37 protein-coding genes (2 of these 37 cut by a window edge) are annotated in these 57671 nt (G+C 69.5%); 17 read left to right on the forward strand and 20 right to left on the reverse strand.

The window, feature by feature from the left end:
* From AB0F61_RS19320 to AB0F61_RS19380, 13 genes are all read right to left on the reverse strand, one after another.
* Nucleotides 1–1244 carry the 5' end (the start) of a DUF262 domain-containing protein gene (locus AB0F61_RS19320; RefSeq protein ID WP_357811414.1) on the reverse strand. It extends 1300 nt beyond the left edge of the window, so 1244 of the gene's 2544 nt are visible here — the first part of the coding sequence; the start codon lies at nucleotides 1242–1244; the stop codon falls past the left edge of the window.
* Nucleotides 1245–1336: 92 nt separating this feature from the next.
* A complete protein-coding gene (locus AB0F61_RS19325; protein ID WP_357811417.1) occupies nucleotides 1337–5062 on the reverse strand; it encodes an AAA family ATPase in 3726 nt (1241 codons plus the stop codon).
* A gap of 86 nt (nucleotides 5063–5148) precedes the next feature.
* Nucleotides 5149–6735 carry a serine/threonine-protein kinase gene (locus AB0F61_RS19330; protein ID WP_357811549.1) on the reverse strand — a complete coding sequence of 529 codons (1587 nt, stop codon included), beginning with the start codon at nucleotides 6733–6735 and terminating at the stop codon, nucleotides 5149–5151.
* A gap of 48 nt (nucleotides 6736–6783) precedes the next feature.
* Nucleotides 6784–8751 (reverse strand): N-6 DNA methylase, encoded by a 1968-nt coding sequence (locus AB0F61_RS19335; protein ID WP_357811420.1) that lies wholly within the window; start codon nucleotides 8749–8751, stop codon nucleotides 6784–6786.
* Nucleotides 8752–8753: 2 nt separating this feature from the next.
* A complete protein-coding gene (drmC, locus tag AB0F61_RS19340) occupies nucleotides 8754–9536 on the reverse strand; it encodes a DISARM system phospholipase D-like protein DrmC (RefSeq protein WP_357811423.1) in 783 nt (260 codons plus the stop codon).
* The gene (locus tag AB0F61_RS19345) at nucleotides 9533–11428 is read right to left on the reverse strand and encodes a DUF1998 domain-containing protein (protein ID WP_357811426.1); all 1896 of its coding nucleotides are present in this window, start codon (nucleotides 11426–11428) and stop codon (nucleotides 9533–9535) included. The genes drmC and AB0F61_RS19345 overlap by 4 nt, the downstream gene beginning before the upstream one ends.
* Nucleotides 11428–15213, reverse strand: coding sequence for a DISARM system helicase DrmA (gene drmA, locus AB0F61_RS19350; RefSeq protein ID WP_357811429.1), 3786 nt, complete (start codon nucleotides 15211–15213; stop codon nucleotides 11428–11430). The genes AB0F61_RS19345 and drmA overlap by 1 nt, the downstream gene beginning before the upstream one ends.
* 50 nt (nucleotides 15214–15263) lie before the next feature.
* Nucleotides 15264–15899 (reverse strand): hypothetical protein, encoded by a 636-nt coding sequence (locus AB0F61_RS19355; protein ID WP_357811432.1) that lies wholly within the window; start codon nucleotides 15897–15899, stop codon nucleotides 15264–15266.
* 44 nt (nucleotides 15900–15943) lie between these two features.
* Nucleotides 15944–17161, reverse strand: a complete 1218-nt coding sequence (locus tag AB0F61_RS19360) for an AAA family ATPase (protein ID WP_357811435.1) — start codon at nucleotides 17159–17161, stop codon at nucleotides 15944–15946.
* Entirely contained in the window at nucleotides 17161–21162 is a 4002-nt protein-coding gene (locus AB0F61_RS19365; RefSeq protein ID WP_357811438.1) for a DNA methyltransferase, read from the reverse strand. The genes AB0F61_RS19360 and AB0F61_RS19365 overlap by 1 nt, the downstream gene beginning before the upstream one ends.
* Complete coding sequence (drmD, locus tag AB0F61_RS19370) at nucleotides 21159–24284, reverse strand: DISARM system SNF2-like helicase DrmD (RefSeq protein ID WP_357811441.1); 3126 nt, start codon at nucleotides 24282–24284, stop codon at nucleotides 21159–21161. The genes AB0F61_RS19365 and drmD overlap by 4 nt, the downstream gene beginning before the upstream one ends.
* Before the next feature lie 203 nt (nucleotides 24285–24487).
* Complete coding sequence (locus tag AB0F61_RS19375; protein WP_357811445.1) at nucleotides 24488–25351, reverse strand: hypothetical protein; 864 nt, start codon at nucleotides 25349–25351, stop codon at nucleotides 24488–24490.
* Nucleotides 25348–27270, reverse strand: a complete 1923-nt coding sequence (locus tag AB0F61_RS19380) for an N-6 DNA methylase (RefSeq protein WP_357811448.1) — start codon at nucleotides 27268–27270, stop codon at nucleotides 25348–25350. Before AB0F61_RS19380 ends, AB0F61_RS19375 begins: the two co-directional genes overlap by 4 nt.
* A gap of 102 nt (nucleotides 27271–27372) precedes the next feature.
* Between AB0F61_RS19380 and AB0F61_RS19385 the strand changes: the two genes are divergently transcribed.
* The 5 genes from AB0F61_RS19385 (at nucleotide 27373) to AB0F61_RS19405 (ending at nucleotide 32456) form a co-directional block, all read left to right on the forward strand.
* Entirely contained in the window at nucleotides 27373–27939 is a 567-nt protein-coding gene (locus AB0F61_RS19385) for a DUF4352 domain-containing protein (RefSeq protein WP_357811451.1), read from the forward strand.
* Between the two features lie 82 nt (nucleotides 27940–28021).
* Nucleotides 28022–28519 carry a hypothetical protein gene (locus AB0F61_RS19390; protein ID WP_357811454.1) on the forward strand — a complete coding sequence of 166 codons (498 nt, stop codon included), beginning with the start codon at nucleotides 28022–28024 and terminating at the stop codon, nucleotides 28517–28519.
* A 71-nt stretch (nucleotides 28520–28590) separates the two neighbouring features.
* Nucleotides 28591–29493, forward strand: coding sequence for a hypothetical protein (locus AB0F61_RS19395; RefSeq protein ID WP_357811457.1), 903 nt, complete (start codon nucleotides 28591–28593; stop codon nucleotides 29491–29493).
* A gap of 81 nt (nucleotides 29494–29574) precedes the next feature.
* A complete protein-coding gene (locus AB0F61_RS19400; protein WP_357811460.1) occupies nucleotides 29575–32025 on the forward strand; it encodes an AAA family ATPase in 2451 nt (816 codons plus the stop codon).
* The gene (locus tag AB0F61_RS19405; protein ID WP_357811463.1) at nucleotides 32022–32456 is read left to right on the forward strand and encodes a hypothetical protein; all 435 of its coding nucleotides are present in this window, start codon (nucleotides 32022–32024) and stop codon (nucleotides 32454–32456) included. The genes AB0F61_RS19400 and AB0F61_RS19405 overlap by 4 nt, the downstream gene beginning before the upstream one ends.
* Here the strand turns inward: AB0F61_RS19405 and AB0F61_RS19410 are convergent.
* From AB0F61_RS19410 to AB0F61_RS19420, 3 genes are read right to left on the reverse strand one after another with little or no spacing between them, the layout of a single operon-like run.
* A complete protein-coding gene (locus AB0F61_RS19410) occupies nucleotides 32437–36393 on the reverse strand; it encodes a CHAT domain-containing protein (RefSeq protein ID WP_357811466.1) in 3957 nt (1318 codons plus the stop codon). The genes AB0F61_RS19405 and AB0F61_RS19410 overlap by 20 nt on opposite strands.
* Entirely contained in the window at nucleotides 36390–38351 is a 1962-nt protein-coding gene (locus AB0F61_RS19415) for a caspase family protein (protein ID WP_357811469.1), read from the reverse strand. Before AB0F61_RS19415 ends, AB0F61_RS19410 begins: the two co-directional genes overlap by 4 nt.
* On the reverse strand, nucleotides 38348–39664 hold the full coding sequence (locus tag AB0F61_RS19420; protein WP_357811472.1) for a hypothetical protein: 1317 nt from the start codon (nucleotides 39662–39664) through the stop codon (nucleotides 38348–38350). The genes AB0F61_RS19415 and AB0F61_RS19420 overlap by 4 nt, the downstream gene beginning before the upstream one ends.
* Before the next feature lie 470 nt (nucleotides 39665–40134).
* Between AB0F61_RS19420 and AB0F61_RS19425 the strand changes: the two genes are divergently transcribed.
* The 6 genes from AB0F61_RS19425 (at nucleotide 40135) to AB0F61_RS19450 (ending at nucleotide 47117) form a co-directional block, all read left to right on the forward strand.
* Entirely contained in the window at nucleotides 40135–40902 is a 768-nt protein-coding gene (locus AB0F61_RS19425) for a Crp/Fnr family transcriptional regulator (RefSeq protein WP_357811475.1), read from the forward strand.
* 284 nt (nucleotides 40903–41186) lie between these two features.
* Nucleotides 41187–42956, forward strand: a complete 1770-nt coding sequence (locus tag AB0F61_RS19430; protein ID WP_357811478.1) for a hypothetical protein — start codon at nucleotides 41187–41189, stop codon at nucleotides 42954–42956.
* Nucleotides 42957–43302: 346 nt separating this feature from the next.
* Nucleotides 43303–43728 carry a hypothetical protein gene (locus tag AB0F61_RS19435; protein WP_357811481.1) on the forward strand — a complete coding sequence of 142 codons (426 nt, stop codon included), beginning with the start codon at nucleotides 43303–43305 and terminating at the stop codon, nucleotides 43726–43728.
* Nucleotide 43729: 1 nt separating this feature from the next.
* On the forward strand, nucleotides 43730–45295 hold the full coding sequence (locus AB0F61_RS19440) for an AAA family ATPase (protein ID WP_357811484.1): 1566 nt from the start codon (nucleotides 43730–43732) through the stop codon (nucleotides 45293–45295).
* Between the two features lie 343 nt (nucleotides 45296–45638).
* Nucleotides 45639–46238: a hypothetical protein gene (locus AB0F61_RS19445; RefSeq protein ID WP_357811487.1), complete on the forward strand. Its 600-nt coding sequence runs from the start codon at nucleotides 45639–45641 to the stop codon at nucleotides 46236–46238.
* Between the two features lie 42 nt (nucleotides 46239–46280).
* The gene (locus AB0F61_RS19450; RefSeq protein ID WP_357811490.1) at nucleotides 46281–47117 is read left to right on the forward strand and encodes an aldo/keto reductase; all 837 of its coding nucleotides are present in this window, start codon (nucleotides 46281–46283) and stop codon (nucleotides 47115–47117) included.
* A gap of 165 nt (nucleotides 47118–47282) precedes the next feature.
* Here AB0F61_RS19450 and AB0F61_RS19455 read toward each other — a convergent pair whose 3' ends face one another.
* The gene (locus AB0F61_RS19455; RefSeq protein WP_357811493.1) at nucleotides 47283–49352 is read right to left on the reverse strand and encodes a phosphocholine-specific phospholipase C; all 2070 of its coding nucleotides are present in this window, start codon (nucleotides 49350–49352) and stop codon (nucleotides 47283–47285) included.
* Between the two features lie 117 nt (nucleotides 49353–49469).
* Between AB0F61_RS19455 and AB0F61_RS19460 the strand changes: the two genes are divergently transcribed.
* Entirely contained in the window at nucleotides 49470–50513 is a 1044-nt protein-coding gene (locus AB0F61_RS19460) for an SEC-C metal-binding domain-containing protein (protein WP_357811497.1), read from the forward strand.
* Nucleotides 50514–50522: 9 nt separating this feature from the next.
* Here AB0F61_RS19460 and AB0F61_RS19465 read toward each other — a convergent pair whose 3' ends face one another.
* The gene (locus AB0F61_RS19465) at nucleotides 50523–51128 is read right to left on the reverse strand and encodes an ABATE domain-containing protein (RefSeq protein ID WP_357811500.1); all 606 of its coding nucleotides are present in this window, start codon (nucleotides 51126–51128) and stop codon (nucleotides 50523–50525) included.
* A gap of 92 nt (nucleotides 51129–51220) precedes the next feature.
* Here AB0F61_RS19465 and AB0F61_RS19470 point away from each other — a divergent pair, with 92 nt between their 5' ends.
* From AB0F61_RS19470 to AB0F61_RS19490, 5 genes are all read left to right on the forward strand, one after another.
* On the forward strand, nucleotides 51221–51967 hold the full coding sequence (locus AB0F61_RS19470; RefSeq protein WP_357811503.1) for a metallophosphoesterase: 747 nt from the start codon (nucleotides 51221–51223) through the stop codon (nucleotides 51965–51967).
* Nucleotides 51968–51969: 2 nt separating this feature from the next.
* Nucleotides 51970–52599 carry a LysE family translocator gene (locus AB0F61_RS19475; RefSeq protein WP_357811506.1) on the forward strand — a complete coding sequence of 210 codons (630 nt, stop codon included), beginning with the start codon at nucleotides 51970–51972 and terminating at the stop codon, nucleotides 52597–52599.
* Between the two features lie 77 nt (nucleotides 52600–52676).
* Nucleotides 52677–53426: a hypothetical protein gene (locus AB0F61_RS19480; RefSeq protein ID WP_357811509.1), complete on the forward strand. Its 750-nt coding sequence runs from the start codon at nucleotides 52677–52679 to the stop codon at nucleotides 53424–53426.
* A gap of 50 nt (nucleotides 53427–53476) precedes the next feature.
* Nucleotides 53477–54679, forward strand: coding sequence for an SGNH/GDSL hydrolase family protein (locus AB0F61_RS19485; RefSeq protein WP_357811511.1), 1203 nt, complete (start codon nucleotides 53477–53479; stop codon nucleotides 54677–54679).
* A 74-nt stretch (nucleotides 54680–54753) separates the two neighbouring features.
* Nucleotides 54754–55257, forward strand: coding sequence for a DUF2231 domain-containing protein (locus AB0F61_RS19490; RefSeq protein ID WP_357811514.1), 504 nt, complete (start codon nucleotides 54754–54756; stop codon nucleotides 55255–55257).
* Nucleotides 55258–55278: 21 nt separating this feature from the next.
* Here the strand turns inward: AB0F61_RS19490 and AB0F61_RS19495 are convergent, their stop codons facing one another.
* Together AB0F61_RS19495 and AB0F61_RS19500 are read right to left on the reverse strand one after the other, a co-directional pair.
* Nucleotides 55279–55935 carry a DUF998 domain-containing protein gene (locus AB0F61_RS19495; RefSeq protein ID WP_357811517.1) on the reverse strand — a complete coding sequence of 219 codons (657 nt, stop codon included), beginning with the start codon at nucleotides 55933–55935 and terminating at the stop codon, nucleotides 55279–55281.
* 140 nt (nucleotides 55936–56075) lie between these two features.
* Nucleotides 56076–57671 carry the 3' portion of a S8 family peptidase gene (locus AB0F61_RS19500; protein ID WP_357811520.1) on the reverse strand. Its footprint extends 1758 nt past the window's final position, so 1596 of the gene's 3354 nt are visible here — the last part of the coding sequence; its start codon lies beyond the right edge, outside the window; it ends in the stop codon at nucleotides 56076–56078.

The following is a 57671-nucleotide window of genomic DNA, read 5'->3' on the forward strand; positions in this document are numbered from 1 at the left end:
GTGGCGTAGTACTTGCGACCGACCGAGAGGTAGGAGTGCACAGCCTGATCCACCGGCAGGTCCCGGTCCATCTCTGTGACGACGGACAGCAGGATCCGGTTGATGTTCGCGGTGGCTCGACCGATCACCAGGCGACGAACGAAGAAGCTTTCTATGTACAGCATTGCCGACGCGACCTCGGCGGACGTCGCAGTGCCGTTCTCGCGGCGGTCCAGCAGGTGCAGCAGCAGCGGGTAAACCGTGGTCGTACCCCAGGCACTTAGCCGCTCCAGCCGCCGCTGTACGTCTGGGTCCTGCTCCTCGCCGGGATGGAGGATCACCCGGAGCAGGGCACCAAGGCGGCTGAACCGCTGCACCTGCGCCTCAATCTCCTCTTCGGAACGCAGTTGCTCAAGCCGGGACTGCTGCGCCGCATAGATGTCGGTTTGCTTGATCCGCGGGTCGTGGTGAACCAGATCGAGCCAGAAGAGCAACTCCAGCTCCGCCGACGTCAGTCGACTTTGCAGCGGCAGCCACAGGGCCTGGTAGACCGTTTCGCCCCGGACCGGCAGCCTCATGAACAGATAGTTGCGCAGCAAGTCACCCTGGGTGAGCTTTAGACCGGTGTTGTTCAGCGACTCGAAGATCCGGTAGACGTTGTCCCCCGGCTGCGCGGTGACCGACACCAGCGCCAGGCCCGTGATGACGGCGCTCTCGATGCGCTCGATGTCCAGCGGATCGTCCGGGTCGTCGGCCGCGGCGAGTTGGTTGGCGAAGAACTGATAGGCGACACCCACGGGGTCGACGCCCCCGGCCTCAGGGGAGGATTCCAGACAGGCCACGTAGGCGTCCCGGTCGGCCTGGGTGGGAACTAGCTTCCACCGGCGCTGCCCCTGCTCCCACGGATTCGTCAGGTACTGCTGGTTGAGACGGTCGCGGTGCTTGGGGTCCTCGTGCTGCGCCCGATGATCGCGAATGGCGCAGAGCAGGATGGTCAGGCTGGTCAACCGCTGTTGGCCGTCGACCACCAAAAACTCGGCGAGGCCCGCCGGACCGTTCGCGGGACTGGGCGCGAGCACCAGCGAGCCGATGAAGTGCGTGGCGCCCGGGTTGTCCACCCGGTCCTCGGCTAGCTTGCGCACGTCCTCCCACAGTCGCGCCAACTGCGCCTTTGTCCACGAGTAGGTGCGCTGATACAACGGCACCTGATACTGCTTCGTCCCCTCCAACAACCCTTGAAGCGTGGTTTCCGCTGCCGCGACCATCCTCGACCCCTCTATTTTGGCCGGCACCCGAGCCGGCAAGGAAGCAAATCAACGTCCGAATAAGCAAGCGACGTCAGCCGCAGCCCGCAAACTCAGAGACCGAAGACTTTCTGGGCGAGGTTTCGCCAGGCCGGGAAGTCCACCCCACCCCGATCGTCTGTCACAATCAACATGCCCTGGGCTCCGCCGCCATCCTCCGTCGACAGGATCCCGTTGCGGGCATACCAGTCCTTCTTGAGCGCCCACTTGGCGGCATACCTTGGGTCGGAGAGCATCCCGAGGTGTTCCCAGATGACCTTCTCCCCCAGGTCCGTGTCGATCGTGAAGTCCGGTCGAACAGTCCTGCCATCGGCGCCGATGAAGGGCGTTTCGTAGTCGTAGGACAGGCCGAGCTGGTGCAGCAGGTTCGCGATCAACAACTCGCTCTTGCTGCGGACCAGTTCACCCCGGTCAGTACGGTGCACCAGGCCCCGGTCGACCACGGCATCGCCGACCTGAATGGGTTCCGACGGCACGAACAGGTTCGTCAGACGACCGGCGGTGTCGGAGTAGACGGGGGAGCCGCGCTTGGCGACCTCGTCGAGGTCGGCCTCGTGCAGCAGGATCACCTTGCCCTTCTGCCGGGTCAGGGCGGTGTAGAGCAGTTCCCGACTGAGCCCGCCAGCTTCCGCCGGGAGCACGACAACGGTGATACCGAATTCGCTTCCCTGCGACTTGTGGATGGTGATCGCCCATGCGAGTTCGAGCATCGGCGCGCGGGTATCGTCGGACCAGTCGTAAAAGTCGTACTTGACTCTCTCGCGGCCGCTGAACTCAATCTCGGTCTTGTTCGGCGGCCAGGTGACCCACTTGGAGCGCGTCTGGCCGACCACCACCCCCAGCTCACCGTTGGCGACGAAACGCTCCGCGTCCTTGGGGTAGATCCGGGACGGCTTGAACTGGTGGTTCCGGATGTTGATGACCTTGTCGCCGACGACAATGCGTTCCGGGCCGATCGGCTTGGCGTTCCGCCGCGTCGGCCCGACCGCCTGTTCGAGGGCACCAGTGCCGAACGCGTCCTTCAGCGCACGGTTGATCTCGATCGTGCCCCAACCCCGGCTGCGAACAGGTGACAGGATCTGCCACGCGTCGGCGCGGCCTCCCGCGCCAGCCGGAAAGTAGAGATTTCCCTTGGCGGACACGATGCCGCCGTAGCTGCGGCCGAAAGCTGCGGCAAGATCCTCGTCGGACGCCATCCTCATCTCCTCGACCTCCTCACGCAGGACGGCGAGGAGAGTCGGGAACAGGTCGCCTCGGCCGTACTGGACGGCGCGCAGTGTCGACAACTGCTCGCCCGCTCGCAGCCGCTCCCAGACCAGGTCGGCCGCCGGGGACAGCTCCCCGTCGGCAAACCAACTGGCCAGGACCAGGTCATCGCGTTCCTGTCCGACCTGTCGGCGGGGAATGGTGAGTTCGGCGTAGCCAGGTCCGCATCGTGGCGTGCGGGTAGCGATGTCGTCGGGTGCGAGTCGACGGACGATGTCGACGAAGGGGCGACCGGCGCCGATCGGCGGGAGTTGCCGGGGATCTCCGACCAGCACCAGCCGTTGCACTCCGGTAACCGCGTCGAGCAGTGCCGCCAGCTGCTCCTCGGTGAGCATCGAAGCCTCGTCCACCACCACGGTCCTGTAGTTCTTGGACCGAGTCTGCACGTCACCGGTCACCAGGTACCGCTCGGTCCACGGGTCGTACCGGCTGGTTGAGATCAGGAACTGCGCCAGGGTGACCGCGGGGGCGTCGACCCGCTGCGCCAGCTGCACCCGGGCCTTACCGGTGGAAGCGACCAGGAGTACTCCCCCGGCGGCCACCGACTCCGTGTGCCGCAGCACCTGCAACAGGGTGGTCTTGCCCGTTCCCGCCGAGCCGATGAGGACGCTGATCCGCGACGAGTAGAGCGTATTGAGGGCGGCGACCTTCTCAACCCGGGCACGCTCCTCGGCGTCCAGTTCGTCCTGTGGGAGAGTGTCATCCATAGGGCCCAGCAGCGTGTTGAGACGTGTCGCGAAATCGGGTGCGCCGGCGATGGGAGCCGCCTTGAGACGGCGTTCAGTCTGGTCGCGGATGACGTCCCCGACCCGGGTCAGGTCGGCGAGCTGCAGGGCCGGCGCACCATTTGGCAGGGTCACCCCGGTCAGCGGCGCGTCCTCGGGCAGGCTCTCCGCCGACAGGTGATGGGCGTCGAGGACGTCCGCCGTGACCGGGCACGGCGCACTGAGTATCCGTTCTCGGATCCTGTTGACGACGTCGACCTGAGGCTGGAGCGTGTGCCCGGCCGCCTTGGCCCGTTGCAGCTCGTCCATGATGAAGGCACGGACCCGACGCGCGTCGAGGCCGTCGTCCATCGCACTGGGCTTGGGCAGGGGGAACGCGGAAGCCAGGGCGGCGTCCGGGAAACATCCTCGGTCGATGACAGCGAGAGGCACGCCTTCGGGCTGGTCGCGGTCGGCCTCATACAGCCGGTACGGGTTGGCGATGATGTCGCCGTCGTGGAGCGCGGGGTCGCGTCGCTCGACGACAAAGAACCTCTCGGCCTGATCCTTGGTCAGTGAGAAGCGGCTCAGCAGTTGCAGCAGTTGCCTCCGCTCGGGCCTGAGAGCCTTCCAGGTCGTGCGTAGGGTGGGCGTCAGGTGTGTCTTCGCGGTCAGACCGAGCCGTTCCGGGTCCGCCATCGCCGCCTCAAGGGTCTGCCAGGGATCGGTACCCGACCCGGAAGCCGCGGCGACCATGTGAGCGAAAGTCACGTACTGCGGGACGCCGAGGGCGGCCAGGACGCTCGCTAGGCCTGGACGCGGCCCGCGCAGCTTCCAAAGCCGGTTGAGCTGCTCCTCCAGCCAGTCGAAGCCGAGCAGGCCCGCATCCTCGCCGAGGACCCGTCGGGCGGCGCGTCCCGCCGCCATCAACGCGAGCAGTCCGTCGATGGCAAGGTCGTGACTGACGTGCTCGGTGACATAGGAGAACGCCTCCCAACCGCCCTCCGGAGCGAACGCCAGTGCGTCGCTGATGTCGACGCCCTTCCGGTCGCGGGCCTCAAGTAACGCCTGATAGGGCATGAGGAACCCCCGCTGCTGATCGGGGCGCAGTGAGTGCCCGATGGTGGTCTCCCACATCTGGGCCGGGAAGGGCTCCCCACCGCTGCTGCGGTAGGCCCCGGTCGGCGTGACGGCGGTGACCATGGCGGCACCGACGAGCAATCGACGGGAGTCGTCAGTGAGCGGACTGTGCTTGGCATAGAAGAAGACGATGCTGCGCTCCGTCTGTACCGAGCTGAAGAAGGAGTCCAGGATCGCCCGCTGGTTGTCGCCGTGCATCGTCCATGTGGTGTTTCCCCAGCCGGTGATGGCGTCGACCCGCTCCTCGAGCTCGGGCAGCAGGCCGAGACGGCGTTCCTCGTTCACCGCCTTGGCTCCGTCTCGGGACATCCACCGGAAGGGCACCGCTTGGGCGGAGTACGGCGGCATGGTCTGCGAGGTGGGCTGGAACGTCGCGAAGGCCGGCGACTTCTGCGTGAAGGGGTGCGTGCGCTGGAACGGGATCACCCGGGGCGACATGAAGGTGGCCCGTTCCGCCACGCAGGGCGGAGCGTCGGCCAGCGGCAGGTCGGCGATGTCCCGCCCGGCGTGGCGCTGCTCATGATCGTCACGGCGGTTCTGGCCGATGTTCTTGAGCAGCACGCAGGTGCCGTTGCCGTGCGGATCGGCGCAGACCGTCCCCTTCCAGCCGTTGTCATGCCACGGCACGCGGATGGAGATGTGTTCGATCTGTGCCCCGGTCTCACCCATGACGCTCTCCTCAGTCGACGCCGCTCTCGGCGGCGGTCACGTGATCGGTCCGTGTTGCGGTGCGGTCCGCCAATCGGCGGTGTGGTTCACCGGGATTTGGGCCTGCGCAGTCCGGAGAGCAAGTCGGCAATCTCCAGAGCGCTAGGGTGGGTGGCGCCATGCAGCCGGGTCTGGTCCGCCAAAAGACGGGTCAGGGTCTGTTCGGCGGCGTGCCGCTGGCCGGCACCGAGTTGAAGCAGGCCAATCTGGCGGCGCAGTTCCAGCGTGCGAGGGTCGTCCGAGCCAAACGCCTGGGTCTCGTCCCGCACGAGCGCTTCGAGCTGCCGCAACGCCTCGCTGGTCTCACCGAGGAGCGCGCGGCAGGTGGCGCCCCTCAGCCGACAGTGCAGCGCGAGATCAACCCGTGGACCCTGCTCCCGGGCGACATCCTGGGCGAGATTCTCATACGCCGGGGCAGCCCGCCGGTAGTCGCCTTCTTCGAAGAGCGCGTCGGCGAGTTCTCGACGGGCACCCACCACGTCGTCGTCGGCCTCGCCGAGAGCGTTGATCGCCGGCGCGACCGCGGCGGCGAGGACTTCCGCGGCCTGGCCGTAGCGGGACGACCCGACCAGCCGACTGGCTTCCGCTCGGGCATGCCGCAGATCCGAGCGTCCGATCCCCGACGCCTCGTCTGGCCGCCGCTGGGGCGGTGCCGGCGGCTTGGCCGATTCAGTGGTGGGCGCGGACTGCAGGGTCGGCCCGGGAGCCAGCGGCGCGGAGGCCGAGATGAACACCCGCGCCAGCATTGAGCTGTACATCCGCGTTGGGCTCACCGTCGATACCCCGTCAATGATCCCCGGGATCTGCCCGAGACCGGTGGCGAAGGGAAGCAGACGGTCGAAGACGACCTGGGCGCTCACCGGCCGGTCCTCGGGCTTCTTCTCCAGCAGATGCAGCAGCAGTTCTTCCAGGCCGGCGGGTACGTCGTCCCGCACGCCGCGCACCGGCAGCGGCTTGTGGCTGACCTGCTTGCTCCACACGTCGTAGGAGGTCGACCCGGTGAAGAGCCGCTCGCCGGTGAGCATCTCGTGCAGGGTGCAGCCCAACGCGTAGAGGTCGGTGGCGGGGCCGCTGATGTTCGTCTCGATCTGCTCGGGCGCCATGTAGGCCGGTGTGCCGGGCGGCAGTCCGGTGGCGGTGATCTTCGAGAAGTCCGCGAGGGTGGGCGCTGCTGCAAGTCCAAAGTCGAGCACCTTGACCGCGCCGTCGGGCTGGAGCATGAGGTTGCTCGGCTTGAGGTCACGATGCACGAGCGACGCCTGATGTGCGGCGGCGAGGACCGCACAGACCTGGGCGGCGATCCCGGCCGCCCAGCCGATGGGCAGCGCGCCCTGCTCGGCGACCAGGTCGGCGAGGCTGATCCCCTGGATGCGCTGCATGACCAGGTAGGGGCGACCCTCGTGCGACCCGACGTCGTACACGGCAGGAACACCGGGGTGCTCGAGCCGGGCGGTGATCCGCGACTCGCGGACGAACCGGCGGATGTAGTCCTTGTCCTGCTCACCGTTCGGGAAGCGGATGAACTTCACCGCCACGTGCCGGTCCAGTTTGGTGTCGTGCCCCAGCCACACCTCGCCCATGCCGCCACGGCCGATGGGCAGGTCGTCCAGCTCATACCGGCCGTTGATCAGCATCCCCACCGCGACAGCCCTTCCCGTGCTCGAACCACTGGCATGCGCACGCTAGTCCGCCACCGTCGGGCGCAGTGTCCCGTCGCTGAGACCGACGAACCCTCGCTCGACCAACTCCTCCCCCAGAGCCGTCGCCTCCCGCAACCGCGTCTCGAACGCCATCAACTGGCGGAACGCTGCTCCGATCCGGCGCTGCTCCGACAGGGGCAGCCGGGGCAGGCGGGCCCGGCGGATGTCGAGGCGGCCGGCGAGGGACGAACCGCCGGAGCCCGAGCCATGCCGCGTGGCCCGCAGGAAACCGGCCAGGAAGTACGGATCCAACTGCTCCGTGTCGACCCGGAGCAGGTAGAGCCGCGGGCCGAGCAGTGGGCCGCCTTCGGTGACGACATGGAAAGCGGATGCTTGTGGGGCGAGGGGTGTCACCACGTCGCCCGCCCTGAGGGTGACCGCACCGGGTAGGGGCACGGCTGTCCCGGATGCCGGGCGCCCGAGCCGGACGTCCCGGGCGGTGAGCACCGGCGTGGGTCCGTCCTCGTCCGTACCCATCTTTATCGGAGCCTGCCGGAGGGTGACCGCGCCCGTTCTAAGCAGCTCGCCGACGGTGGTCATCACCGGGACGTCAGGCGACGGATTGTCGGTCAGGTCCGGCAGTGTCGGCACGAGGGCATCGACGGCCTTGCTCAACGCCGTCAGCACAGGTGGAAACGCGGACGGTCGCGTGCCGGCGACAGCGAGGTGCCGTCCCGGAGAGAGGTCGACATCGTCGTCCAACAGATCGATGATCGGCACCGCCCGGCTACCGGCCGGCAGCTCGGACCCGGCGCAGAAAGCAACCCATGCCTCTACGGCATCTGCCGGTTCGGAGCACGCATCGACCATCAGCACCTCGTCGAGACGCGGCGTTCCGTCGGGGCGCTGCATCAGCCACACATCCGGTGCCACCGTCCCGGCCGGTCCGGTGGCCGACAGACAGATAACCGCGCGCAGCGCCCCGGCACGGAGCAGGTTCCCCCGGATGCGTCGGCCCGAACGCCTGCTGGCGGCAGCGCCCGGCATGAGGATCGCGACCCGCCCTCCGGGCTTGACGTGCCGGAGACAGTGCTGCACCCAGGCCAGTTCCGGTTCCCCCCGGGGCGGCAGGCCGTACTCCCAGCGCGCGTCGCCGGCCAGCTCGTCATGCCCCCAGGACCGGTCCGCGAAGGGCGGGTTGCACACCACCGCGTCGAACAGGTCCCCGGCGTACGCATCGGATCGCAGTGAATCTGACACGGCGACTCGGGCATTCCCGGCGTGCAGGAGGAGCCGGGCGGCGGCGATACGGGCTGCCGTCCGGTTAACCTCCTGGCCGCGGAACTCCTGAGCCCGGCTCCCAGCAGCCGCGAGCAGCAGGGTGCCGATCCCGCAGGCCGGGTCGAGAATGGTCTCCGTCTCCGACGCGGCAAGAGCGACCATGAGGAAGGCGAACGCCGCGGGCGTGACAGTGTGGCGGCGGGAGTGCACCTCAAGATAGCGCTGGCAGAGGAAGTCGAAGACGGCCCGGGATCCCTCCTGGTCGGCCGCCTCTGCGGCCAGGCGCACGATGATCGCCGCATCCCGGTCCGGCAGGTCGGTGATGAGGTGCCCGAACTCCGGGACGGCCGTGCGCATGGCCTCGACCAGCCGATCCACCACCACGGCGTCGGGCTGGTCGGCGAGTGCCTTCCAGCCGGCCGGATCCCGCTCGAGGAAGACCAGGAAGCCCCCGAGGTAGCCGATTCGGTCGCCCAGCTCCAGGTCGGCAGCGGAGCCTCGCAGCGACTGCCAGACCCGGTCGACGGGGGTGAGTCGGAACGGCTTGTCATGTGTGCTCAGCCAGGCCTCGACCTCCACTAGCGCGAAGAGAGGGCTCGCGGAGCTGCCGCCGACGGGCTGCGGAAAGTCGGGGAAGCGCCGCCGCCAGTTGCTGACCGCCGCCCGCCCGACGCCCGCCAGGCGCGCGATGTCACCTGTGGCGACGGTAGGGCCGTCCGAACCCGGCATGGTCACCACCCCTGCCCGGACGTCGGGAGCCTGACCAGCACCCCGCGGGCCTGCAGTTCCGCGATGTGCTCGCCCGCCCGTTGGGGTGCCGTGCCGCCGCGCACCAGCAGCCCCGCCTCGATGTTGCGGTTGACCCCGGACTGGGTGAGGTTGGCACTGGACACCAACAGCACCCTGCGGTCGGCAACGGCAATCTTCGCGTGCATCTTGGCGCTGTCCTCGGCCCGGCGCTCAACCGGCCAATGCCACACCTGGACACCGGGCAGGTTCGCAAAGGCGGCGGCTGGTTCCGCACCGTTCAACGCACCCCGTGCGCCAGCCAGCGTCTCGACCACGACGGTCACGGCCACTCCGCGCCCGACCGCCGCCGTCAGCGCGGCCAACAGCGGCGGATAGGGCTTCGCGGAGTACGTCATCAGCAGCAGCTCGGCGTTGGCCTCCGCAACCAGGTCGACCAGCACCTGTGCGGTGGCACGGACCGGCACCGGATGAGTGCTCGGCCCACTCCACACCGACTCGATCCGTACCGCAGCGGACCGCTGCGCGTGCCCGGCGGCCAGCCCGCGCAAGTAGGCGGCCGCCTCCGCGCCCGGCAACCCCGAGGCGCGCTGCGCGGCCAGCACCGCTCCGGCCGCCTCGGCGAAGCCGGGAACCGGGACGGCGTGGCGGACGGACTGCTCCGGCGAGCCGTCGCCGAGGCGGTCAGCAAGCACCCGCAGGTGTCCCGGCCCAAGCCGGTTCACCGCGGCCTCGGCCGCCGCCTCGAACGCCGGACGCCAGCTCATGGCAGCTCGGGAAAGAGCGCCAGCTCCGGCTTGTCGATCGGTACGACGAACCGCCGGTCCAGGAACCGGTTGCCGCGTTCGCAGGTCGTCTCGGAGACGAAGAGGCAGACGTGACACGCGGCGCCGTGCAGGAAGTCCGCCGGGTCCTGCGGCAGCCGTTCGGCGCAAAGTGGGTCCGACGAGCAATGCATGGCGTCGGACAGCGCCCGCCGGGTGAGCCGGACCAGCGAGTCGTGCTCGGCCAGCGACACCAGCCCGCCGAGGGTGCCTTCGGCGTCCGGCACGGCGGTGTAGATGAGGATGCCGGCGCGTTGCGGGTCGGCCTCGGTGCCGGAGTAGATCCGCTCGGAGAGACTCGCCGAGCTGTAACCGCACTCCAGGGCGATAGTGCGGATCAGCAGGTGCGACAGGGTGTGCAGGGCGATGTACCGCTCCCCCGGCCAGAGGTGCATCGGGTCGAACGGTCCGGCGATCCGACCGGAGTAGCGGTTCTTGCGGAACCGGGCGTATGCGTCCCGGTGTTCCTGCATGACCTCGGTGTACTCGATCCGCTGCTCCCACGGGGCGAGCAGGTCCTCGGGCAGGCGCAGGAAGATGCCCTCGCCGCGTACCTCGCTGGCCGGCACCCAGGTCGCCGCTGCCTTGGACAGCGACGCGCGGGTGACGAGGTCGGGGTCTTCCGGGTCGGGCGAGTCGAGTCGGGTGAAGCCGACCAGCGCGCGGACCTCCCGCAGCCGTTCGGCCTGGATCACGTCGGCGTAGACGTTCTTCAGCTCCCCGGGCACACCGTCGGGGTCGCGGCGGAGGGTGAAGTCGTCTGTGGCAGGGGGCAGCTGACCGGCGGAGAAGATCTCCCATTCCGGCGTACGCAGGTCGGGGTAGCCCTTCTCCTCGTCGCCCTTGGCGCCGGTGCGGTGCCGCTCGATCGCCGTCCAGATTTCCTGGTCGCTCCACTTCTCCAGCTCACGGAACGCCGGCACGACCGTCCGCAGGTACGGCAGCATGTCCGCGTTGGGGACGCCCTCCAGGGCGGCCCAGTGCTGTTCCACCTTGGCCTGGAGTTCGCTCGCGCCGGTGCGTGGCACGGCCAGTGCGGAGAGGGTCTGCGCGAACCACTGGTTGGACGCGCCGACAACCAGGAGTTTCAGCTCGGCAGCCCGGCAACCCTTCGGGTCGAAGTCGCCGAGGTGCGGCCGACGGCCACGGCAGCGGGGCAGCTTGTCCGCGCCGCGTGGACCGAGGACCTCCTTCATGTTGCGGCGGGCACCGCAGGGAGCGCACTTGATCTCGACGTTAGCGCCCAGGTTGCCGCCGCGGTCGTCCATCTTCAGCTTGGGATGGCTGGCGTTGGGGCAGGCACCGCCCTGGTGGACGAAGTGGGCGTACGGGAAGTCGTCGAGGTGGCCTTCGGTGCAGGCGAGCACGAATCGGGCGCCCACCGCCATCGGTCTGCGGCCCGACTTCTTGCGGCTGCACACGGTGTGGAAGAAGCGGGCCTCGTGTGGCTTACGCGGCTTGGAGTTTTCGAAGCCGAAGACGTTCGAGTCGATCGGCGCCAGGTCGTCGCAGGCCGTGCAGCGCAGCCATCCAGGAAACGGCGTGATGGGCACTCCGACGCGGCCGGCCGGGCCGGTCGGCTCCCGATCGGTACCGTCCAGCCACGGTGCTGGACGCAGCTCCTTGACCGAGCGCAGTCCCAGTGCCCGCACGGCGGCGAGCAGCCGAGGCTCGACGATCTCCTCCCAGTCGGGGACGACTGAGTAGTTCCAGTCGTCGAGCCCCCGGACCAGAACGGAGAAGTTGGGCAGGTCGACGATCGAGCCGACCCCGGTGGTGAACATCAGGTGGCTGGGGCGGACGGCACCGACCCGCCGGAAGTAGTTGGCGGCCATCAGTTGCCCTTCCCGGTCAGCGTCGATTCGCCGAGCTCATCCCCGTCCGGCAGGTCCTCATCCCGTTTGGCGTCGGTCTGCGGGCCGAAGGACCACTCTGGCGTCCCGTACTGCGGGTTGAAGATCTCCCCGCCGGCGGGCAGCACCAGGTTGATCTCGTTCTCGGTCTCCCGCATGGACATGCCGACCGTCAGGCCGGTCCATCGCCCGCCACCGGCCACGGTCAGCAGGCCATCCAGCTTCTGCTGTTTGAACGTCCCCTCTGAGTAGCCGAGCCGGGACGAGCCGGTCTTCTTCTTGTTCCATGCGTCGCGGAGCGTGTTGAGACGCTCCTGGAGGTAGTCGCGACCGCGCGTACCGCCGATCGCCTCGGCGCGGGCCAGCAGCCGGCCGATCACCCGCTGCACCTCCGGCCCGTCGAGCGGCACGTCGTGGGCGTCGGTGTTGCGGGAGAAGCTGTCCTCGCCGTTGCGCACGGCCGCGACGAGGGTCGCGGTGGTGCCCCGGTCCAGCGCCCGCCGGGTGTACGGGGTGACCGACAGCGCCTCCACCTGACGGTAGAAGGTCGCGTGGTAGTACTCGAAGTCCTCGTAGTGGGCCAGGTCCCGCGGCCTGGTCCAGTTGTAGAGGGTGACCACTAGTCCGGGCCGCTTCGCGTCGCGGCCGACCCGGGAGGATGCCTGGATGTACTCGGCGGTGTTCTTCGGCTGCCCAGTGACGACCATCAGGCCGAAGCGGGACACGTCGACGCCGACCTGGAGCATCGAGGTGGCGAGCACCGCGTCGACCGGCACCCGGTTCTCGTCCTGCCGCCGGTAGAAGCTCTGGGTGACCGGGTGCAGTGACAGCTTCGGGTTCGACGCGGTCTTGGCCTTGAACGCCTCCCGCATGCCCTCCAGCACCGCCCGCCGTCGGGCGGAGGTGTCGAGCTCCGGGTCGAAGCCGTTCTCCAGCCGCTTGAGCACCTCGCTGATGTCGGCGGAGGAGACCCGGGAGGTGAGTTCCTGCACGTTGAGCATCTGCGTGCCGGCGATCCGGTCGGAGAGGCCCTTGCGCCGGCCGTGGCTGCGGACGCGCGTGGTGACCTGGTCGTCGAGGAGGCGGCGCATGCCGGCCAGTTCGCGGGTCGCGCTGAAGTAGCCGACGGTGGTCATGTACGGGTCGGCCGGCTGCCCGTACGTGTCGAAGAGAGTCTGCCCGGCGATGAGCAGGATCTCCGAGACGCGGATCTCCGCCGACTTCATCCGAACGCCGTGCGCGCAGATGCCCAGGTAGCGGCGGCCGGGGTTCTGCACGGTGACCGGCACCTGCCGGCTGAAGAACGTGTCGGTGATGTCGATGACCGGCGGCGGAAAAACGGCGAGCTGTCGGCCGAAGACGCCGAGCACCTGCTCCCGGGCCCGTTTGGTGGTCGCCGTGGACGCCACGATCTTCGGGCCGGCCTCGCGGCCGCCCGGGATCGACCACGTGCAGAGCTGGTCGACGGCCGCCTCGAACAGGCCGACGATGGTGCCGAGCGCACCGGAGATGAGGTGCAACTCGTCCTGGATGATCAGGTCCGGCGGGCGCAGCCGGACGACCGGCTCGCTGGTGACGGCCGGCAGCTTGCCCTTCTTGTTGTGCCGGGCCCCGCAGCCGGTCTTCGCGTCGAGGTCGTCGTGCCGGTAGCCGTGCCGGGGGCAGCGCTCCCGGACCCGGCCGAAGAGCATCCCGGCGAAGCCCCGCCAGGGCAGCTGGGCGAGCTTGTCGACGGTGGCGATGACCAGGCTGGGGGCGTACCGGTAAATCTCCTCGTCGATGGTGAGGATCGGCAGGCCCTCGGTGGAGCGGGTCCGGGAGAACGGGCAGGCATCCGCGCCTTCGGCCTCGGGGCAGAAGACCAGGACCCGCCGCTCATCCTCGCGGACGGTCAGGTCACGCTCGGCGCGCAGCTTCGACCCGCACCACGGGCAGCTCAACGTCTGCAGCACGTTGGTGAACTTGCCGCTGCCAGCCTCGCGCGCCTCCGCGATCTGCTCGGAGGCTTCGGTGAACCAGTTCGGCGAGACCCCGCCACCGACCCACAGCCCGATCCGGAACGGCTCGGCACCCCAGGTGCGCTCCGCCTGTCGACGCAGCACCTCGGCGGCGCAGACCAGGGCAGCGGCGCGCTGGAACTGCTGCGCGGTGAGCAGCCGAAGCGTGTACCGCATCAGCACGGCCACACCGCCCGCTCCGCTGCGGGCGTCCGCGCCAGTGCCGACCACGCCTTGGAGGCGGCGGATCGCGAAGGTGAAGGCGGTCAGCCCGAGGTAGGCCTCCGTCTTGCCACCACCGGTGGGGAAGAAGAGCAGGTCGACGGTCGCGTCCCGATCGGCGGCCCGCTCCGGATGCGCCGGGTCGGTTATCGACGGCAGATTCAGCAGTACGAACGCGAGCTGGAACGGGCGCCAGGAGGCAGCCGCGGCGCCACGCGCGTCGATGGCGGCCCTGGCTGCGGCGTACGGCAGGCCTTGCTCCTCGCGGAGCCGGGCAACCTCACTGTGTCGACGTTGCAGTGCCATCGCCTCGTTGGCGAAACGGAAGGCGGCAATGGCGTCGGCGTGCTTCTCGGTCTCCGGATCGGTGAGCAGCGCGATGCCGGCCCGGATCCGCTCGGCGGCGCGGCGCGCATTGAAGACGGCCGTCACGGCGGCCGGGCGCAGCGGCTCCGGCAGGCCAGGGATCTTGGCCTCCTCGTCGTCCAGCCAGTCCTCGTACCCGTCGGCCAGTGGCGCGAGCCGAGTGCGGAGCCGGTCGATGTCGAGGGTGGCGAGGGCGTCCATGGACAGTTCCACGCCGGCCAGGCCGCTGTCCGCGCCGACCTGGGCGACGGTCGCCGGCACGTTGTGGGTGGGCAGCCAGGTGGTGGCGAGGCGGTGGGCGCACCGCTCGTCCTCACGCACCGACGGGTGGACGGCGACGTTGCGGCCGGAGGCGTAGCGGCGCTGCGACCGGTAGAGGAGTCGCAGGTGCGTCTCCTCCAAGTCGTCACCGACGCCCTGCACCCCGTCCAGCGGGTCGTCGATCGGCAGGAAGACGGCGGCGGCGCCGTCCAGTGCGGTCACCGTGAGGGCGGCCTGGAACAGCCAGGCCGTGTCGCCGTTGCTGGTTGCCTCCTGCTGGGTGTTGATCAGGGCGAGCTGCACAACGCGGCGGCCGTCGCGCGGCCGGACCTCGACGGCCAGGTGCACGCCGGGCTCGTCCTCGTCCGACACCGTCAGCGGCATACGGTAGGACGACTCGCTGTCGAGGCGGACCTCCTTGCGGTACGACACCGGCTCGCGGTACCAGACCCGGCGCTTCTTGCCCTTCTCGTCCTCGGACTCGCGCAGGTCGTAGCGACCCCAGTCGGCGGTCACGGTGAGGACATCGACGTTGCCGGGGACGGCGAACGACAAGCCCATGGACGAGGCCCACATCTTGCCCAGATTCTGCGGGGTGACCACCTCGGGCAGCTCGGCCTCCGCGCCGTCACCCTGGACGGCGGCGTCGACATCCGCCACCTCGGCCGCCTCGCGGCGGTCGGAGCGTGGGCGCTGCTTCGGGCCGAGCATGCCGACGAGGTAACGCTCACGCGGGCCCATCGCGCCGGGGCGGAACTCTTCGCGCTCACCGTCCCACGGGCCGAGCAGGTCCCGCCCGATCAGCTCCTCCAGCTCGTCCCGCACCTGGTAGGAGGTCGCCTCGGGAAACGTCTGCGGCACATCGAGCGGCGGGATCAGCGCCGGTTGGTCGGCGTCATTGTTGCCAGACAAGGAAAGCATCTGCTGCTCGCCTCGCGGGTGTGGAAAGAGACCGCCCTGTGCGTCGACTGTCACTGTGGCCTCCTCTGCTCCCCGATGTGCTGCTGACAACAGGTGTTCGCGTCGATCCGAAAATGCCTCCACGATCGGTTGGTGCCGCGTGGCTGATCAAGGCAGCCGAGCTCGACTGCCTTGGCGAACGCCTCCGGCGCATCGGTCTCCCGATAGCGCCGCGCCGGACCGCTCACTTCCCGCTTCATGATTTCTTTTGGGTCGTTGAGCGTTCCGGTATCTCGATTGCGGTACTGCCTCGGCACTCTCCAAGACGACACCATCTCGGTCAGTGCATCCGGAAACAGGAGCAGCCACGCCTCGATTTCTGCCGTGGACAGCACGTAGTGAGCCGAACCGAACCGCTGTTCAAGGGCCCTCTGAACCCGATCCCGCTTCTCGATGTACTCGTCGCCATCGGAGCCGTCGAGATCCTCATGTACGAAGACGCAGGCGACGTCAGCGTTCTCCCGTGCCGCACGAGCCCGGACCAGCCTCGCGAGCGTGTCGACCCGAGAGTCGAGCATCCCCTTTGCGCTCCGCAGCCGGGCGGGATCTTTAACCTCCACGAGCCGACCTCGCAGGTGCGGACAGAACTCCTCCAGCAGCAGTCGGAGGCATTTCCGGTCATTGCCGTCCTCGCCGACGAGCACCACGACTGGCTTACGTACGGCGTGTATCCGGGTACCGCCGCGGGCCATCACAGATCACCGCCAAGCGCCCCCGAGAACCACAACCTGCCGAGCGGCTCTCCCTCGCTCGCCTCGACGATGCGCTCGATTTCCTCGATCGACGCGGCGGGAATTACTGACGAGCCGTCGTCGTCCCGCTCGCACACGATGAGCTCATGCGGGGCAAGCTGATCGGCCAAAGCGGGGGAATGAGTCGCAACCATCAACTGAGTACGCTCGCTGGCCTCCCGCAACCGCGCCACCAGCAACTCCAGCGCCTGAGGATGAAGGCCATGATCAATTTCCTCAACGCACGTCAACGCTGGCGGGTGCGGGTCGTAGAGCAATGCGAGGAGGCCAAGCAGCCGGATGGTGCCATAGGACGCATCAGCCAACTGCGTTGCCCGCCGCAGCCCACGCTCGCGGAGCATCACAACGACTTCCCGGGCCGCGCCTGAGGGACGATCGAACTCGATGTCGTCCAACTGCGGCAGCACCTCCGCCGCATCGTCGACCAACTGGCGCCAGCTGTCCGCATGCTGTTCAGATAACGTGAAGAGAAACGCCGCCAGGTTGGACGCGTCGTCGCGCAGCGTTTCGGTGTCGCCTCGCGGGAAGCGTGACGGTCGGCGAGCGGAATCAACGTGCACCTCGAACGCACGGAACGAGGAAAGGTTACTCGCTATTGTCGTAACCTCCTCTCCTCCCCAGTTGTGACTGAGCCGCGGCAGCGTCGAAAGGGCACTACTGAACCGGCTGACGCCAATCTTCTGCTCGGTGGGTTCGATTCCTTCTCCATCGGCGGTAGCAACCGTTAGCTCCTCCCCGCTCACCGTGATTTCTTGGCTGCCCCTCTCCGGAAGCCGGTACCGAAATGATTCACGACGATAGAGCTCGTTCGACCGGCGCCAGACCCTCAGGTCATATTCGTCCGGCATATCCGAATTACTGGACGGCGTCCAGGTCGCCGCCAGCTTGATACGCATTGCAGAAGCCGGCTCACCCCCACCGCAGAAGAGCACCTGGTCGAACCCATCTCGCTGCTCCAAGGCCGGCATGAGATCGGTATGTATGGTGTCGGCCAAGAACCTGAAGACGTCCAAGAGGTTTGTCTTGCCGGCACCATTCGGTCCCACCATGACCGCTAAGGGCCCCAACGGCACGGACACCTCTCGTAGGCTCCGGAAGTTCTCTACATCCAGCCGCACGAGCCGATTCTCAATCCCCACCGCTGTTCCCACCCCCATCAGAAGAGACTCGCCTGTTTCGGCCGGGCGACCTTTTTCTCGTGAAGACCGTCGGCGACCTCTTCGGCGTAGCGCTGGTGGTTCAACTCCAGCAGCCGGTCGAGGACCTCGCGCTGAACGGCCGGGCCGACCGTGTAACGGAGGTAGGCGCCCGCCTTGTGGAAGCCGTGGTCGAGGCCCGACGCCGGCAGGTCGTCCCAGGCGTAGGCACGGCAGACTGCCGCGTCGATGTCACGGTGGATGCGCCGCAGCTCCACGATGTCCTGATCCTGATTGGCGGGATCGAAAACCAGGTTGTATGTGGCGGTCAATCCGGCCTGCCGGCTGAGCATCACGTCCCGCCGGTACGTGTCGAGCCGATCCCCCAGCGCCCGCAGTTCGGGCGTCAACTCCGGCAACGCCAATGTTGTAACCACATCAGATGGGGAGTAGCTGATGTCAGCCTTCATCGTGGCGCTGCGGCTGGCAGTCCACCAGTAGTGCGGCGCGCTCGACAGCAGCGCCAGCATCGCCGGGGAATCCGTAGCGAAGACGACGATCTTATGCGAGAAAACCTGTCCGGTCGGCACCAGCACCGGCATGACCGTCTTGCTCACCTGTGCGAGCACGACGACCTGCTCCAACCCCGCAATCGCCCGATGGAGTGCTGGCTGCTTCTCGGCGTATTGCCAGTAGCGGTCAGGAAGGGGCTTTCGGAGGGCGTAGGTGCCGTCCGGCTTGCGTCGCTGTCGTTCGGGGCGGACTTCGCGTTCCACAATCTCGAAGATCTCCCCAAACTGGCGTGCTCGCTCTAGCGGCCAGTCAAAGAAGTTGATAATCCAACGACTCCCCGAACAGTCGGGGCGAGAATTGAGGTCCTTCCCGTTGACGTAGGGGAAGAGGACCTCGCGGTTCCGCTCGTCCCTGTCGATGAGCGCGGCGGCTTCGCCCAGATCCATCGTGAAGCCCAGTCCCAGCACATACGACCCGATGAAGGACATGCCAGCGTTGCTGAGTAACCGATGTGGGTTACCGGTGACCCGCGACTCGGCGTCTAACGATGGCGTGATGCCGGCGACCACCACGCCATCGGCTCGCCGCAAGGCCGATGCGCCCAACGCCGCCCGGCTGGTCCAGACGGCGCAGAATTCCAGCGCCGCCGACCGCGACGGCCAAGGCCGGCTCTTGATTGCTTGGCGGATGGTGGAACCACCCACGACGACCTGATCGAGCCCCACCTCGCGGGTGTCGCCCTGAGCGAGGGTATTGGTGGCGATCAGCCCAGTCTGCCCACCAGAGTTGAGCAGGTCGTGACCTCGGAGCAGGAAATACGCAACCAGGTCGGCATTGCCTTTCACGCCTCGCCCGAGCGTCGCAACGAGATGCTCCCGATAGGCGGAACCCGTGGCGCCGCTGATCTTCTTTCCGCCCAGGAACGGTGGGTTGCCGATGATAGCGTCGAATCCGCCGCCCTCGAAGACCTCCGGGAATTCCAAGGGCCAGTGCAGCGGGTCCCGGTCGAACGCCCCCGCCGGCTGGTCGAGCGCCAACCACGACCGCGCCTGCGCGTCCAGCGTTTCCGGGTCGCCGCCCTGGGCAAGGTGCTGCGCCAGCCTGCCGACCTTTTCGGCGATCATGGCCGAACCCGGACCGCGCTTCACCGAGGCCAACGACGCCCCGGTCACCAGATCGGCGTAGGCGTCGGCCCGCCGCCGCACGGTGCGTACCTCATCCAGGAGCCGCCGCTTCTCCGGCAGCGTCTCCGCCGTGTCCGGGAGCGCGGCGATTCTTCGCCGCAACTCCAGGACCTGGGCCAGATCCCGGTCCAGGCGCAGATCCCGGCCGGCGTCACCGGGCAGCGACGCGGCGTTGCCCAGGCCGAGCAAGGAGTCGCCGGCGACCAAGCGGTCATCCAGGAACGTGAAGGGGCGCTCCGGGTCCATGGAGACCAGCCACAGTGACAGCTTCGCCATCTCCACGGCCATCGGGTTGATATCCACCCCGTACAAACAGTGTTCGATGACTTGCCGCCGTGCCTCGACCACCAGCGGGTCTTCGTCGGCGTTTATCGGCCGGTCGAACCCACGCTGCTGGTAGACGAGCGCTCGCTGGTCACCCTCCCGCGACCACGCTTCGATCAGATGGCCAGCGAGGTAGCGAGCCGCGGCGACAAGGAACGCCGCCGAGCCCATGGCGATGTCTGCGACCTTAAGCGCCAGGATCTGCTTGCTCGACTTGGGCTTCCACTCCGACTTATCGGCTGTCTGCAGCGGCCCCAGCTCGTAGACCAGCGGCTCTAGCGCACCCTCGACCACCTCCTCGGCGAGGAACCGCGGCGTGTAGTGGGTGCCGGTGTTGCGGCGTAGCGCCGACTCGGTGACGAAGAGCGCCCCGGGTAGGATGACCACGGGCAGAGCGCGCAGATCTTCACGGATGATCCCGACGAAGGGCAGCAGCCGCTCGGAGAGCGGGTAGTCGCCGCCGGTAACGGCGAGCAGCTTCTTGCGGGCATCCTCGCGCTCCACCCCGCGGAGCGGCGCCAGCTTCTTACTTAGGGCCGCAGCCGAGCCGACCTTGGAGTCCTTGTACTCAACGGCGAGCGCATCGGCCAGCCCGGGCAGATCGATCATCTGGACGGCCAGAGCCTCTAGGTCGGCGAGCCGGACCTCCTCCTCCAGCCCTTCCTTGCCGATCAGCCCGACGGTTACGTCCTCGGCGCGGAAGCCCTCAAAGGAGAGCAGGCCCTCGTAGACGTACCCGATTTGCTCGACGTCGAGGGCGCGGAAGCTGAGCGTGCGGCGCTCCCGCGATCGACCAGTGCCGATCTCGACGTACTGCACCGCGCGGAGCATGTGCAGCACGGTCCGGTCGTCGATGGTCAGCGGCAGCCACGGCGTAGCTTCCGGGTCGAAGAGCGACCCGTCGTGGCCGTGCATGGTGAGCCTGGGGTGGTCGACGCCGCGGTAGACGGCATTGAACAGGGCGAGCAGCCGGTGCCAGGCGGCGGAGCTGTGCTCCAGGTCCTCCTCGCTGCCTTCGATGACCCGCTGCTCCAGCTCGGCGCAAAGCCGTCCGGCCGAGTACGCCTTTACGTAGAGCTCGTTGTCGGCGGGGAGCAGCTTGCGCTCCTCGGCGAAGAGCAGGAAGACGATCCGCATCATCACCGAGACCGCGCCCCGGTAGACGTCGTGCGCGTCGACGTCCTGGAGGCCACGACCGCCGAGTTCCCGGTCCCGCACATCGGTGCGGCCCATCGCGGCCACCAGCAGTTCGACGGCCTGGCGGACCTGGACGCCGAGCGCCTCGGTGATCTCCTCCTGGCTGCCGAGGCTGGCGCGCAGCAGCGGCACCAGCCGCTCGGCATCCGGGACGCCGAAGAATCGGTGTCGAGACAGCATCGAGACGAACGCGCGGACCACATCGCGTTCGGCCGCCTCGGGCCACGCCACCGCGTCGAAGACCGCTGTTGTGGTGACGCCGCCGCGCGGCGCCCAGACCACCGTCCACCAACGGCCGTCGGTGACCAGACCCAGCTCGATGTTGTGGTGCCGGCACAGGTGGGCGAGCCGGTCGACCGGGGTCGCCGCCCACACGGAATCACGAATCCGGGCGGTCGGCTGGCTGCCGGCCGGGCAGATCATGCCCAGCATTCGTACGCTGTCGGGCTTGATTTCCTCGCCAGGCTCCACGAGTGCGAGCGACGGGCGCAGCTCGGTGTCGTGCTCGGCGACGGTGTGCGCGAGCGTGTCGAGTTCGTCGGTGTGCAGGGTGTCGCCCCAGCCGAGCAGCTCACGCAGCACGTACCCGATCCAGGGCTGCTGGCCCGCGGCGGTGTCGGCCTGCCAGGTGGCGTGCTCCTGGCGCAGCCGTTCGCGGGTCTTCTTGTCCAGCGCGTCCAAGGTCGGCCATGTGGCGCGGAGCACCGGCAGGCTCAGGAACGGGCCGCTGACCTCGACCAGGCTCAGCCAGTTGCGGTGCTGCTCGGCGCCGTCAGGCGCGGGGCGTCGGTAGGTACGGCTCATCGGATGGCCTCCCGCTTCGGTACGACGAAGACCACGGCCACCGGGAACCGGTGCGGCTTCGGGTCTCGGTAGCGGGCGGCGACGACGTCGAGTTCGCGGTCGCGCTCGACTTGCAGGGCCGACAAGCGTTCCTCCCAGGATTGACGATCCTTGCGGTACTGAGCGAGTTCTTCCTTGCTCTTCGCGGCGACGGCGACGCTGAACAGCGCGTCCTCGGCGTCGTCGTCGGCGAGCGCACCGCGCAGGGTGGCGGCGAATTGGTCGAGGTTGTCGACGATGCGCTGCTGCTCAGCTGCCTGCCGCTGCTCGAGCTTGCGCTTCAGGGCCTCGTGGCGGGTGGTGGTGCGCCAGTCGATGGCGGCGAGCAGGCCGTCGGCGACGCGTGGCCAACGCTCGGCGAGCCGCTTCTCCACCAGGCCGGAGGCCGCGCTGCCGGCGGTGAGCGCCCGGTCGAGGATGCCGCCGAGGGTGCCGAGGTTCTCCAACCGGCGGAACCGGCCCTGCTCGGGCGCCCAGCCGCCGGCGTAGAGGACCTCCTCGTGCAGCCGCACGCCGTCGGCACCGACCAGCACGAACCGGGAGTACGCCCCGACCAGCACGTCCTCCAGCGCCGGGTCGTCGCTGACTACGGCGGTGACCCGGTGTAGCCCGATGTCCGGGTTGGAGACGGCGGCGCGCAGCAGCCGCGTCGACATGGCAACCAGCGGATGGTTGAGGTGAGCGAGGACGATGTCCTCCTCGTCCTTGGCGACCCGCGGATCGAACGTGACCGGCAGTTGCCGGGGTGGCTCGTCGTCGCTCTGCAGTTTTGCCGTCAGCCCGACGGCAGCCCGTTGCCAGGAACCGGTCAGCGGCGGAACGGTGTAGAGGCCGTCGACCAGGTGCCGGTCGTCGGTGTGTCGCTTGAGCGGCTGTTGACGGGCCAGTTCCAGCGCCGTGTCGACGACCCGCTTGACGGCCGGCGGTGTGATGCCAAGTTCCTCGACGGTCTTGTCCAGCTCCGCTCGGAGCTTGACGACCTGCTCGCGCAGGTTGGCCTCAACCGGCAGGCTGCGAGTGCTCTTGCCCTTGCCCGCCTTGTCGATGTCCACCTCGACATGCTCGCCGAGCATCCGGCGCTGCACGGCGTCGGCGAGTACGGCGTTGACCGAACCGAGGTCGGCCTCCATCCGCGCCACCTTGGTGGCGATCCGGGACAGGAACTCCAGGTCCGCCTCGTAGGAGTCGACGGCCTTGCCGAAGCCGCTGCCCACGAAATGCTTGATCTCGGGGGCGGTCGTCTGGCCGTACCGGTCGACCCGACCGATCCGCTGTTCCAGCTTGTTGGGGTTGAACGGGATGTCGTAGTTGACCAACCGGTGGCAGTACTTCTGCAAGTCAATGCCCTCGCTGGCGGCGTCGGTGGCGAGCAGGATGCGCACCGGCTGCTTCGTCGGGTCGGCCTGGAAGGCCAGCCGCAGTTGCTCCCGCTCCTCGGCGGGCGTACCGCCGTGCAGCAGCACGAGCCCCTGCCCGGCCAGACCCTCCTGGCGGAGCAGCTCGGCCAGCCAGATCTGGGTGTCGCGGTATTCCGTGAAGACCACGACGCGCTCGTTGGTCCAGTGCCGGCCATCCGGCTTGCAGACCGCGCTGAGGTAGTTGATCAGCTCCTTAGCCTTGGCGTCCGGCAGCGCCTCCTTCGCCTCGGCCCACTGGAACATCTTCTCCAGCAGGGCCATCTCGTCGGCGCTGGCGTCGGGCTGCATGGCCCGGGTCCGGCCGAGCGCGTCGTCCTCGGCCTCGGCGAGTTGGTCGTCCGCGTAGGTGGCGACGTCGTCGAAGAAGTCCTCCAGCCACTCCGGCACGTCGTCATCGGCCGGCAAAACGGCGGGCGCCCTGCGGCTGCGCAGAGTCTCCAGATAGACGCCGACCGTGTGCGCGAACGCGGCGGGGCTGGAGAAGAGGCGCTTCTTGAGTAGCAGCGTTACCAGGTCGGTCGCCTTGCGTCCGCGCTGTGAGTGCAGCCGCTTACGCCGCAGCTCGGCGAACTCGGTGAGCAGGGCATGGATCTGCCGCTCGCTCTCCGGGTAGGTGACCGGGATCGCGGTGGCGACCCGCTCCACGAAGCGGGGCTTTCCGTCGGCGTCGGTGACGTCGCGCTTGAGCCGACGGACGACGGTGTCCTTCACCGCCGACGGGTCCGGATCGACACCCCGGGCGAACCGCTGGTTGTCGAGGATCTCCAGCAGCGCGGTGAAGGACGCCTGGTAGCCGTTGTGCGGGGTGGCAGAGAGAAAGAGGCGGTGAGTGAAGTGCGGTGCCAGCCGGCGAATCAGCTTGGTCTGCTGCGAGTCGATCGCGTAGACCTGCTTCGGGGCTGCCGGGGCGACGTGGTGCGCCTCGTCGAGAATCAGCAGATCGAAGGTACGCGGGTAGGCGGGGCCGTCGGCGGGAAGCACCTCGTCGAGCAGGCGCTGCGCCTTCTGCCCGCGTAGCCAGGGCAGGCTGATGATGCTCAGCGGGTAGACCTCGAACGGGTTCGCCGCCGAGCCGTGGGTCCGACGGACCGTCGCGCAGCGTTCGGCGTCGATGATGGTGAAGTCGAGGCCAAACTTCTCTGCCATCTCGTCCCGCCACTTGAGGGTCAGACCCGCCGGGCAAACGATCATGATGCGCCGAGCCCGCTGGCGCAGCAGCAGCTCTTGGGCGACCAGGCCAGCCTCGATGGTCTTACCAAGGCCGACGTCATCGGCGAGGAGCAGGTTGACCCGGGGCGCGTCGACCGCGCGCGCGACCGGCTCCAGTTGGTAGTCCTCGATGGCGACACCAGAGCGGAACGGGGACTGCAACGTCTTCACGTCGGCGGAGGTCACCGCCGACCAGCGGACGGCGTCGAGGAAGGCTGCCAACCGTTGCGGCGAATCGAACTTGCCCTCGGTGACGTTGGGCAGCGAGCCGCTGGGCAGCACCTGGCGCCCCGGCTCAACCTCCCAGATGACGTCGAGGGTGTGGCCGTAGCGGCCATCCTCGACACTCTGCAGGCTGACCAGGCTGCTGTGCTCGCCCTGCTGCACGTCGCTGACCACCCAGCGCTGGCCGCGTACCGCGACCAGGTTGCCGATTTCCGGCTTTGCCGTCGTCACGCTCGGCATAGTCCCCCCATTGTTGGTTCGCCCCCACTCGATCCGACCCGCACCGTACGCCCGGTACTCGTGGAGTCACAGTCCGCCAAAAGGCTTGTTTGTTCACTTCACAGGACAGTGCGGGGCGGCCAAACGATCATCCCCCGAACGTCCCGTTGACGGGACTGCATATCCCGTCAGATGCACGACATCGATACGTCAGGTCACCCGGGTGCCCGGAAGAGCAACAATTCCACCAGCTCGGCCGTCCACCGCTCTCCCGACACCGACAGTTGCGCCGCTGACCGGCAGATGAAGGCCCGGTAAATCTGATAGCGGCGGGCCGACCAGCGGGGCCCCTGCCAAAGCCAGCGCGCCGAGCGGCCGTTGACCGCGTACGGCTCGTCGGCCCGCCGTTGCCAGAAGCCACGCATCTGCCGCGCCAGCCGCGCGTCCAGAATTAGAGCCGGGCACTGCACGCTGTCCGTCCTACTTGCGAAGTAGAGAAACTTCGTGAAAAAGGCCGGCCCGAATCCGGAGATCCGGCCCGCATCCAACAGCAACTGGTAGGCAGCACCGGCGCCTCGCTGGTCGAGGGCGTTGACTGCGGCGGCCAGCCGCTCTTGGATCTCACTCGTGGGCAGTCCCGGCAAGCCGCCCTTGCCATTCAGAACCCAGCGCAGCCGGGTCGGGCCAAAACCACGACTCCCCCAGCCCCAGGCAAAGGAGGTGACCAGGAGGGGCAGCCACAGCCCGCGCTCACGGCACTGTCGCGCCACATCCGTTACCGCCCCTCGACTCAGCGATAGAGGCGACGAGGCAGCAGTACCGAAGGGCGGCCATCCATCGAACTGCGCCCACCGCGCCGGCACCACGTCAATCGAGTGACCGTTGACTTGCTCCTCGGCGCTGCAACGCCGACCAACGACCCTGAGTTCCCACTCACGGCGCTGCTGCCTGAGCCAGTCCTGCTCTTCGGCTGTGAGGCCGCACTCGACCACGCCTTTGTCGTAGGCCGATGCGTCGTCCGGTAGCAACGTCCGGTAGTCACAGGGCTGCGCTGCGGGGTCGTTCGGGTCTGCGGTCACTTCGCACCGCCTGCGGGGCGAAGGGCGCCGGCGGCGAGTCCGTCTGCGGTGAGTCGCACCAGCTCGGCGCTGAGCGAACCTACTTCTTCAACAGCCGATTCGAACGCGAGAAGCCGCTGGAACGCCTCCCCCTGTGCCCGCTGCTGGTCCAGCGGCAGCCGCCGAATCTGTGCCCGGCGGACGTCGACCCTTGATCCAGACAGGCTCGTCGTTTGCTTGTCGTTGGCCGAGTTGCGCAGTTGCCCCGCCACGAACCACGGGTCCAGCGCAGCCGGGTTGGGACGCAGTAGGTAGAGGTGAGCACCCAGGAGCATCCCGTCGGAGGTGATCACCCGAGAAATCAGTTGCCGTGCCGCCACCGGCACAACGACGTCCCCCACCATCAGTGGGACGCGTTCGAGTAGTGCGCCCTCGTCCCGCCCGGATGCGTCGGCACCGGCCACGACGTCCCTTCCGGTAAGGACGAGGGGACCCTTCCCATGACCGGCAGGGGCGCTCTCCCCCCTACCGGGCGCGACACGGATGGGGCCGATCAACTGCAGCGCGCCGGTGCGGGCCAGCTCAGCGACCGACAGGGTGCCGGACACCAGCGCGTCTGCGGCGGGCGCGACCTGCGGTAGCAGCGCCGGAAGCTCGCCGACGATGGCGGCCAGTCGTTCTCTGGTGCGTACCAGATGCTCTCCCGATGCCTCGCTCACGACGGCGGGTTGCCGGCGTGCGGGGGTGAGGTCGACGTCCTCGTCGAGCAGTTCGATGACCGGGACCGCGCGGGCAAACCCGGCTTCCTCGACGTCGCCGTCTGGAGCGGCGGCGAAGGCCCGCCACGCGGCCAGCACGCGCGGTGAGGTCTCGGCCAGGTCACCGCCGGCGGCGTCGATCAGCAGCGCCCGCGCCGGTGGCGGCGCGTCGGTCGCGGCGCGGCGCAGCACCCACAGGTGCAGGGGTACGCCGTGCGGCGCCGCCACCCCCGGCGGAAGGGCGATGACGGCGCGCAAGTGACCTCGGCGCAGCAGTTCGCCGCGAATCCGTTTGCCGGCGCGGCGGCTGGCGACCGTGGGTGGCATCAGCAGAACGGCGTGCCCGCCGACCCGCAGGTGGGCCAGGGCGTGCTGTGCCCAGGCCAGCTCCGGTTCGGTACGGGGTGTGGTGCCGACGATCCAGCGGGGGTCGTGACCGAGTTCCTCGTCGCCCCAGTTGGTCGCGCCGAACGGTGGGTGGCAGACGACGGCGTTGACGGTGCGGCCGGCGAAGGCGTCGGCGCGCAGTGAGTCACCGGTACTGACTTCCCCGGGTACGTCGTGCAGGGCCAGCCACAGGCCGGCGAGCCGGGCGAGGTCCTCGTCGAGTTCCTGCCCGTACACCGAGGTGCTGCCGGCGCGGACGGCGGCTCGCAGGATGGCGCCGGAGCCGGCGGCCGGGTCGAGGACTGAGCCACCGCCGACGTTGGCGAGCCCGATCATCAGGTCGGCGAGGTTGTCGGGGGTGGCGAAGGGGCGGCCGGGACCTGGTGCGGAGAACCGCTGCCACAGCTCGTCGAACGCGCCCTGCGCGCCCAGCTCGTCGGCGAGGGCGTCGACGTCGGGCAGGAGTGGCGCGAGCTGTGCGTCGGGGTGGTGGCTGCGGGAGCCGCGCTGTCGGGCAAGCAGGAAAGCGCCGACTGCGGCGAGACCGGCGGCCGGGGAGTCGCTGGCCGCAGCGAGGTGTCGCCAGAGCCGGTCGGCGGTGGCGAGCTCAGGGAGCTTGCCCTGGGTGCGAAGCCACTGCTCGACCTGGATCAGGTCGAACTCGGGGCTCGCCGTCGTCCCGCCAACGGGGGCAGGGAAGTCGGGATGCCGTTTGCGCCAGTTGCTGACCGCAGCGCGACCGACGCCGGCGAGCCGGGCGATTTCCGCTGCCGTGATGGTCGGGTTCTCCTGCACGCCGAAAGTCTCGCACATCTGTCAAGCACGAGAATGTCTGTTGACAGTGTTGTCAGACGATGCTCTTATTGACCCCGCAACGCTCACACCTGGAGGACAACGATGCGCAAGACCACGACTCTCGCTCTGATCGCCACCGGCCTCATCGCCCTGGGCTGCGGCTCCGGTGCCGCCGACAAGGCGAGCAGCTCCAGCGGCGACGAGGGCGGCGCCAAGGCGAGTACCCCGGCCAGCGACAAGGGCGACGCCAAGGGCGAGGAGAAGGCGACGACCGCCAAGATCGGCCAGCCGGCCCGCGACGGCAAGTTCGAGTTCACGGTGAAAACCACCAAGTGCGGCGTCGCCAAGATCGGCAACGACATGCTCGGCCAGAAGGCGCAGGGCCAGTTCTGCCTGGTCACGGTCAACGTGAAGAACATCGGCAAGGAAGCGCAGATGTTCGACGGCAGCAGCCAGAAGGCGTACGCGGCCGACGGCACCGAGTACTCCGCCGACTCCGGCGCGGCGATCTACGCGAACAAGAACGCCGAGACGTTCCTCAACGACATCAACCCCGGCAACCAGGTCAACGGCGTCGTGGTCTTCGACATCCCGAAGAACGTCAAGCTCACCAAGCTCGAGCTGCACGACTCGATGTTCTCCGGCGGCGTCGACGTCGCCCTCGGCTGATCTGCCTCCCGCACCCCGGGGCGGGTCTGAACGATCCGCCCCGGCTGTTCACACCATCCCTGTTCACAGAAGGAAACCGGTGATGACCGACCCGACCACTCCAAATCCGACCGAGAGTCCCGAGGACCCAGCTTCGACCGCTGGCACCTCGGCCAACCCAGAGGTTGACGCCTCCAGCGCGAGCACAACGCCGATAAGCAGGCGTCGCTATCTGATCGCGGCGTCGGCAGTGGTGATTCTGCTGGCTGTGTCCATGAGCATCCTCGTCCTGATGCAACGCGATTCACCGTTGGAGGCGGCCCGACAAGCCTGCGGTGCCGGCAGGGAGGACTGGGCGATGCTGGGCGACGACGGGAGTTCCCTCACGCTACAGAGCGTCGGCGAGGAGCGAACCGGCCTCAAGCTGGAGCAGTTGCAGTGCTACTGGACCGAGCTGAAAGTGCCAGATGCCGTCATTGCGGAGATCGAAGGCACGCGCGCGCTGGACGGACGCCAGTCCGGCGAGTGGGAGGACATGGACGCCTCCTGGATCTACCACCCGGATAACGGCCTCCAAATGATCATCACCCTCTCGGACTGACTCCTTGCCCGCCCTTCGTCGCGGTCCGGCACTCGGCCGTACCGCTGGCCTTCCGCGCCCTGGAGACGACCATGGCCCTCCCTGACCCGTACGGCACCCTCCGCTGCTCGGCGGGGACCGTCCACCTGCGTCAAGCCGTCCGCGCCACCGGCGCCCTGTTCACCACCGCCCTACTGGCGATGACGCTCACTGGCTGCGGGGACGAACAGCGCCCCACAACCACGCCGGCGTCCGCATCCCCGAGCGCGTCTGCCTTGCCCAGCACGTCGCCGACACCGCCACCGCCCGACCGGGACGGCGACGGCATCCCCGACTCCAGCGACGCCTACCCCGACGATTCGAAGAACACCCCTCAGCAGCCCCCGGTCAGCCTTGAGTGCGACACGGGCAACGACTGGAATGCGCTGCTCACGGTGCGGCCCGGCAGAGACGACCGGCCGGACTTCAGTGAGGTGTGGGCGGCGAAGCCGACGGCCTGCGACGCCCAAGCGGAGATCTATCCCGTGACCGATACCGAAAAGGCCGCGCTGAAGACGTCGAAGTACGACGGTGGGACCATCACGGCCCTGTACGAGATGTGCGCCGCCGTCGACCCTGAGGACCCGTACCTGGAGGCGGACTTCGCCGCCAGCAGCGAGCAGATCCCGGAGATCAACGCAGCCCTCCTGATCTGTCCCACCTACCCGTACGCGAAGAAGTGGCGCGAGACGGTGAAGCGCGGGCAGGCCGACGTGGATCTGGCAGCCCAGGGTCGGATCTTCGGCGAGGGCACGTTCCGCGTCGGTAAGGAGATCAAGCCCGGCACGTACGTCACCACGGACGTCGACGGCTGCTACTGGGAGCGGCAGAACAGCTCCGGCGACACCATCGACAACTACTTCACCAACAGCGCCCGCCGCGTGCAGGTAACCATCCGCTCCTCCGACTTCGCCTTCAGCTCTGAGAACTGCGGCGAGTGGCGCCCCGCGCGCTGAACCGAAGCACCGACATCCACCGCTCCCCCGGGCGGGCCGACGAGTCGTCGGTCCGCGGACACCACACGCCTGGAGACCACCATGACCCAGCCTCCGCAGTCCACCGCGCCCCTGATCGAGCTGATCTTCGACCGGCTCGCTGCCGCTGACGTACCGACCGAGACCGCCGAGCTGGTCCTCGCCGCGCTGACCAGCGAGGACGACCTGACCGCCGCCCTCGCCGGCACCCCCACCCGACTCGACCCCCGCTCCCCCACCGGAGATGGTCCAGCGGAACGGATCTGGTTGAAGTCGGTGACCGTCGCCGGGTTCCGCGGCGTCGGCCCGGAGCGGACCCTCCAGGTCGACCCCGGCCCGGGCCTCACACTGGTCGTGGGCCGCAACGGCTCCGGCAAGTCCAGCTTCGCCGAGGCCGTCGAGCTCGCCCTCACCGGTGACAGCGCCAGGTGGGCCGACAAGACGAGCGTCTGGCGTACGGGGTGGCGCAACCTGCACAGCCCGGACCCGTGCTGGGTCGACGTGGAGCTGCGCGTCGACGGGGTCGCCACGCCGACGCGGGTGAACCGTTCCTGGCCGGTCGGGGCCGAGCTGGCCGACGCCGAGGTGACCGTGACCAGCGCCCATGGTCGGCACACCGGCCTCTCCGAGCTGGGTCTGGCCCGCCCGCTAGAGCTGTACCGGCCCTTCCTCACCGCCGCCGAGCTGGGCAAGCTCGCCGCCGGCACGCAGAGCCAGCTCTTCGACGCGCTCTTCGCGATCCTCGGCCTGGACGCGCTCACCGACGCCGACCAGCGTCTGCTGCGCGCCGCCCGGCCGCACGACACGACAATCAAAGAGGTACGCGCACAGCGCACCGCCCTGGCCGACGCGCTCGCGGGGATCACCGACGACCGGGCCCGGCGGACCGCCGCGCTGCTGGGCGGCCGGGGTGCGGTAGACCTCGCCGCGGTGACGGCGATCCTCGACGAGCCGGACGAGGCAACCGTCGACCTGGAGGTGTTGCTCTGCCGGGAGCTCGTCGCTCTTGACCCGCTGCCGGCCGACGAGGTGAACCGGCTGGCCGGTCAGCTGCGCGAGGCGGCCGCCGAGGCCCTGCGGTATGACGGTGGCCGGTCCCGGGCCGCGCTGCGTAGCGCCGAGCTGCTCCGTCTCGCTCTCGAACACCACGACGACGAGGGCGACGGGTCGTGCCCGGTGTGCGCCACCGGCACCCTCGACGGTGGGTGGCGTGCCGCCGCCGCGCAGTCGCTCACCGAGCTGCGGCAGCGCAGCGTCGCCGCTCAGACGGCGACGACCCGGTTGACGGCTGTGCTGCGACAGACGCACCACCTGATCGACGACCTCGCGGTGCCCGAGGGCCCCGGATCGGAGCCGACGGTCGGGGCGCTGCGCGATGCCGTGGCCGCGCTGCGGCGCGTACCCGGGGAGCCGGCCGACCTGGCCGACCACCTGGCCGCGCGGTACCCGGCGGTGGTGACGGCGGCGGACGCGGCCCGCGCGTACGCGGAGGGATTTCTGCGGCAGCGCGACACCGGTTGGCGGGCGGCGGCGGCCGACGTGCGCGAGTGGGTGGCCGCCGCCGGCGGCCTGCCGGCGCGGGAGGTGGCCCTGACCCGGTTGAAGGCTGCGCGCGCGTGGCTGAAGGAAACCGGTACGGAGATCCGCAGCGAGCGGGTGGCGCCGTTCGCCGGGCACTCCCAGCGGATCTGGGCGCAGTTGCGGCAGGAGAGCAACGTCGAGTTGGGTGCGATGACGCTGGAGGGTGCGAACACCCGACGGCGGGTGGTCTTCCCGGTCAGCGTGGACGGCGCCGACAACGGCACGGCCCTGGGCGTGATGAGTCAGGGTGAGATGCAGGCGCTCGGGCTGGCCACCTTCCTGCCGCGCAGCTGCGCCCCGGAGAGCCCGTTCCGGTTCATCGTGGTCGACGATCCGGTGCAGAGCATGGACCCGTCGAAGGTGGACGGCCTCGCGCGGGTGCTCGCCGAGCTGGCCGAGCATCGGCAGGTGGTGGTCTTCACCCACGACACGCGTCTGCCGGACGCGGTCCGCCGACTCGATCTCGGCAAGGCGCGGATCATCGAGGTGACCCGGGCGGAGAAGTCGGTGGTGACCCTGCGACCCGGTTCGGACCCGGTGACCCGCTACCTGGACGACGCCCACGCGTTGGCGCGCAACGACGAGATCACCGCCGAGGTACGCGGGCCGGTGGTCGCGGAGCTATGCCGCTCGGCGCTGGAGGCGGCCTGCCACCGGACGGTCTGGCGGACCCGGGTGGCGCGGGGCGTACCGCACGCCGACATCGAGAGCGCGATTGAGGACGCGTCCCGGCGGGTCGCCACCACCATCGCTCTGGCGGCGTTCGATGATGCCGAGAAGGGCGGCGACGTGCTCGGCTGGCTCGGCCGCCGGCACGGACGACGGGCGGTGAACGCCTACCAGGCGTGTCGGGAGGGCGTGCACGGGGCGTACCTGGCGGACCTGCCCGGACTGGTCGCGGACGCCCGCCTCCTCGCGGCGGCGTTGTCGTGACCGCGCCAACGCCCCAGCGCTGCCTGGCGGCGGCCGACCAGTTGCTGCGCGGCACCGGTCTGCTCGGTGCCGCGGCGGTGACCGCGGGCTGGTGGCCGCGGGCCTGCGCCTGCCTGATCCGGCTCGCACTCGAAGGCGGCATCGACGGCTACTGGCTGCGGGTGAAGCCGACGGTGGCAGCGTGCCGGCAGGGTCGCGCGAAGCAGTTGATGCTGCGCGGCCGGCTCGGCCCGGGCGGCGAAACCGCCCGCCGGGTGGCGTTCGCCTGGGCGACGTTGTCCGCCGCCACGCACCACCACTGCTACGAGCTGGCCCCCACGGCGGCGGAGCTGCGGCGGCTGCACACCGAGGTGATCATCTTGCTCACGCGACTCCAGTCGGTCTCGGCGACGTCGGCCAGCAGGCCGGGTGTCATCGCCCGAGATGTGTGAAGGCGGCCCAGCTCACCGGTGCGGCGTTGTCCGCGCGACCACACTGAGCGGCCAACTCGGCCGGCATGCCGTCGGGCGGCTGCCGGGCTGGGTCCAACATCCACAACTGGGCGCGGTGCAGGGCATCGGTGGGTTGGTGGCCTTCCTCGTACAGGAATTGGTGCACGAGATACATCAGCAAGGACGTGCCCACGTCGGGCACCGACCACAACGACCCGAAGACCGTGTGAGCACCGGCGGCGACGAACGCGGTGGCGAGGCTGAACGCTTCGTCATAGTCGGCCCCCACCAGGTTCGTGGTGCAGGCGGCCAGGAACACGTGGCCGAGCTCGAGCGCGGCGAGTCGGGACACCTCCAACAGTTGGCGCGCGGGCAGCTGACCCCCCGCGAGCACGAGGTGGGAGTCCGCCGGCCGAACCGGGTCGACGCGCCCGTGGCAGGCCAGATGCAACAGGGACGCCCCACGCCCACCAACGGCTCTGATCCAGGCAAGGACGCTGTCGGGGTGACCGATCCGGTCCGGCCCCTCCTCGGGGCCGCCGAGGTACTGGCCCTCCTGGTGGAACCGCTTGTGGATCGCCCGCGCCTCGATGCCGGCGAAGGGCAGGTCGCCGAGCGGGTCCCCAACCACAAGAGTCGACTGGATCGGGCGTGGCGGCCGAGCCGCTGCCGTACACAGCATGCGGGCCGACGGGCTGTAGGACAGGACGAGGTCGTGCACCGCGTACCGCCGGCCCGACGGGGTGTTCTGGTACGCGGCGTGCCAGGGTACGAGCCCGAGGGCACCCATCGGGATGAGCACCAGCCGCGGGGAAGCCGACGAGCGCATTGACCGGGTCTCGGCGACGATCCGGGCCATCGCCGCCCGCCACGCCCACCGACAGAGATCATCCATTCGGGCCCCCACCGACGGCAGCACCGGCGCGCCGACCGGGCCGGCGTCTCGTGGCCGGCTTTTCCGGGTGTCCGCTCCGCGTCCCGTCACGGCCGGACCCAGCGCCGCTTGGAGGAGCTTCTGCATCGGCGATCCGTCGCCGACCACGAGATCGGGCAGTTCGACCACCTCGATCTTCCCGGTCGCGGGGACGATGGCCGCGAACCCCGGCACCGGACGCGCGGCCGGCACCAGGTAGACGAGCGCATCCAGGTCAAGCTCGGTAAGCGCGGCGCGGATCTCCGCGACGCGCACCTGGGCCAGCGCCTGCGCACTCGTACCCGCGTCCTCCAGGGCACGCAGGACGCGCGGCCGCAGGTCGTCCGGCACCTCGCCGGCCGCGAGAAGCGCGCCGAGCGGGTCACCGGTGGCCTGATCGCGTCCCAGCCCCGCGGTCTGCCGCCACTCCTCAGCCAGGGCAGGATGGCCGGCCTCCCGAAGCGAGTCGGCGATCGTGCGGGACGCGGTGGCGGCGTGCAGGACGAGACCTCGCCCGGCATCCAGGGCGGTGATCAGGTCGTCGTCGGCCTGGTCCTGAAGGCACCACCGGACAACTGTCGTGGCGTCAGCGGTGGCCTCCCGGGCGATGTCCATCGCGTGATCGGTGCCGGCCTGCAACAGGACCCGCCGGGCGTGGCCGTGCAGCGCGGCGAGTCCAAGGCGCCGGGTTCGGGCCCGATCCGGGTCGCCGGCCCTGCGCAGCGCCTCGGCGTGGTCGCGAGTCAGATCGGTCCAGAGCGCGTTCGCCGGCCCGCCGGACTCCGCCGTCGCCGCTTCGAAGTGCGGGACGGCGCGGGCTGCGGCCGTCCGGTCGCCAAGCCTGCTCGCCGCGGCGAGTTCGGCCTGGGCGGCGACGGTCAGGCTCACGAAACGAGCGGTGTGTCCGGGCTCCAACTGGTGTGCCAGGGTGGCGAGGTGGTCGGCCCACCTGCGCAGCAGCGGCAGGTCCGCACGTCGTAGCGCCGCGGCTACCTGGGTTGCGCCGACCAGTACCGTCACACCCAGTTCCCGATGCGTCAGCCGCCTTGCCGGCAGTGGCACGGGTGAGTGTGGGCGTACCTCTCCCCTTCCCGTTGCCACCGTCACCAGGTCGTCAAGGACGCGCATGGTCGTTCGATGCAACTGGTCGGCCTCGTGGGAGAACCCGACTCGACGTGCCAGCGCCCCGGCGTGTGCGGTCGCCCTCCGCAGGCCGACGACATCACCCTGCCGCGCTCGCTGGAACGCCACCATGACGGCTGCCCATACCCGCCACTCAGCGACGAACGGGTCCTGCGGCCGACCGTCAGCGACCTCGTCCGTCGTCAGGTTGCCGGCGGCACGGGACCCGCGCAGATCCCCCAATTGGGATGCACGAGTTTGCAGGGCGAAGGAGAGCAGCGCCGGTATCCGGTCGCCGCTGACCTTGCTGAAGCTTTCGTCCCGCCCAGCCCGCAGCAACGCCTCCACAGCCGTGTTCGAGTCCGGGATCGCGGAGCTGGCGTTGGCGGCCTGCTCCACCAGCCCCTCTGCCATGTCGAGCAGCCCCGCGAGGCGCGGCGGAGCGTCGGCGCCAAGCGCTCGACCCAGCGTGATCAGGTGGCGCAGTCTCGGCAGGTCGAGCGTGTCTTCGGCCTCGCCGAAGCGAGCAAAGTCCGCATAGACCAGCGCCGTGGCGAGATTGACACGTGCACGGGTCGTCGCGGACACGCCGTTGTCCAGCACCTGGTTTGCTTCGTCAAGCGCGGCTGCCAGGTGGTCGAGGCTGGTCTGCGCCGCGGCCGTCTTCTCGGCGGCGTCGTACTCAAGCACTTCTGTGGCGAGGACCAGACGCGTGGTGTGCGCCGCTAGGACGTCGTCGTCGGTGTCCGCAGCGGCGAGGGCGTGTTCGACATAGCGGGCGGCGGCGTCGAGGCTGGCCTGGCTGCGGGTGAGCTGCCAGTTCAGCCGGTGGGTCTCGGCGAGCTGCCGCCACACGGGCGCCCGGTGCCCGGTCAAGGGTAGGGCCTGCTTCAACAGGGTGACGGCCTCCGCGAGGCCGCTCGGGTCGCCGGCGTGCTCCGCACCGCTGCGCAGCACCCCGGCGAGGGTGACTACGACGGTCGGGTCAGCGTCATCCTCAGCGACCGTTCGCCAGCTCCCGATCGCCTTGTCGAGGGAACCGGGATCCTCGCCGAGGTCCCACAGGACCTCGCATGCCGTGGCCCGGCAGCGGTGCAGGCTGAGCCAGCCAGGCTGCCCGGGTCCGCTGGCTTCGATGCCACGGTCTGCCACGGTGGCGGCCAGCTCCACGCTCCTGGGGTCCTCCCGCAGTCCGGCCATGTCCAGATGGGCCGCCGCCAGGTCGGCAGAGGCGGTGGCGTACCCCGGAGTGATGTCCGGTGGCAGCTGCGCGAGGGCGGCTGAGAGGACGTCGATGCCGTGCTCCAAATCCTGCTCCCGCTCGCCGCCGCAGTCGTACCGGGCCAGGAGCGCCATCCCGCGAACCATCTGCACGTACGCGGCGAGATCGGTGGCCGTAGAGCTCACGCGAATGGCCTCGATCGCGGCCACCACCTCGTCCGCGTCCACCGCGGCGGCCTGGGTAGGTCGCCCGTCGTCCAGGCACCGCCCCAGGAACCGGTCCCAGGTCGCCTCAAGCAGGTCCACGGCCACGAGGTCACGCTCGGGATCATCCGCCGGCCAGCCCTGATAGGCGGCGGTCAGATGATCGATGGCCTGGTCGTGGTCGGTCGAACCCGCACCGAGGCGTGCCCGTTCGGCATGGGCCACGCCGAGCCCCGCGTGCCAGATAACCGCCTGATCGTGGTGTGGTGCGCCGTCGATCGCCCGGTCGAGGTGCGCGATCGCGGCGGCGAGGAGGCCCTCGTCCGGCTCCGCCTCGTACCATTCCAGGTACGCCTGCCCGAGCATCCCGGTCAGTTCGGCGAGGTCCGCGTCGGGCGGCGGGTCCGCGATGAGCGCGATCAGGTGGGCGACCCACCCGTCGAGGGGCACACTGTTCGTGCTGTCCACAGTGGTCACCTGCTCGCGCTCACCTTCTCGTCCCGGGACGCCGGGACCCGCGTCACCACCGGCACCGCGAGGGTGACCCAGTCGCAGGCGCTGTTCGCGGTGGCCCCGGCGTCGCGATGCACGGCGGCCAGACCCAGTCGACCCAGCAGGCCGGTCACGGCGAGCGGCGCCCGCGTCCGCCCAGGCCAGGCCTCGTCGACTGCAGGCAACTCGAACGGCGACGAGCTGAATTCCTTCTCCGCGGCAAGCAACACCAGCCAGTCCTGGGTGGTGGCACCGTCCTCGACGGGCGTGCCGACAGGGAGCCGCAGCTCGACGGGCCGCCCGTACAGCGCCGCGCCGACGCGCCCGGGCGCGACCTGGGCACCGGGGAAGAGCCCGGCGTGGACGCGGTGTTTCTCCGTGATGTTCAACAGTACGTAGTACAGGGGGCGGTCACTGTCGTTGCGGAGGCGCACGAAGATCGTCGGCGGTACCCAGCGCCCGTGCTCCTGCCGGTACCGCAGATGCACGGCGCCGTCCATGCTCGGACGCAGCGCAGGTCTGTCCATGGGTGCGGTGAGCTCGCCCGCGAACGCGTCGACAAGCTCCACGGATACCGCGTCGACAAGCGCGGAGAACGGATTCACCAGAGCTTTGACCCGACGAACTCGGGCCAGGTGTTCTAGCGCCGCCGCGACCCGACGGCCGCCGTCACGCTGAATGTCGGTCATCTCGTCGCAGAGCGCGGTGCCCTCCCCGTCGCGGATCCGCACCCGGTCTGGCTCGCGGACGTCGATGACCAGCTCCGGCGTCCGCTTCTCGTGACTCTTCAGCATGCGCAGATGAGGAGACGGGCCGCCACCGGGCCCCATCGTCGCCAGCGCCGCCAGGACCTGATCCCCCGTCGGCGCGTGTTCGCCGTCGACACCGACAGTGACCGCCGGGGTGGGCACCCGGCTGACGACGACCGGGTACTGGAGGTCCTCGTCGGGCTCCCAGCCGAGCGGTCGGACGACGCTGCGCTCAGGGTGGACCCGCACCACGCGCGCCTCCCGTAACTCCGGACCGGGTACGGCCACCCGGACGTCGTCGTTGTCGGGACCTATCGACAGCCCGTGGCAGGACCCAGCATCGATCTCCCACTCGCCCCGGACGCCCCGCATCCGCATGCCAGTCGCCGACGGCGTGATCCGACCGCCCAGGAACGGCTGGTCCGCGATGCCGGGAGTGACCGGCTCCAACTGTGGGACCTGCTGGTAGGCATGCCGCTCCACGTCGCACCGCGCGGCCGTCAACAGCTCGCGGTATGTCGCCGATGGGCCGAGCCGTCGCATGGCGCTCAACAGGGACCAACTGAACAAGCCGCGCGCTTCTCCGTCGGCCCACGTCTCGACGGCCGACTCACCCGACGCACACGCGGCCAGCTCCACATGCTCGACCGGGGGCAGGGCCGCGAGGCGGCGTAGCTCCGGCAGCAGCGAATCAATCATCGGGGCGGTCTCCAACGGCGGCACGGCCCGAATCGTGTCGCGGGTGACGCCGAACGAGTGACAACTGTCGGCCACGACGACCACGTGACACCCGGTCACGGCGATCCCGCTGAGCAACAGGGACAGTTCCTTGTCCCAGAGATCTGCCACATCGCCGTGGCGGCTGTCGTGGCAGATCAGCGTCTGCATCGTCCCGCTCGGCTCCAGGTGCCACAGCTCATCGGGGACCTTCGCCTGCGACCCGTGGCCGCTGAACCAGAACAGCGCGGTATCGCCCGGCCCGGCCTGGCCCAGATGGTCGCGAAGTCCAGTGATGACCGCATCCCGGGTGGCCTGCGCATCCTCCAGAATGCAGATGTCCGGTCGCTCGTTGCCCCGGAAACGGACGCGCAGGAAATCCGCCACCGCTCTGACGTCGTTGCGGCACCCCCGCAGGGGCGAGGTGTCCAGATAGCGATCGATCCCGACCAACAGCGCGATGACCCGCTTGGTCATGTCTCGTTCCCCGTCGGGACGTGAAGCCAGCTGTGCTCGACGAACTGCTTCTCGGGCAGGTCGACGGTGACCTCGGTGAACGCGTCGGGCAACGGCGGCAACGCGGAGTGCCGGATGACATCTCGGTACAGCACGTCGGGTAGACCCAGGACGTAGTCGACGGCAGGGTTGTCCCGCAGCGCCGCGCGCAGTGGAGGGCTGTCGAGGATCCGGTGAACAGCTATCGCCGCGGCACCGACCCAGCCACTGTCGGCCGGCTTCATCAACCCCCGGTGCAGGGCGACACGCAGCCGCACGCGCTCCGCCGGACCGAGACCGCTGTTCGTTCGGCGCAACGCGTCCGCCAGGCCACCCACCAACCGCGGGATCACCGTGGACTCGTCAATGCCGACGGGCAGGACGGCGAACTGCCCGTCACCCTGGTCCTGCACCGCCACCGCCGATTCGTCGAGACCGGCGGCACGACGCGCGTCGGCGAGTGCTCGTACCAGCCAGGACTGGGTGCGCTCGGCCAGATGGTTCGGTCGCTGGCTGTAGCTGGCTACATCGGCGGCCATGCAGAGCCGCACGGCAGCGGTGCTCGTTTCGACGTGTCCCGGCAGGACCTCCTGAAACACCACGGCGTCCTGGAGGGTCGCCTGTCGTCGAATGGACCGGTCCCGCCAGGTCCCTAGTGTTTCGACACGCAGTCCGATTCGCCCGGACAGGACCGCCACCGACGCCGGCACCTCGACGAGCGCATGCATGCCGTACGTCAGCGGAAGGAACATCCGCCCTGACGGGTCGGCATAGGTCCAGCCGAATCGGTGCCGGTGCATGCCGAAGGACCAGGCGCGAGGGCGACCGGCTCTCGGGGCCATTCGCACCAACCAACCCGGCCGGGCGACACCAGCCAGGATCGCACGATCAGCCGCGACGGTGACCGGGCGCGGCGGACCCTGACCGTAGGTCAGCCCGAGCGTCCCGCCGTCGCTGTCCAGCCGCACAGCGACGGCGTCCTCGGCGTCGAAAGCGATCTCGAAGCGGACAGATGTGTAGCGCCGGCCGTCCGCCAACTCGTCCAGGTCGAACGCGGCCAACAGGCCGAAGTATCGACGTCCGGACACCTCGGCACGCAGCCGCAGCGGCTTCGGTAGATCCTCCCCCGCCACCGGAAAGAGCAGCGGACGACCGCAGGTGACTCCTGCGGGCCCGAACGACGAATCCGGTTCGTCGGGATCCCGGGTCTGGCTCGGTCGCAGTAACGAGCGAGCCAGGACGTCGGACGCCCGCAGCGGCTCGTCCTCGGGCAACGCCCAGTCGTCCCCGGTCATCTGTCCTCCAGCTCAGTTGCTCGATCACTATCCGGCGAGATCGGATCAGTAGCGGCGGATCGACTGACTGACCGAGTCGTCCATGCCACGCCTGTCGCGTCGGCGTTACGACCGATATCCCGGGCACCGTTCCGTGCCCGTTACGACCGAGCACGTCCATACCAATTGGCGAGGAGCCCGATCATTACTGACCAACTGCGCGGCCGAGTAGGTATGTCAGCCAGCCGACAGGCGAAGCATTCGGTCGGGTGGGCGATCCCTCGCCCTTTCGTACACATCTCCGAAATCCCCTGGGTCCGGGGCGGTAATCCCGTACTAATCCGGGATCGCGCGGCTCCGCAGGTGCGAGAGTCGGACGCGTCGGCGTACGCGAGGGGGAGCCAGTGGGATCACGAACGTCAACAGCCCCACCACGATCGTCGGTCGGCGACGCGACCGTCCACCATCGAGCCGTTGCAGGCCGAAGCCCGGTGCCCCAGACTTGGCGGATCATCAGGGGTGTCGGCGGGCCAGGCGAGGTGGCGGTGGACGGTGTCGTACGACGCTCGGACGCGCCACCCGCGCGAGGATTCCTCGCCCGACTGCCGAGCGCCATCCGCGAGGAACTGCTCGGCCGCGGCCACGCCTGCCGCTACGAGCCGGGTGACCTCCTGCTCCTCGAGGGTGGCACCGACACGTACGTGATTCTCCTGATCAGTGGTTTCGTGAAGGTGACGAACAACGTGGAGGGCGTGGAGGCGTTGGTCGCCATTCGCGGCGCGGGCGACATCGTCGGGGAGTCGGCGGCCCTCGCCGATCTGCCCCGCATGGCTAGCGTCACCGCCTGCGGCGTGGTGACCGGGTGCCTGGTCACCGCCGAGGCCTTCCGCCACGTCCTCAACCGGCACCCCGACGCCGCCCGACTGGTCACCTCGACCGTGGCCGAGCGACTGCGCTGGGCCAACCAGCGCCGCGCCGACTTTGTCGCCTACCCGGTGGAGGTGCGGGTGGCCCGGGTCCTAGCCGAGATCGCCCAAACGCACGGGCGGCAGGCCGACGACGGCAGCGTGGTCATCGACGTGCCGTTGAGTCAGCCGGAGTTGGCGACAATGGTCGGCGCGGCCGAGGCTACCGTCCACAAGGCGTTGCGAGCGCTGCGGAAGGCGGACCTGATCCGCTCCGGTTATCGCCGCATTGTCATTCTGGATCCGGCCGCCCTGCGGCGGATGGCCCACGAGCCTCCCGACTGGATTTCGTAGCCGAACGTTCGTCCGGGTCGCATGATCGGTGCTGGACCGACGCCACTTTCGATATCCGTTCGGTCGAGCCTTCGACACCTTTGGTCGACGCGACGACCACCGCACCGGGTCAAACATTCATAACGTCACATTGAGCACCACGAACCTCTCCCTATTTATGCCTCCTCCAGGCCGCACATCCCAGTACCGTTCACGGGATCGGTCGGGAAGAGAACGTCGCCACTGACCGATCCTCCGGATCCGCATGGCGGTCCCTCCCCTACTCGTTACGTGGACCGGAGACAATGACTGATTTGAGCAGCCTGCACAGGCAGATTCACCGCACCCACGAGTTGGTCGCCTCCCTGGGGCAGGCCATCGGCCAGGTCGACACCCGCGTCGGCGTCCTCGGGCAGAAACAGGAGGACGCCCGGAGCGATCTCCTCCACCTGCGGGCAGATTTCGCGGAGTTCGTGGAGCAGGCCCAACGAGACGCACGTGTCAGCGACGCCAACCTGAAGATCCTTAAGCTCAAGGGCGAACTGGAGCACCAGTTCGGTCACCACGACGTGGTTCGTCGCACAGCGGTGGGCATGCTGCGGGCCTTCGACCTCGGGCTGGTGCGCAAGGAGACGGTCCGCGCCATCGGTGAGCAGCTGATGGTGCAAACCCCTCGCTATTGGCTCGCCCCGGTGCTGGTGGCGCTCGCGGCGTGGTCGGGAGATGCCCCGGACCGGTGCGTCCAAGCGGTGGAGGAGGCGTACCGCCGCTCGCCGGGCCACACGTCGCTGTTCCTGACGTTGGTCCTTCGACGGCAGGGACGACGATCCAGCGCCGTGCGATGGCTGGAGCACTACCTCGAGGCGCAGGACCCGGCAGCACTCAACCGCGAGTTCGCGGTCGTGCTGGAGGCGGTAGCCCAGGGCGCCTTCGGTCCCGGTGGCCTGGAGGTCGTCCGAGGCCGGGTCGACGGCTGGCACCGCCTCCTGCTGGACGACGAGGCCGTCACGCTCGCTCAGGTCAACCGCTGGCGTCGAGAGATGGAGACACACGTCCAGCCCGACGCGGTCGCGAACGACTTCCCACGTCTGGCCGAGGCCTCGCCGGAATGGCCCCAGTTGCACCGCGCCCTGGCCTGCGCCGAGGCACACCAGTCGATCGTCAACCGCTACCGCGAGCTGATGAACGCGGACGTACCGCCGAGCAGCGGCATCGAGGATGCCATCGACGACATCCTCGATCAGTTGGTCGAGGAGTACGACTTCGAGGAACTGCCGCTACGCCGGGAACTCGTGGTCAACGAGGCGATCGTCGCGGCCCGCGGCAGCCTGACGGAGGCGCGGGCGGTTGAGCGTGAGTCCACCGCCCTGAACGACACGAGGGACTACCTCACCATCCAGACGGAGTCGGCCCTCAATCCCGACGAGATCGGCGTGTCGACGCAGACCCAGCGGCTGGCGGTGGCCTTCTGCCATGACTGGATGAGTACGTCCCACGCGGCGTTCACCCGCGACTACCGCGTCGCGCTGCCCGGCGTGGTCTCGGTGACCTTCGACCTCACCGACAACCTCGGCCTGCCCGGGCTGCGGCTACCGCGGTGGACCGGCTCCTTCGATCGGCCGGTGAAGGTCCTGGAGCAGTCCCTGAGTGCGCACTGGAACCGACACACCGAGCGGTTCCTGAGTGGCCTCGCCTTCGAGTGGCACAAGCGTGTCGTCGCGCCGGCGGTGGTGCTCCTCCTCGTCCTGCTGGTCGTGTCCGTCGTCGGCGCTCTGTGGCTGGGCATCTTCGTGACGCTCGGAGCTGGCGTGATCTGGGGCCTGGTTCTCAAGTCGCAGGCCGACGACGCGGCCGAGGAGCAGAGGAAGGCCCGCGAGCGCGTGGCGCAGGCCACGAAGAGGTCGCTGGTGGAGCTGCGAGCCGCCGGTGCGGAGCTGAGCGACTGGACGAGTCGGTTCAGCGCCGCGGACGCCAAGGAGGCGGACGTGAAAACCCTCATCGCCGACCTCGCCACGGTCGGCGCCCCGAGCAGCCCGTACGAGCGGCGCGTGGTCGGCCGCCTTGAGGAGGCATGACATGACAGCTCAGGATCCAACGACCGATCCCGCGTCCGACGCGCCAGAGGAAGCCGGGGCGCAGGGCGTCCCGTGGGCGCGTCAGCCGAACCCGGCGAGGCACCGAACGACGAGTCGCGCTCGACAGATCGTCGAAACGCTTCCCGACTGGGAGCCGATGCCGCCGGGTGTGGCCGTCCGCCGGCCCCGGCAGGACTGACGCGTGGCAGTCACCGGCAGCGGCTACCAGGCTTGGGTAACGTTCCTGGACCGGTGGCGAGCCGGCCAGGCAGACGACGCGCGAGAGCTTCCGCTCCTCGCCGAACAAAATTTTCCGGCCGACAGCTGGGCTCGGCTGATCCGACGGATGACGGAGGTGTTGGCGTCCCGTCTGCGCGCCTGGGCCGACGGGCTCCTTCGTGCCATGGCCGAGGCCAGGGACGAGTTCGAGGTGGCACGGGCGCTGACGCAGTCCCGGCAGGGTCTCGCCGTCATTCGGGCGGTCGCGGCTCATCCAGGTCTGCCACCACAGCTCTCGCGCCAACTCCTCGACGCGGTGAACGAGGCGATCAGCGCTGCCCAGCAGGCGCTGCTGGACAACATTGAATCGGCCCGCCGTGCCGGCGTGGACGACCGGATCGTCCAGGCCCGGCTCCGCACCCTTCGCGACAACCCGATCACCGTGCACGCCGCGACGGCTCCGCGGCGAACCGACGCCTGGTCGTGCGACCCGTCCCGGCCACCACGCCGGCAGATCCTCATCGATCCCCCGCCCATGCGTCCCGAGGAGTAGCGTGTCCCATTACGACGAGGCCCGCCGGGATCTCGACAGTTACATCGCCGCCCGGGTCCCGCTCATCGGCATCCGCAGCGCCGAGCAGTCGCGTGCGACCCGCCTCCTGCGGGAAGCCGCCGCGGCCCCGCGCAGAGCCAGCTTCCCCTTCTGGATCTACACCCGGGCTACCGGCCTGCGGGACCTGCGGACCAACAGCCCGGTCCAGGAGGACCGGTCGCTTGTCGCGGCCATGGAATTCGCCGCGGCTCAGGTAACCCGGCGGGCACAGGCCACAATCGTGTTCGTCGAACCGGACGACCTCAGCGGGGACTCTCCCGTCACCCGGCACATCGCGGAACTGGCCCGCCTCGCGGACACCCAGTCCGGCAGCATTGTGCTGATCACGGACACGCCGATCTGGAGCGGTCTGCAACGCCTCGGGATGAGCATCTCACTCGATCCGCCGAATGCCGCCGAGATGTACGGCATCGTCGTCGAGTTCCTCAAGGAACAGCAGGGCGCCGTCACAATCGACTGGGCCGAGGCGGAAGCCCGGCGCGCCGCCGAGTTCCTCGTTGGAGTGCCGGAAGGTACCGCCATCAACATCCTGGCGACCATGGCCGCCGCGGGGCGGCTACGGCGAGAGGACGTGGACCGCCTCGCCGAGATCAAGGACAAGCACTTCTCCGATCTCGCGGGCCTCGAACGCGTCTCGCTCGGCCAGAACGATCACAAGATCGGTGGACTGAGCTCACTGCGCACCTGGTTGGACCGCCGTCACCAACTCATGCTCTCCGACCTGCGTGGCGCCGGGCTGCGTCCCCCCAGGGGTGTGCTCCTGGTCGGCGTACCCGGATGTGGGAAGTCTCTGTCCGCCAAGGCAGTGGCGGCCCAGTGGCGGTTACCTCTCTACCGCCTCGACTTCGCCGCCATCCTCGGCATGTACGTGGGGCAGTCCGAGGCTCGGCTGCGCGAGGCGCTTGACCTGGCCGACCGGACGGCCCCCTGCGTCCTCTGGATCGACGAGATCGAGAAGGGGCTGGCCGGGCAGCACGACTCGACGGGAGTCGGCCGCCGCCTGGTGGGGCAGTTCCTGTTCTGGCTGCAGGAGTCGCCCTCCCGTGTGTTCGTCGTGGCCACCTCGAACGACATCCGGTCACTACCGCCGGAGCTGCTGCGCAAGGGGCGATTCGACGAGCTCTTCTTCGTCGACCTCCCCGACGACACGGATCGGGCGGAGATCATCCAGCTCTATCACCGTCGGTATGTCCACGAGGAGGTTCCCCCGGACCTGCTGGAAAGGTTGGTGGCCCTCTCCGACGGGTTCGCCGGCTCCGACATCGAGTCCGCACTCGTCGAGGTCGGGTACGAAGTGATGCTGCTGGAGGGCAAGGGCAGCGTCCGGGCGGACTTCGTCGTCGACACCTTCGTCAACACCAATCCGCTCAGCCGCACGCACCCGGAGGAGATCGCGGAGATCCGGGCCTGGGGCCGCGATCGGGCGGTACCCGCCGGCGCGGCCGGAACTCCTGGCGCGTCCGGTACTGGCGCCCGCCGTCGAGTGATCGTCCCCGGCGACGCGTAGGGAGGATGAGATGAACAGCGACAACCAGCCCGACAGTGGGGCGATCTGGAACGTCCGTGACCTCGTCGGGGACCTGGCCGACGAGGTGCCTCCGCATCCACCGGCGCCTGCTCCGCGGACGTCGGCTCATCAGCTTCCGGCGACCGGCGACTCCACCTCCGCTCGCCCCCGCGACGTCGGCGACAACTCCGCTGGGCGCCCAGTTGACATCGCCGCCGAGGCGCCCGCCACGAGAGCAGCCGAACCACCGTGGCGAGGCGAGCTGCTCGGCGCCGAGGTGATGCCCGCGAACCCGAGCGGGACCTCGATGCGGACTCTGACCATATGGGCGGGGATCGCACTTGTGGCGGTGCTCGTGGTGGCCGTCGCGGTAGCGGTGGGGCAGGACGGTGGCGCCCAGCCAGGATCGTCTTCCGTCAGTGCGGTCCCAACGGAGCCCCGCGAAACCTTCGGCGACGGGGATCCGGGCGGTCACGACCTTTCGGAGGAGCCGATCCCCTCCGCCACGACGATCCTGGACCCGGAGGACGAGGCCCTGTCGGCGCTACACGAGCTGAATGGTCAGGACCTGCCCACGGTCTCGCTCGAAGGCCGGTACGCGGCACAGCTCGCGTCGAAGACCGTGGGCATCGTGGATCCGAACCAGGTCGCGGAGAACGGTTCACACACCTTCTACGCACAGGACATCTTGGCCGAGCACAACCACCTGCGGCAGAGGTTCGCCGACGAGACCCGGATTGTCCTGCTGCTCAGCACCGACTACGGGCGGCAGCAACTACACGAGGGCCAACCCCTCTGGGTCACGTTCGCGCTCGTGTCGGATTCATCCAAGGAGGGTGTCGCGAGCTGGTGCGCCGCGCAGTTCCCATCACTCAGTGCGGAGGCCCTGGAGAATCAGTGCGTGGCGCGACGGCTGAACCCGCTCGGCACGTCAGCTGGCTGACTCCGACCGGGCCGAGAAGTGTGTACGGGTAGGGTCCCCAACATGGCTATTCCCCACCTGACGGCGGCCGACGGCACCGCCCTGCCGGCGATCGGGCTCGGCACGTACCGACTCAACGGCTCGGCTGGTGTCGACGCGATCGGGCAGGCGATCCGGGCGGGCTACCGGTTGATCGACTCGGCGGTCAACTACGAGAACGAGGGCGCCGTTGGCCGGGCGGCCCGTTCGGCGGGTGACGTGCGGGACGAACTGATCGTCACGTCGAAGCTGCCGGGGCGGCACCACCGTTACGACGAGGCGCTGACGACCATCGAGGAGAGTGTGTTCCGCACCGGGCTCGACCGGGTCGACCTGTATTTGATCCACTGGCCGAACCCCACTGTCGACCTGTACGTGCAGGCGTGGCGGGCGCTGATCGAGGCGCGCGAGCGTGGCCTGGTGCGGCACATCGGCCTCTCCAACTTCCTGCCCGAGCACATCGACCGGCTGGTGGCCGAGACCGGGGTCGCGCCGGTGGTCAACCAGATCGAGGTGCATCCGTACTTCCCGCAGCAGGAAGCACTCGACTACCACCGCGAGCACGGCATCCTCGTGCAGGGTTGGAGCCCGCTCGGCCACGGCAACGACGTGCAGGAGCACCAGGTCGTCGTGGAGATCGCGACGGCCCATGACGTCAGCCCGGCGCAGGTCATCCTCGCCTGGCACGTGGCCCGCCAGGTGATCCCGCTGCCCAAGGCCGCCTCCCCGCAGCGGCAGGCCGAGAACCTGGACGTCTTCGGCATCAAGCTCACCGACGCGCAGGTCGAGGCCATCACCGCGCTGGGCCGCGCGGACGGGCGGCTCGCGGACCAGGACCCTGCGGTGTACGAGGAGTTCTGATCGCCCCGACCATGCTCGACCAGCACCACAGAGCGTGCCGTCTGAGGGGCCGGACGCGGTGACGAGCGTGATGACTGTGAGGCATCAAGATGCCTGTGAGTCATCACGCTCATCACCACATCGGCCGCCTGATCCACGCCGCTCGACCGCCGGCGGGACAAAAGCTCAGACAAGCCCGCCGAGGGCCGGGTCGCTGATGCTGTCCTTGCCGTTCTCGACGTGGCCCGCGCAGTGGTACGCGAAGCCGGCGTCACCCGCGACGGAAACCGTCAGGTCGTACCAGCCGTGGCTACGGGCCAGCGCCCACGTCGCGCGCTCGGTCTCGCCGGGGCGCAGGGACAGCTTCACCGGACGGGAGTTGTACCGGTCCCGGACGGTCACCTCGACCCGCTTCGACCCGCGGTTCTTGAGGGTGAGGGCGAGCTTGTAGTCGCGCTCGTCGTACGCGGGGGTGACGTCGAGGTGGGATCGGTCGCCCGCGAACCGGCGGAAGAACCCGTTCGGGCCGTGCACCGACAGGTCGTAGGAGGACTCGACAGGCCAGGTGTCGGTGAGGTGCTTGCCCGGCTCGACGGTGAAGCTGCGCGGGGCGTCGGCGCTGCCGGCCTGGCGGACCTGGAAGACCGCGGCGACCCCGCCGGAGTTGCGGAAGTCGATCCGGAGGGCGTCGCCGTCGATCCGGGCGTCGGCGTGCAGGGTGTACGGGACGGCCCGCGCCGGGCGTACCCCGTGCTCCTGCTTCGGCAGCCGCTGGTCCGCGGGCGGGACCGGCACCTCGTCGGGGTGCCGGACCAGCTCCTCGGGCTTGAAGTCGTCGGTGTCGGGCAACCTGACCTCGCGTGAGCGGTTCGGGTTCCGGAAGTCGAAGGCCGTGGTCAGGTCACCGACGACGGCGCGCCGCCACGGGGTGATGTTCTCCTCGATCAGGTCCGGGCGGCCGTGCCCGAACCGCGCCTCCAGGAACTTGATCAGCGAGGTGTGGTCGAAGACCTGCGAGTTGACGTAACCGCCGCGCGTCCACGGCGAGACGATGACCATGGGCACCCGGACACCGAGGCCGTACGGCCCGGCCGGGTGGTCGGCGTCGCCCGGGAAGATCTCGTTGGTGGTCGGCACTGTCGACTGCCCGTGCTCGCGGGTCTGCGGGGGCGTCGGCGGGACCACGTGGTCGAAGAAGCCGCCCTCCTCGTCGTACGTGACGAACAGCGCCATCTTGCTCCACACCTCGGGGTTCGCCGCGAGGATGTCGATGACCTGCGAGATGTACCAGGCGCCGAACGCCGGCCCCCAGTTCGGGTGCTCGGTGTACGCCTCGGGCGCGGTGATCCAGGAGACCTCAGGCAGGCGTCCCGCCTCGACGTCGGCCCGGAAGTCGGCCAGCAGCGCCTCGGGGTCGCGACCCTGGGTGCGCACCTCGGTGCCGGTCTTGGCCCGGTCCGCCAGCGGAGTGCCGGGCTGCGCGTTCTGGTACTGGTGGAAGTAGAGCAGCGAGTTGTCGCCGTAGTTGCCGATGTACGGGTCGTTCGTCCACCCCCAGGAGCCGGCGGCGTCGAGGCCGGTGCCGACGTCCTGGTAGATCTTCCAGGAGATGCCGTTGCGCTCCAGCCGCTCCGGGTAGGTCGACCAGTCGTAGCCGGCCTCCGCGTTGGTGATGACCGGGCCGCCGCCCTTGCCGTCATTGCCGACCCAGCCGCTCCACATGTGGTAGCGGTTCGGGTCGGTCGGGCCCATCAGCGAGCAGTGGTAGCTGTCGCAGACGGTGAAGGCGTCGGCGAGCGCGTAGTGGTACGGCAGGTCCTGGCGGGTGTGGTAGGTCATCGCCGTGACGCCCTTGTTCGGCACCCACCTGTCGAACCGGCCGTCGTTCCAGGCGGCGTGCCCGTCGTTCCAGCCGTGCGGCGGGTCCGGCAGGAAGGTCTGGCCGAGGTCCTTCACCTCGGGGCGGAACGGCAGCAGTTCGTCGTCGCCGTTGGGCTGGTGCCACACGTCCCTGCCGGACGGCAGTGTCGCCGGATGGGGGTCACCGAAGCCGCGCACGCCGCGCATGGTGCCGAAGTAGTGGTCGAAGGAGCGGTTCTCCTGCATCAGGATGATGACGTGCTCGACGTCCTTGATCGTGCCGGTCCGGTTGTTCGCCGGGATGGCGAGCGCCTTGCTGAGGTCCAGCGGGAGCGCCGCGCCGATCGCGGGAACGCCCATCGCCTTGAGGAAGGTACGACGATCTACCGTGCCCATAACTCCGCCTTTGTGCGATCTGGTCGAGAAACTGGCGCCCGGACGCTACCGAGGGTGGGTTGACGGCAGATGTCCATAGTTGGGCCGGGCGGGAGCACGCCGACGTACCGTGAGAACGTGCCGACGAGAGACGTACTCACCAAGGCTGACCTCGCCGAACTGCGCCGCTCGGCGCTCGGGACGGCCGACCCGCTCGGTGTCGCCGCCGACCTCGCCGAGGCGGCGGAGCAGGGCCGGCTGGAAGATCCGGACGACGCCGGGGACGCCCTGACCCTGGCCGCCGAGATCGCCGAGATCCGGTCGAGACCCGAGGCCGCCCTGCGGTACGCGGAGCAGGCCCTGGCGGCGTACCCGTCCGGAGACGACCCGCGCGCCGGGTTCGCCCGGGCGCTGCGGTCCCGGGCCCTGTTCCGGGCCGGCGGTCGCGACGACGAGGCGATGGCGGAGTTGACCGCGCTGCGCCCGTTGCTGCTCGTGCAGCCCGACGCCCCCGCCTACATCAGTGCCGCGCTGGACGCGGGTGGTCGTTCGGCGACCGCCGAGACGTGGCTGAGCGAGGCGGTGGACACCCTGCTGGGCGAGCGCGCGGCCGCGGCGTCCGGGCCGGCGAGCACCGCGATCGACCCGGTGGTCGATCTCGGTCCGCCGGACGCGCCGGGTGTCCTCTTCTTCCTGCTGCAACAGCGACACCGGGTACGCCGGAATCTGAACCTGCCGCACGATCGGCAGGACGACCTGGCGGACCGGTTGGAAACCCAGCTCGTGCGCCGGGCCGGGGAGCGCCGGGACGCCGAGTCGGATTTGCTCTTCTGGCCTCGCGCCGAGTTCGATCGGCTTCTTGCCGAGCACGCCGCGCTGGGCGAGGTGTACGGGCCGGACTGGGACGCGCACCGGGGCCGGCTGGAGAAGGAACTGGTCCGGCTGAGGGGTGCCGGTCAGGCCGGGTTGGGCGTGTTCCGCGCCACCGTGGACGGGCTGAACGCGTTCGCTGGTCGACGTGAGGGTGACCCGGCCGACGCGGCGGTCCGGGCGGGGTACGCGGCCGAGGTGCAGGCGCGACCCAGCGCGCGGGTCGCCTGGCCGCCGGAGCGCAACGACGCCTGCTGGTGCGGTTCGGGTCTGAAGTACAAGAAGGACTGCCTGCCGCGTTCGCGCGGCTGAGAGCGTCGGTTACCGGGCTTCGGCACGACGGTGGTAGTGCCGCGCGACGCGGGCCCGGTTGCCGCAGGAGGGCTTGCACCACTCCTGCCGCGGGTGGTCCTTGACGAAGTAGCGGACGCAGCGCGGCGCGGGGCAGGCGCGCAGTTCGTCGCGGGCGGGGCTGGCGAGGAATTCGATGGCCGCGCGGGCCAGCCCTGCGGTGAGTCGCACTCGCGGGTCGACCGCCTCGCCCTGCCAGGTGAGTGTCGGCGTCCCCTCCTGCGCCCAGCTCAGCACCGGCCGGACCGGCAGCGCCGCGGCGGCCTGGTTGAGCCGGCTGACCGCCTCCGGTGGGGAGAGCAGCGAGGATGAGTCGGCCCGGCTCGGCGGTCCCGGTCGGACCGCCACCGCGAAGAGGGTACGTGCGGCACGCCGTACCGCCACCACGTCGAGACGGGTCTGCTCGTCGGCGGTGCTGGCGACGGCGTCGAGCCCGCCGACGTACTCCCGCAGTGGCTCGGCCTGCTCGCGGAGCCAGGCGGTCAGGCCGTCGACATCGCCGAGGTCGTCGGCGACCCCGCCGTTGCCGTCGTGCCGGATCGTGCTGACCAGGGCGAGCGCGAGCTGCGGTGACATGGGCTCTCCTTCCGTTCCGGCTTGTGCGGCCGACCTGGCCCATAGTAGCTTCCCTAATGCCTTCAACGGTAATAGCCATTAGGAGAACCTTCGTGCTGGTCATCGCCCATCTCAGTGACACCCACCTCGACAGGCATCCCCGATCGGCCGAGCGGACCGCCCGGGTCATGGACTACCTACGCGCCCTGCCACGACCGGTCGACGCGATCCTGATCACCGGGGACATCGCCGACCACGGCGAGGTGGCCGAGTACGAGTTGGCCGCACGGCTCTTCGACTCCTCACTGCCGGTCCTGGTCTGCCCCGGCAACCACGATGTGCGCGACGCGTACCGCAAGGGTCTGCTCGGTGACGACCGCGGCGGCACCGGCCCGATCAACGCCCGTCACGACGTGGCCGGCGCGGTCTTCCTCCTCGCCGACTCGTCGGTGCCGGGCGAGGACGACGGCCACCTGGACGACGAGACGATGACGTGGCTCGCTGCCGAACTGGGCTCGGTGCCGGCCGACACGCCGACGTTCATCGCCTTCCACCATCCTCCAGTGGTGCTGCACCACCCGGTCATCGACCCGACGCGGCTGCTGCCCGCCGATCCCCTGGCCGAGCTGGTCGCCGCCCACCCGCAGGTCGTCGCCGTGCTGACCGGGCATTTCCACACCGCCGCCGCGAGCACCTTCGCCGGCCGCCCACTGCGGATCGCGCCGGGCGTGGTGTCCACCCTCCGGATGCCCTGGGAGGGCGAGGGGCGGCTGACCACCCAGACCCAGCCGCCCGGCGTCGCGTTCCACGTCTACGACGACACCGGGCTGCTCACCACCCACTACCGGGTGGTGGTCTGAGCATGCAGGGAGTAGCAGTGCTCGGTTTCCTGGTCGCCGTCGCGCCGATCACCGCCACTCCGGGGGCGAGCCTGACGCTTGTCGTCTCGCGGGTCGCCACCGGCGGGCGGCGGCAGGGCTGGTGGGTGATCCTCGGTACGGTCACCGGGCTCTACGTGCATGCCACCCTGGCCGCCGTCGGCCTGGCCGCGTTGGTGCTCCGCTCGTCGCAGGCGTTCTGGGTCGTCAAGCTGGTCGGCGCCGGTTACCTGGTGGGGCTCGGGATCTGGCTGCTCTGGTCCGCGGCCCGCCGCCCCACCGGGCCGCCGCCGACGGTGCGGGCCCGGCGGCTGCCATGGCGCGTCCACCACCCCTACCTGCAGGGGCTGCTCGGCAATGTCCTGAATCCCAAGGCCGCCGCCATCTACCTCACCCTCGCACCACAGTTCCTCGAACCGGGCCGACCGGTGCTGGTGCCGATGCTGCTCCTCGCCACGGCACACGCCGCCCTGCACACCTGCTGGCTCGCCGGTTGGACGGCGGTCTCCGGCGCCGCCGCCCGGCTGCTCCGCAAGGCGAATGTGCGGCGCGTGTTCGATCGGCTGACCGGTGCGATCCTGCTCGGCCTGGGCGTGCGGGCGGCGGTGACCTGAGTCCGAAGTGGCCGCCGCGGATCACGCTCGGCCGTACGGGGCATCGGTGCGGTCCCGGCTGCGACATAATCCCGATCGTGGTCAGGACGAGACGGCGATGGGTCTTCGGCGCAGTCGCGCTGCTGGTGGTGGCGCTGCTCGGCGCCGGCCTGTGGCGGTATTTCGACAGCCCGGCGAGCAGGACTCACGACAGTGCCGTGGCCGACGCCGCGAAGAAGGTCGACCAGGTCCTGTTCGAGTTCGAGTACGACCACCTCTACCAGGCGGACAAGTACGTGCACTCGGCCAGCCAGCACCCCGAGGTCGCCGTCCTCACGGTCAGTGGGGAAACGCACTGGCAGACCGGCGTGACCTTGGTGCTGCGGGTGCTGGGGCACGGGGTGGAGATCGGCGCGGACGGCTCGGTGATCGACGAACGCGACGAGCCGATCTGCTTCCGCCTTCAGCTCGGCCCGCACGACGACCGCCGCGACGATGACATCGAGTGCCCGGCCGATGATCCCCTCCAGGTTGTCCAGGATCCGTCGCTCAGCGGCGTCGACGAACGGGTGAAGAGCGCTCTGCAGGCCGCCGGCCCGGACGAGTCCGCCGTCCGCGCGGCGATCGCCGACCTGGGTCTGGACCCGGCCATCACGCAGGAGGTGACCGCGGAGGGCGGCAGGGTCGGCGTCGCCCTGCGGGCCGCGCAGTACGACTGCATCCTCGCCCGCGTCACCACGAAGGGTGCGGAGCTCTGGCGGCCGTCGCACACCCAACTGGCCCCGGGCGAGTTGCGCTGCGCCGCGCCGACCGCCCTGGGCAGCAATTTCGGTAAGAGCCCGCACTGATTTCCGTGAGCTGGGGGTCTCTCATGCGGGCCGGGTCCACACGTCGCGTGGTGGCGTCCACCGTCGCGGCGCTGCTCACGGCGCTCTGCGTACCCCTGGTCGGGTACGCGGCGCGGACGCGGCACGAACCGGCGGCCGCCGCGGACCAGCACTTCGCGGTCACCTGGGCGGCCAGTGCCGACCGGCTGAAAGCCGGGCCCGCCGAGCGCAGCTACCGGCTGGTCGTCCGCACCAGCGTCGGTGGGAACGCCCTCCGGATCCGCCTGACCAACGCCTTCGGCGACCACCCGGTCACCTTCGCCAGCGCCTACGCGGGGTTGCAGTGGCAGGGTGCGGAGCTGATCCGGGGCAGCAACCGGCGGCTGACGTTCGGCGGGCAGTCGTCGGTCACCGTCCCGGCCGGGGAGGCGATCCTCAGCGACCCGCTGCCCGGGGACGTGCCCGCCCAGAGCAATCTCGTCGTGAGCCTCCACGTCACCGGTGCCCAGGGGCCGACGAGTGGGCACGCCCTGGCCATGCAGACGTCGTACGCGACGGCGGGTGATCATGCCGCCGAGGAGGCGGCGGTCAACTGGACCGACGCGATGAGCTTCTGGTACTGGTTGGACGCGGTCAGCGTGCAGACATCCACCGAGATCAGCTCGGTCGTGACGCTTGGCGACTCCATCACCGACGGCTGGGCCTCCACCACGGACCTCAACCGTCGCTGGCCCGACTACCTCTCCCGGCGGCTCCAGGCCGCGACCGACAGCACGGTGAAGGGCGTGGCCAACGAGGGCATCTCCGGCAACAAGGTGCTCGCGAACGGCGCCGGAGAGGCCGCGCTGCACCGGTTCGATCGCGACGTGCTCGCCCACCCCGGGGTCGGCACGGTGTTCGTGCACGAGGGCATCAACGACATCAAGGCCCGCACCGGCGTCACTGTGGACGACCTGGCCGCCGGCTACCGGCAGTTGGTCGACCGGGCGCACGCCGCGGGCAAGTGCGTCGTCGGCGCGACGCTGATGGCCTACAAGGGCTGGCCCGAGTACGACGCCGCCGGTGAGGCCGTGCGCCAGGGCGTCAACGACTGGATCAGGCACAGCGGCGTGTTCGACGCCGTGGTCGACTTCGACAAGATCACTCGCAGTCCGTCCGACCCGCAGTCGCTCCTGCCGCTCTTCGACGGCGGGGATCATCTCCACCCGAACGACAACGGCATGCAGGCGATGGCGGACGCCGTCGACCTGGCCGCACTGCGCTGCGGGGGCTGACACGCGCTTGCGGTACCGATACCGTCCATTCCTGGACGATCGACGTCCAACCGACACCAACGGAGGAGACGCCGATGTTCGAGGAGTTCCTGGGCATCCCCGCCCACCCTCTGGTGGTGCACGCCGCAGTCGTGTTCGTGCCGCTGCTGGCTCTCCTGACGATCGGCTACGCGCTCGTCGCGCCGATCCGGCCGCACACCCGCTGGGTGCTGGGGCTGCTGGCCCTGGGCGCACCGGTCGCCGCGCTGCTGGCAAAGCTCTCCGGCGACGCCTTCTTCGACCGCATGCGTACCGCCGGCCGGGTCACTCCCGAATTCGTCCCCACGCTGGAGACGCACCAGGGTTTCGGTGACAACACGCTCTGGGCCACCATCGCGCTGGCGATCGTGGCGCTGGCACTGGTCTGGTTCGTCCCCCCGACGAAAACCGCCGAGGCGGGCGCCACCGAGGGCGGGCGACCCGGTCGGGCGTTGACCCTGACGTTGCAGGTGTTGTCGCTGGTGGCCGCCGCCATCGCCGTGTACTACGTGATCCGTACCGGCGACTCAGGCGCGAAGGCGGTCTGGACGGGCCAGTGACCCTCAGGCCACCACTGATCCTCAGGCCAGCTCTGTGCGCGCTCGCCAGGACAGCGCCACGAGCCAACCTGAGATGAGCACCGCTCCGACGGCGAAGCGGATGCTCGCACTCCCCTCGCTCCAGGGCAGGGCGGTGAGCACGAACGCGACGGCACCGCTGGTGGCACTGTAGACCGCCCAGCCCCAGCGCCCCTGGCCAGCGAAACGCCGGGCGAGCAGCAGCCCGGCCGCGATCAGCGACAGGAACGCCGCCGCGCCGCACACTGTGTGCAGGATGCTGCCCGTGCTGGCCTGCTCGGGCAGCCCGCTCGGGGCACCGGGTGGCCAGCCGAGCGCGGGATCCGGGACGAAGACCCCGCCGCCGACCATCGCCACCCCGTAGACGCCGACCAGCACCGGCACCACCGTCCCGGCCCGACCCGGGCGCAGTGCCCGCCACAGGCCCACCGCGAAGGCGACGGCCAGCAGGCCGGTGCCCGCGAACGCGATGACCTGCAGCCACCCGAGGTCACCGAGGGTGAGTGCGCTGACCGCATGCCGGCGCAGATCGAAACCGGATCGGGTGAACGCCTGCCCGAACGACAGGGCGGGGAAGAGTACGCCGGCAACAGTGCCGCAGCCCAGCAGGATCCGGGTTCGGCGGAGCCGGAGATCGGGGGCGGTGGTCAGGGACGTCATCGGCGCACCTCTCGGGTCGGCGTTCCGTTCTACCGTCACGACGAGCGAGGCGGGCCGGGATCGACACCGCGCACCGAGAAACCTGGCGGGGTGCCGGTGCGGCCCGGTCGGGGGGTCGGGCCGCACCGGCGGGATGACCATCAGCCGGCGTTGTACGCCCGGATGATGGTCTGGTCGATACCGCTACCACCGTTCGCGGCGGCCTTCACCCGCAGCGAGACGGCCTGCCCGGCGGCGGCCTTCGGCAGGGCGACCCGGTAACTGTCGCCGCTCGCGGTGACCCGGGCCGACGTCCAGGTGGCGCCGTCGTCCGTCGAGGTCCACACCTGCAACGACGTCACCTTCTGCGCCTTGACGCCGTGCGCCTGCCGGACGGCCAACTCGGCAGTCGCCCCGGTGACGTGGTTGGTGGTGTCCATGGGCAACGCGTAGTCCAGCGCGAGCAGCGGCAACGGCACACTTTCCGTTCCGTCCGGCCCGGCGGACCGGAACGTCCAGGAGGTGTTGACCTTGGTTGAGATCGGCAGGATCAGGCTCGTGTCGACGTCGAGGTTCAGTCGGTAGTCCGCCATCTGCTGCGGCACCGTGAAGTCGGCGAGCGGCCGGTTCCGCTCGCCGACGAGCTTGCCGTCGCGGTACAACGACAGCGTGCGGTTCACGCCGATCGAGTCGCCCTGCAGGCAGTCGGCCCGCTGGTGCTGGTCGGTGAGGGTCACCAGGTCGATGTGCAGGTTGCCCCGGGTCCGCGACGGCGCGGTGGCGCAGGTGTGGCCGGCGCCGGCCGGGTCGTCGTACCAGCCGGAGTGCAGCGGCTGCCGCGCCCAGACCTTGGCCTGCCGGCTGCCCGGCTGGTAGCTGCGGGGCGCCTCCTGGGCCGACAGGCCACCGTAGACGCCCTCGTCGGCCCAGAGGTAGCCGGGCGACAGGTAGTCGGTGCGGTACGGCGGCAGGTTCCCCTCGTGGGTCTCGGTGACCCACACCCCGTCCGGCGTGAAGCCGGTGCGGATCAGTTGGGTGACCATCCCCTCCGAGTCGGTTTGGTGGAACCGTTCCTCGATCCGGGCGAGTTCGGCCTGCTCGGTCGCGTTCACCCGGTACGCGGGATCGGCCGGTACGCCGTTCGGGTACTGGTGGACGAGGTTGTAGCGGTACGGCTTGGCCGTGCCGGCCGGTGAGTCGAGGTTGACGGCGGCCCAGCTACGAAGCGACCCGACGCCGGGCTTCGGCAGTGCTGAGGTGCGGACGGCCGTCGCGGTCCCGTACCCGCTGATCTGGTTCCACACGGACAGACCGTTCGCCGCGGTCTGGACGTTCGTGAAATCGATCTTGGTGGCCCTGGTGGCGACTCCGTCGACGGTGGCCGTCACCGGCTTGGCGCGTGCCGGGTCGAGCGTCACGCTCCGGTTGCCCGTGACGTTCAGGTCGCTCTCGCCGACGAGCGTCGTCTCCAGCACGTCGCTGTCGACGTAGTAGGCGACCGAGGCGCCCAGCACCGAGTACCGGCCGGCCGGCACCCGCAGCGTGAAGTCGTCTCCGGGCACACCGCCCGCCCCGCCGTAGTAGATCACCGGGTCGGTGAGGTTGGTGACCGCGAGGTTGATCCAGGTCTCCGCGCCGTCCTTCAGGCCGGACAACGGCTTCGTGTGGATCGTCAGGTCGTAGCTGGGCTGTTCGACGTAGAAGCTCACCGGCGTGGTGGCGACCAGCTTGCGGCCGGCGGTACGGGCGGTGACGGT

Source organism: Micromonospora sp. NPDC023888, assembly GCF_040639415.1.
Taxonomy (GTDB): Bacteria; Actinomycetota; Actinomycetes; order Mycobacteriales; family Micromonosporaceae; genus Micromonospora.

What these genes read in the sequence shown, in the direction of transcription:
- AB0F61_RS19490 (WP_357811514.1), top strand. Translation starts at nt 54,754, where the DNA reads ATGTTCGAGGAGTTCCTGGGCATCCCCGCCCACCCTCTGGTGGTGCAC.
- AB0F61_RS19360 (WP_357811435.1), bottom strand. Translation starts at nt 17,161, where the DNA reads ATGGGGGTGGGAACAGCGGTGGGGATTGAGAATCGGCTCGTGCGGCTG.
- AB0F61_RS19395 (WP_357811457.1), top strand. Translation starts at nt 28,591, where the DNA reads ATGGCCCTCCCTGACCCGTACGGCACCCTCCGCTGCTCGGCGGGGACC.
- drmC (WP_357811423.1), bottom strand. Translation starts at nt 9,536, where the DNA reads ATGAGCTGGCGTCCGGCGTTCGAGGCGGCGGCCGAGGCCGCGGTGAAC.
- AB0F61_RS19385 (WP_357811451.1), top strand. Translation starts at nt 27,373, where the DNA reads ATGCGCAAGACCACGACTCTCGCTCTGATCGCCACCGGCCTCATCGCC.
- AB0F61_RS19325 (WP_357811417.1), bottom strand. Translation starts at nt 5,062, where the DNA reads ATGGGTGAGACCGGGGCACAGATCGAACACATCTCCATCCGCGTGCCG.
- AB0F61_RS19435 (WP_357811481.1), top strand. Translation starts at nt 43,303, where the DNA reads ATGACGGAGGTGTTGGCGTCCCGTCTGCGCGCCTGGGCCGACGGGCTC.
- AB0F61_RS19430 (WP_357811478.1), top strand. Translation starts at nt 41,187, where the DNA reads ATGACTGATTTGAGCAGCCTGCACAGGCAGATTCACCGCACCCACGAG.
- AB0F61_RS19420 (WP_357811472.1), bottom strand. Translation starts at nt 39,664, where the DNA reads ATGACCGGGGACGACTGGGCGTTGCCCGAGGACGAGCCGCTGCGGGCG.
- AB0F61_RS19465 (WP_357811500.1), bottom strand. Translation starts at nt 51,128, where the DNA reads ATGTCACCGCAGCTCGCGCTCGCCCTGGTCAGCACGATCCGGCACGAC.
- AB0F61_RS19495 (WP_357811517.1), bottom strand. Translation starts at nt 55,935, where the DNA reads ATGACGTCCCTGACCACCGCCCCCGATCTCCGGCTCCGCCGAACCCGG.
- AB0F61_RS19455 (WP_357811493.1), bottom strand. Translation starts at nt 49,352, where the DNA reads ATGGGCACGGTAGATCGTCGTACCTTCCTCAAGGCGATGGGCGTTCCC.
- AB0F61_RS19335 (WP_357811420.1), bottom strand. Translation starts at nt 8,751, where the DNA reads ATGCCGGGTTCGGACGGCCCTACCGTCGCCACAGGTGACATCGCGCGC.
- AB0F61_RS19450 (WP_357811490.1), top strand. Translation starts at nt 46,281, where the DNA reads ATGGCTATTCCCCACCTGACGGCGGCCGACGGCACCGCCCTGCCGGCG.
- AB0F61_RS19330 (WP_357811549.1), bottom strand. Translation starts at nt 6,735, where the DNA reads ATGCTGATCAACGGCCGGTATGAGCTGGACGACCTGCCCATCGGCCGT.
- AB0F61_RS19345 (WP_357811426.1), bottom strand. Translation starts at nt 11,428, where the DNA reads ATGGCCGCCAACTACTTCCGGCGGGTCGGTGCCGTCCGCCCCAGCCAC.
- AB0F61_RS19365 (WP_357811438.1), bottom strand. Translation starts at nt 21,162, where the DNA reads ATGAGCCGTACCTACCGACGCCCCGCGCCTGACGGCGCCGAGCAGCAC.
- AB0F61_RS19415 (WP_357811469.1), bottom strand. Translation starts at nt 38,351, where the DNA reads ATGACCAAGCGGGTCATCGCGCTGTTGGTCGGGATCGATCGCTATCTG.
- AB0F61_RS19400 (WP_357811460.1), top strand. Translation starts at nt 29,575, where the DNA reads ATGACCCAGCCTCCGCAGTCCACCGCGCCCCTGATCGAGCTGATCTTC.
- AB0F61_RS19475 (WP_357811506.1), top strand. Translation starts at nt 51,970, where the DNA reads ATGCAGGGAGTAGCAGTGCTCGGTTTCCTGGTCGCCGTCGCGCCGATC.
- drmA (WP_357811429.1), bottom strand. Translation starts at nt 15,213, where the DNA reads ATGCTTTCCTTGTCTGGCAACAATGACGCCGACCAACCGGCGCTGATC.
- AB0F61_RS19390 (WP_357811454.1), top strand. Translation starts at nt 28,022, where the DNA reads ATGACCGACCCGACCACTCCAAATCCGACCGAGAGTCCCGAGGACCCA.